The organism is Desulfosoma sp., from assembly GCA_037481875.1.
In the GTDB taxonomy this organism is placed as follows: Bacteria; Desulfobacterota; Syntrophobacteria; order Syntrophobacterales; family DSM-9756; genus Desulfosoma.
Genome location: JBBFKY010000002.1, coordinates 397,407 through 453,703, shown reverse-complemented (window position 1 = coordinate 453,703; position 56,297 = coordinate 397,407). Strand labels below are relative to the sequence as shown.

General features: G+C 53.9%; 57 protein-coding genes, 1 tRNA gene and 1 other RNA gene (2 of these 59 cut by a window edge). 33 read left to right on the top strand and 26 right to left on the bottom strand.

Annotated elements, in window-relative coordinates; genetic code table 11:
- The 3 genes in view from WHS46_04860 to WHS46_04850 are tightly spaced (at most 12 nt apart) and all read right to left on the bottom strand, a layout consistent with a single transcriptional unit that may run on beyond the window.
- Window positions 1-161: the 5' end (the start) of an HDOD domain-containing protein gene (locus WHS46_04860; GenBank protein ID MEJ5348002.1), read on the bottom strand. It extends 691 nt beyond the left edge of the window; 161 of the gene's 852 nt are visible here — the first part of the coding sequence; the start codon lies at window positions 159-161; its stop codon lies beyond the left edge, outside the window.
- 12 nt (window positions 162-173) lie between these two features.
- Window positions 174-572 (bottom strand): tRNA (N6-threonylcarbamoyladenosine(37)-N6)-methyltransferase TrmO, encoded by a 399-nt coding sequence (gene tsaA, locus WHS46_04855; protein ID MEJ5348001.1) that lies wholly within the window; start codon window positions 570-572, stop codon window positions 174-176.
- A complete protein-coding gene (locus WHS46_04850; GenBank protein MEJ5348000.1) occupies window positions 569-1,126 on the bottom strand; it encodes a flavin reductase family protein in 558 nt (185 codons plus the stop codon). The genes tsaA and WHS46_04850 overlap by 4 nt, the downstream gene beginning before the upstream one ends.
- Before the next feature lie 87 nt (window positions 1,127-1,213).
- On the opposite strand from WHS46_04850, the gene WHS46_04845 reads away from it, so the two are divergent.
- A complete protein-coding gene (locus WHS46_04845) occupies window positions 1,214-2,542 on the top strand; it encodes a glycerate kinase (GenBank protein ID MEJ5347999.1) in 1,329 nt (442 codons plus the stop codon).
- On the top strand, window positions 2,539-3,957 hold the full coding sequence (pyk, locus tag WHS46_04840; protein ID MEJ5347998.1) for a pyruvate kinase: 1,419 nt from the start codon (window positions 2,539-2,541) through the stop codon (window positions 3,955-3,957). The genes WHS46_04845 and pyk overlap by 4 nt, the downstream gene beginning before the upstream one ends.
- 338 nt (window positions 3,958-4,295) lie before the next feature.
- Here pyk and WHS46_04835 read toward each other — a convergent pair whose 3' ends face one another.
- The 7 genes from WHS46_04835 to ssrA form a co-directional block, all read right to left on the bottom strand.
- Entirely contained in the window at window positions 4,296-4,427 is a 132-nt protein-coding gene (locus tag WHS46_04835) for a hypothetical protein (GenBank protein ID MEJ5347997.1), read from the bottom strand.
- Window positions 4,428-4,554: 127 nt separating this feature from the next.
- A tRNA-Ala gene (locus WHS46_04830) sits at window positions 4,555-4,630 on the bottom strand.
- Between the two features lie 87 nt (window positions 4,631-4,717).
- Window positions 4,718-5,161, bottom strand: a complete 444-nt coding sequence (locus WHS46_04825) for a flavodoxin domain-containing protein (GenBank protein ID MEJ5347996.1) — start codon at window positions 5,159-5,161, stop codon at window positions 4,718-4,720.
- Entirely contained in the window at window positions 5,161-5,286 is a 126-nt protein-coding gene (locus WHS46_04820; GenBank protein MEJ5347995.1) for a hypothetical protein, read from the bottom strand. Before WHS46_04820 ends, WHS46_04825 begins: the two co-directional genes overlap by 1 nt.
- 42 nt (window positions 5,287-5,328) lie before the next feature.
- Window positions 5,329-5,526 carry a rubredoxin gene (locus tag WHS46_04815; protein MEJ5347994.1) on the bottom strand — a complete coding sequence of 66 codons (198 nt, stop codon included), beginning with the start codon at window positions 5,524-5,526 and terminating at the stop codon, window positions 5,329-5,331.
- Window positions 5,527-5,856: 330 nt separating this feature from the next.
- On the bottom strand, window positions 5,857-6,045 hold the full coding sequence (locus WHS46_04810) for a hypothetical protein (protein ID MEJ5347993.1): 189 nt from the start codon (window positions 6,043-6,045) through the stop codon (window positions 5,857-5,859).
- A 126-nt stretch (window positions 6,046-6,171) separates the two neighbouring features.
- Window positions 6,172-6,528, bottom strand: a transfer-messenger RNA (tmRNA) gene (ssrA, locus tag WHS46_04805).
- Between the two features lie 204 nt (window positions 6,529-6,732).
- Here ssrA and WHS46_04800 point away from each other — a divergent pair.
- Both WHS46_04800 and WHS46_04795 read left to right on the top strand, forming a co-directional pair.
- Complete coding sequence (locus WHS46_04800) at window positions 6,733-7,341, top strand: DUF3786 domain-containing protein (protein ID MEJ5347992.1); 609 nt, start codon at window positions 6,733-6,735, stop codon at window positions 7,339-7,341.
- Between the two features lie 281 nt (window positions 7,342-7,622).
- On the top strand, window positions 7,623-8,171 hold the full coding sequence (locus WHS46_04795) for a DUF882 domain-containing protein (GenBank protein MEJ5347991.1): 549 nt from the start codon (window positions 7,623-7,625) through the stop codon (window positions 8,169-8,171).
- Here WHS46_04795 and WHS46_04790 read toward each other — a convergent pair.
- Window positions 8,134-9,837 carry a L,D-transpeptidase family protein gene (locus tag WHS46_04790; protein MEJ5347990.1) on the bottom strand — a complete coding sequence of 568 codons (1,704 nt, stop codon included), beginning with the start codon at window positions 9,835-9,837 and terminating at the stop codon, window positions 8,134-8,136. The genes WHS46_04795 and WHS46_04790 overlap by 38 nt on opposite strands.
- A gap of 258 nt (window positions 9,838-10,095) precedes the next feature.
- On the opposite strand from WHS46_04790, the gene WHS46_04785 reads away from it, so the two are divergent.
- Genes WHS46_04785 through WHS46_04755 form a run of 7 tightly spaced genes read left to right on the top strand, consistent with a single transcriptional unit; the run spans window position 10,096 to window position 13,805 of the window.
- Window positions 10,096-10,320 (top strand): AtpZ/AtpI family protein, encoded by a 225-nt coding sequence (locus WHS46_04785; GenBank protein MEJ5347989.1) that lies wholly within the window; start codon window positions 10,096-10,098, stop codon window positions 10,318-10,320.
- Window positions 10,317-10,748: an ATP synthase subunit I gene (locus WHS46_04780; GenBank protein MEJ5347988.1), complete on the top strand. Its 432-nt coding sequence runs from the start codon at window positions 10,317-10,319 to the stop codon at window positions 10,746-10,748. Before WHS46_04785 ends, WHS46_04780 begins: the two co-directional genes overlap by 4 nt.
- A 34-nt stretch (window positions 10,749-10,782) precedes the next feature.
- On the top strand, window positions 10,783-11,457 hold the full coding sequence (atpB, locus tag WHS46_04775; GenBank protein MEJ5347987.1) for a F0F1 ATP synthase subunit A: 675 nt from the start codon (window positions 10,783-10,785) through the stop codon (window positions 11,455-11,457).
- A 1-nt stretch (window position 11,458) separates the two neighbouring features.
- On the top strand, window positions 11,459-12,433 hold the full coding sequence (gene atpE / locus WHS46_04770) for an ATP synthase F0 subunit C (GenBank protein ID MEJ5347986.1): 975 nt from the start codon (window positions 11,459-11,461) through the stop codon (window positions 12,431-12,433).
- Between the two features lie 42 nt (window positions 12,434-12,475).
- Window positions 12,476-12,727, top strand: coding sequence for an ATP synthase F0 subunit C (atpE, locus tag WHS46_04765; GenBank protein MEJ5347985.1), 252 nt, complete (start codon window positions 12,476-12,478; stop codon window positions 12,725-12,727).
- Between the two features lie 31 nt (window positions 12,728-12,758).
- Complete coding sequence (locus WHS46_04760) at window positions 12,759-13,184, top strand: ATP synthase F0 subunit B (protein MEJ5347984.1); 426 nt, start codon at window positions 12,759-12,761, stop codon at window positions 13,182-13,184.
- Window positions 13,185-13,202: 18 nt separating this feature from the next.
- Window positions 13,203-13,805 (top strand): ATP synthase F0 subunit B, encoded by a 603-nt coding sequence (locus WHS46_04755; GenBank protein ID MEJ5347983.1) that lies wholly within the window; start codon window positions 13,203-13,205, stop codon window positions 13,803-13,805.
- A gap of 1,173 nt (window positions 13,806-14,978) precedes the next feature.
- On the opposite strand, the gene WHS46_04750 is transcribed toward WHS46_04755, so the two are convergent.
- Complete coding sequence (locus WHS46_04750; protein MEJ5347982.1) at window positions 14,979-15,932, bottom strand: patatin-like phospholipase family protein; 954 nt, start codon at window positions 15,930-15,932, stop codon at window positions 14,979-14,981.
- A gap of 163 nt (window positions 15,933-16,095) precedes the next feature.
- Between WHS46_04750 and WHS46_04745 the strand changes: the two genes are divergently transcribed.
- Window positions 16,096-16,743, top strand: a complete 648-nt coding sequence (locus WHS46_04745) for a hypothetical protein (GenBank protein MEJ5347981.1) — start codon at window positions 16,096-16,098, stop codon at window positions 16,741-16,743.
- On the opposite strand, the gene WHS46_04740 is transcribed toward WHS46_04745, so the two are convergent.
- A complete protein-coding gene (locus WHS46_04740; GenBank protein ID MEJ5347980.1) occupies window positions 16,662-17,519 on the bottom strand; it encodes an alpha/beta fold hydrolase in 858 nt (285 codons plus the stop codon). The two genes, WHS46_04745 and WHS46_04740, sit on opposite strands and share 82 nt — an antisense overlap.
- 135 nt (window positions 17,520-17,654) lie before the next feature.
- Between WHS46_04740 and WHS46_04735 the strand changes: the two genes are divergently transcribed.
- From WHS46_04735 to WHS46_04710, 6 genes are all read left to right on the top strand, one after another.
- Window positions 17,655-18,134, top strand: a complete 480-nt coding sequence (locus WHS46_04735) for a DUF1566 domain-containing protein (protein MEJ5347979.1) — start codon at window positions 17,655-17,657, stop codon at window positions 18,132-18,134.
- Between the two features lie 24 nt (window positions 18,135-18,158).
- A complete protein-coding gene (locus tag WHS46_04730; GenBank protein MEJ5347978.1) occupies window positions 18,159-18,677 on the top strand; it encodes a tRNA (cytidine(34)-2'-O)-methyltransferase in 519 nt (172 codons plus the stop codon).
- A 374-nt stretch (window positions 18,678-19,051) separates the two neighbouring features.
- A complete protein-coding gene (locus WHS46_04725) occupies window positions 19,052-19,564 on the top strand; it encodes a hypothetical protein (GenBank protein ID MEJ5347977.1) in 513 nt (170 codons plus the stop codon).
- On the top strand, window positions 19,533-20,027 hold the full coding sequence (rfaE2, locus tag WHS46_04720) for a D-glycero-beta-D-manno-heptose 1-phosphate adenylyltransferase (protein ID MEJ5347976.1): 495 nt from the start codon (window positions 19,533-19,535) through the stop codon (window positions 20,025-20,027). Before WHS46_04725 ends, rfaE2 begins: the two co-directional genes overlap by 32 nt.
- Window positions 20,011-20,790, top strand: coding sequence for an ABC transporter ATP-binding protein (locus WHS46_04715; GenBank protein ID MEJ5347975.1), 780 nt, complete (start codon window positions 20,011-20,013; stop codon window positions 20,788-20,790). The genes rfaE2 and WHS46_04715 overlap by 17 nt, the downstream gene beginning before the upstream one ends.
- The gene (locus tag WHS46_04710) at window positions 20,775-23,384 is read left to right on the top strand and encodes an FtsX-like permease family protein (GenBank protein MEJ5347974.1); all 2,610 of its coding nucleotides are present in this window, start codon (window positions 20,775-20,777) and stop codon (window positions 23,382-23,384) included. The genes WHS46_04715 and WHS46_04710 overlap by 16 nt, the downstream gene beginning before the upstream one ends.
- 18 nt (window positions 23,385-23,402) lie before the next feature.
- On the opposite strand, the gene WHS46_04705 is transcribed toward WHS46_04710, so the two are convergent.
- The 7 genes from WHS46_04705 to ilvD form a co-directional block, all read right to left on the bottom strand.
- A complete protein-coding gene (locus tag WHS46_04705; GenBank protein ID MEJ5347973.1) occupies window positions 23,403-24,032 on the bottom strand; it encodes a shikimate kinase in 630 nt (209 codons plus the stop codon).
- Complete coding sequence (locus WHS46_04700; protein ID MEJ5347972.1) at window positions 24,029-24,532, bottom strand: hypothetical protein; 504 nt, start codon at window positions 24,530-24,532, stop codon at window positions 24,029-24,031. Before WHS46_04700 ends, WHS46_04705 begins: the two co-directional genes overlap by 4 nt.
- 43 nt (window positions 24,533-24,575) lie before the next feature.
- A complete protein-coding gene (locus tag WHS46_04695; GenBank protein ID MEJ5347971.1) occupies window positions 24,576-25,052 on the bottom strand; it encodes a universal stress protein in 477 nt (158 codons plus the stop codon).
- On the bottom strand, window positions 25,049-25,732 hold the full coding sequence (locus tag WHS46_04690; protein MEJ5347970.1) for an endonuclease III domain-containing protein: 684 nt from the start codon (window positions 25,730-25,732) through the stop codon (window positions 25,049-25,051). The genes WHS46_04695 and WHS46_04690 overlap by 4 nt, the downstream gene beginning before the upstream one ends.
- Window positions 25,732-26,748, bottom strand: a complete 1,017-nt coding sequence (gene amrS / locus WHS46_04685) for an AmmeMemoRadiSam system radical SAM enzyme (protein MEJ5347969.1) — start codon at window positions 26,746-26,748, stop codon at window positions 25,732-25,734. Before amrS ends, WHS46_04690 begins: the two co-directional genes overlap by 1 nt.
- Window positions 26,741-27,622, bottom strand: coding sequence for a class I SAM-dependent methyltransferase (locus tag WHS46_04680; GenBank protein ID MEJ5347968.1), 882 nt, complete (start codon window positions 27,620-27,622; stop codon window positions 26,741-26,743). Before WHS46_04680 ends, amrS begins: the two co-directional genes overlap by 8 nt.
- Before the next feature lie 69 nt (window positions 27,623-27,691).
- Entirely contained in the window at window positions 27,692-29,353 is a 1,662-nt protein-coding gene (ilvD, locus tag WHS46_04675) for a dihydroxy-acid dehydratase (protein ID MEJ5347967.1), read from the bottom strand.
- A 1,151-nt stretch (window positions 29,354-30,504) separates the two neighbouring features.
- Here ilvD and asnB point away from each other — a divergent pair.
- From asnB to WHS46_04645, 6 genes are all read left to right on the top strand, one after another.
- Window positions 30,505-32,310, top strand: coding sequence for an asparagine synthase (glutamine-hydrolyzing) (asnB, locus tag WHS46_04670; protein MEJ5347966.1), 1,806 nt, complete (start codon window positions 30,505-30,507; stop codon window positions 32,308-32,310).
- A gap of 112 nt (window positions 32,311-32,422) precedes the next feature.
- Window positions 32,423-32,866: a MerR family transcriptional regulator gene (locus WHS46_04665; GenBank protein ID MEJ5347965.1), complete on the top strand. Its 444-nt coding sequence runs from the start codon at window positions 32,423-32,425 to the stop codon at window positions 32,864-32,866.
- Window positions 32,863-33,825 carry a radical SAM protein gene (locus WHS46_04660; protein ID MEJ5347964.1) on the top strand — a complete coding sequence of 321 codons (963 nt, stop codon included), beginning with the start codon at window positions 32,863-32,865 and terminating at the stop codon, window positions 33,823-33,825. The genes WHS46_04665 and WHS46_04660 overlap by 4 nt, the downstream gene beginning before the upstream one ends.
- 237 nt (window positions 33,826-34,062) lie before the next feature.
- Window positions 34,063-37,125 (top strand): acyl-CoA dehydratase activase, encoded by a 3,063-nt coding sequence (locus WHS46_04655; protein ID MEJ5347963.1) that lies wholly within the window; start codon window positions 34,063-34,065, stop codon window positions 37,123-37,125.
- A 21-nt stretch (window positions 37,126-37,146) separates the two neighbouring features.
- A complete protein-coding gene (locus tag WHS46_04650; GenBank protein ID MEJ5347962.1) occupies window positions 37,147-38,505 on the top strand; it encodes a CoA activase in 1,359 nt (452 codons plus the stop codon).
- Window positions 38,502-39,992, top strand: a complete 1,491-nt coding sequence (locus WHS46_04645; protein ID MEJ5347961.1) for an Rne/Rng family ribonuclease — start codon at window positions 38,502-38,504, stop codon at window positions 39,990-39,992. The genes WHS46_04650 and WHS46_04645 overlap by 4 nt, the downstream gene beginning before the upstream one ends.
- On the opposite strand, the gene WHS46_04640 is transcribed toward WHS46_04645, so the two are convergent.
- Entirely contained in the window at window positions 39,982-40,635 is a 654-nt protein-coding gene (locus tag WHS46_04640) for a TIGR00730 family Rossman fold protein (GenBank protein ID MEJ5347960.1), read from the bottom strand. The two genes, WHS46_04645 and WHS46_04640, sit on opposite strands and share 11 nt — an antisense overlap.
- Window positions 40,636-40,944: 309 nt before the next feature.
- Between WHS46_04640 and WHS46_04635 the strand changes: the two genes are divergently transcribed.
- From WHS46_04635 to WHS46_04610, 6 genes are all read left to right on the top strand, one after another.
- A complete protein-coding gene (locus WHS46_04635; protein MEJ5347959.1) occupies window positions 40,945-41,214 on the top strand; it encodes a hypothetical protein in 270 nt (89 codons plus the stop codon).
- Window positions 41,215-41,309: 95 nt separating this feature from the next.
- Window positions 41,310-42,476: a class I SAM-dependent rRNA methyltransferase gene (locus tag WHS46_04630; protein ID MEJ5347958.1), complete on the top strand. Its 1,167-nt coding sequence runs from the start codon at window positions 41,310-41,312 to the stop codon at window positions 42,474-42,476.
- An 82-nt stretch (window positions 42,477-42,558) separates the two neighbouring features.
- Window positions 42,559-43,212 carry an ABC transporter substrate-binding protein gene (locus WHS46_04625; GenBank protein MEJ5347957.1) on the top strand — a complete coding sequence of 218 codons (654 nt, stop codon included), beginning with the start codon at window positions 42,559-42,561 and terminating at the stop codon, window positions 43,210-43,212.
- Window positions 43,193-43,873, top strand: a complete 681-nt coding sequence (radC, locus tag WHS46_04620; protein ID MEJ5347956.1) for a DNA repair protein RadC — start codon at window positions 43,193-43,195, stop codon at window positions 43,871-43,873. The genes WHS46_04625 and radC overlap by 20 nt, the downstream gene beginning before the upstream one ends.
- The gene (locus WHS46_04615) at window positions 43,873-44,877 is read left to right on the top strand and encodes an NAD(P)H-quinone oxidoreductase (protein ID MEJ5347955.1); all 1,005 of its coding nucleotides are present in this window, start codon (window positions 43,873-43,875) and stop codon (window positions 44,875-44,877) included. Before radC ends, WHS46_04615 begins: the two co-directional genes overlap by 1 nt.
- A complete protein-coding gene (locus WHS46_04610; GenBank protein ID MEJ5347954.1) occupies window positions 44,865-45,755 on the top strand; it encodes an ABC transporter ATP-binding protein in 891 nt (296 codons plus the stop codon). The genes WHS46_04615 and WHS46_04610 overlap by 13 nt, the downstream gene beginning before the upstream one ends.
- Window positions 45,756-45,825: 70 nt before the next feature.
- Here WHS46_04610 and WHS46_04605 read toward each other — a convergent pair whose 3' ends face one another.
- The 3 genes from WHS46_04605 to WHS46_04595 are packed head-to-tail and all read right to left on the bottom strand — an operon-like array spanning window position 45,826 to window position 49,020.
- The gene (locus tag WHS46_04605; GenBank protein ID MEJ5347953.1) at window positions 45,826-47,070 is read right to left on the bottom strand and encodes an acyl-CoA dehydrogenase family protein; all 1,245 of its coding nucleotides are present in this window, start codon (window positions 47,068-47,070) and stop codon (window positions 45,826-45,828) included.
- 16 nt (window positions 47,071-47,086) lie between these two features.
- Window positions 47,087-48,589 (bottom strand): long-chain-fatty-acid--CoA ligase, encoded by a 1,503-nt coding sequence (locus WHS46_04600; GenBank protein MEJ5347952.1) that lies wholly within the window; start codon window positions 48,587-48,589, stop codon window positions 47,087-47,089.
- A complete protein-coding gene (locus tag WHS46_04595) occupies window positions 48,586-49,020 on the bottom strand; it encodes a MerR family DNA-binding transcriptional regulator (GenBank protein ID MEJ5347951.1) in 435 nt (144 codons plus the stop codon). Before WHS46_04595 ends, WHS46_04600 begins: the two co-directional genes overlap by 4 nt.
- A 627-nt stretch (window positions 49,021-49,647) precedes the next feature.
- On the opposite strand from WHS46_04595, the gene WHS46_04590 reads away from it, so the two are divergent.
- The 3 genes from WHS46_04590 to WHS46_04580 all read left to right on the top strand — a co-directional run bounded on the left by WHS46_04590 (window position 49,648) and on the right by WHS46_04580 (window position 54,106).
- Window positions 49,648-51,312 carry a long-chain fatty acid--CoA ligase gene (locus WHS46_04590; protein MEJ5347950.1) on the top strand — a complete coding sequence of 555 codons (1,665 nt, stop codon included), beginning with the start codon at window positions 49,648-49,650 and terminating at the stop codon, window positions 51,310-51,312.
- 70 nt (window positions 51,313-51,382) lie between these two features.
- On the top strand, window positions 51,383-52,162 hold the full coding sequence (locus WHS46_04585; protein ID MEJ5347949.1) for an enoyl-CoA hydratase-related protein: 780 nt from the start codon (window positions 51,383-51,385) through the stop codon (window positions 52,160-52,162).
- Between the two features lie 291 nt (window positions 52,163-52,453).
- Complete coding sequence (locus WHS46_04580) at window positions 52,454-54,106, top strand: acyl-CoA synthetase (protein MEJ5347948.1); 1,653 nt, start codon at window positions 52,454-52,456, stop codon at window positions 54,104-54,106.
- Between the two features lie 9 nt (window positions 54,107-54,115).
- Here the strand turns inward: WHS46_04580 and WHS46_04575 are convergent, their stop codons facing one another.
- Window positions 54,116-55,306: a hypothetical protein gene (locus tag WHS46_04575; protein MEJ5347947.1), complete on the bottom strand. Its 1,191-nt coding sequence runs from the start codon at window positions 55,304-55,306 to the stop codon at window positions 54,116-54,118.
- Between the two features lie 40 nt (window positions 55,307-55,346).
- Window positions 55,347-56,297, bottom strand: the 3' portion of a protein-coding gene (locus tag WHS46_04570; protein MEJ5347946.1) for an SPFH domain-containing protein. The gene runs 174 nt beyond the window's last position; only the last 951 of its 1,125 coding nucleotides appear in the window; the start codon falls outside the window, past its right edge — the gene reads right to left on this strand; the stop codon is at window positions 55,347-55,349.

The following is a 56,297-nucleotide window of genomic DNA, read 5'->3' as shown; positions in this document are numbered from 1 at the left end:
AGCCCCGGATCTTGAGCCACCACGCCGGCCAACACTTTGGGCTCTGTATCGGGCCTCTGCATCATGTCCATAACGGTGAAAGCCGTGTCCGGAAGCATGGGCACACCGTCAAGAAGTCGTGTCAGGGTTACGGCGTCTAATTGTGTGGCTTCTTGGGTCATATCAATCACCTTTTAGGAATCGGGAACGATCCAGGGCTTGAGGTCCAGGATTGGAGTTCCATCCAGCATATCGATCCCTTTCACGCGAAGTTTTGATCCCTGAATATCTAAGACTTCCACTACGGAAAGCCCGATGGGGTTGGGACGTCGAGGAGAACAGGTGCTGAAGACGCCCATGGGTTGGTTACGATGGGGTGGCTTTTGAATAAGGTCCTGGGTCGAAAAGGGTTGACTTTTATGGAAGTGAAACAAGACAATGATTTTCTGACCGGGTTGAATGTCCCTGAGGCCTTGCTGATAGGTTTCGTCGATACACAGGGTGCCTTCAACGTCGGAGATAGTCCAGTGCCGGGGGACGGAAGCTGCCTGGGTGCGAACGATGCCGATGGGTTTAAAAACGATGTCGGTCATGGATTGGTCAGGTCCTTTTCAAGATCGTCGCGGTGGAGCACCACGTCCCCGAGGGTGCGGAAATGAGGCATGAGAAGCGTCAGGGGATGTTCCGTGAGTTTTCCATCGACGAGGTAGCGGTCGTTGATTTCTGAACACAAGATACGCCCGACAAGCAACGCATAACGCTCGTCGGTCAGTTCCCGTTCCAAAGCAGCTTCGATCCAGCCGATGGCTGCCGCGATGCGAGGTGGTTTCACTCGTTTTGCCGGCATGGTTTCCAGGCCCACTCTTTCCAGTTCATTCACTCCGTAGGGATAGGGTCGGGCCGTGCGCATAGCTTCTCGAAAAGACGGCTTTCCGATAACGTTAACGACGAAATCTCCGGTTTCTCGAATATTACGCAAGGTGTCTCGAGGCAGCGCTGAAGCAACGGCAATCAAGGGCAAGGGCCTCAAGATGGGCATCACACAGCTATAGGGTGCGGCATTGGGTGTGCCTTCCCGGTTCACGGTGGTGAGCACCGTGACGGGTAAAGGAAAAAAACGTTTGAACATTTCCGGAGCCAGTTCCATAAACGGCCTCCTTGGCACGTGCCCAGGCGCAGGGATCTAAGAGCTGACAAGGCTTTTTCCTAATCTTTTTTCTAAGGGGAGGCAAGAATGGATTCCAAGGCTCGAGAGGATCTGCTTGCTGTCTTTCGTGCCGCCCTCGCTGCCGTGGATCCCGAAGAGGCGGTACGGCGACATGTGCACCGACAAGGCACTCGTCTTGTCTTCGATGGTCAGCAATTGGATCTTGAGCGATATCGGCGGGTTTTTGTGCTGGGGGCCGGCAAGGGCACGGCACCCATGGCCAGAGCGCTTGAAGACCTGCTTGAATCTTTTCTCACTCAAGGGGTGATCGTGGTGAAATACGGCCACGGTGTCCCTTTAAAAAAAGTGAGGGTTTTGGAAGCGGCGCATCCCGTTCCAGATGCGGCGGGAGTGAGAGCGACGGAGGAACTGCTGCATTTGGCCGCACAGGCCGGGAAAGACGATTTGATCTTGGCAGTTTTTTCAGGAGGTGGCAGCGCTTTGACACCGGCTCCCGTGCCCCCTGTGACCTTAGAGCACAAACAGAAAACCACGGAATTGCTTTTGGGAGCTGGAGCTACGATTCATGAGATCAATGTAGTGCGGAAACATCTGTCTCGGTTTAAAGGAGGCGGCCTGGCCCGCGCGGCAGCTCCCGCTCGTGTGGTGACCCTTTTGGTGTCGGATGTGATCGGCGATCCCTTGGATGTGATTGCTTCAGGCCCGACGGCTCCGGATCTTTCCACCTACCGGGAAGCTTTTGAGGTCATTGAGCGCTACGATCTCAAAGACAAGATTCCTGCAGAAGTCTTGCATGTTTTACGGGAAGGTCTGGAAGGACGACGTCCGGAAACCCCCAAACCCAACGATCCCATGTTCCAAAAGGTTTCGCATACGGTTGTCGCCAATAATCCGGCGGCCTTGAAGGCGGCCGAAGAAGAAGCCATCCGTAGAGGTTACCGCACCCTAGTGCTGACGTCACGCCTGGAAGGGGAAGCTCGCCATGTGGCCAAAGTCATAGCCGCTTTAGCCAAAGAAGTCGCTTTATTCGGAAGGCCTGTAGCCCCTCCGGCATGTCTTCTTTTCGGCGGAGAAACCACCGTCACCCTCGGCCCGTTCCCAGGAAAAGGAGGCCGTAACCAGGAACTGGCTCTGGCGGCGGCCCTGGCACTGGACGGCTGGCACAAGATAACCCTTCTGAGCGCAGGTACGGACGGCACCGACGGTCCTACGGATGCGGCCGGGGCCTTTGCAGACGGCAGCACGGTGATCCGTTCGGCTCTCATGGGATGGCATGCTTCCAGCTTTTTGGACGCTCACAATGCTTATCCCTTTTTTGAAAGGCTAGGGGACCTGGTGATCACCGGGCCGACACGAACCAATGTTATGGATTTTATCGGAGTGGTGATTTCATGATGAGAGAACGACGCACCAAGATCGTGTGTACCATCGGACCGGCAAGTCAGAGCAAGGACGTGCTTCGAGACCTTGTGCGAGCCGGGATGGATGTGGCGCGTATCAACTTGTCCCATGGTGACTACGAAAGCCATGCGTGGACCATTCAGGCCCTGCGCGACGTGGCGGCGGCGGAAGGGAAGGAAATCGGCATCCTTCAGGATCTTGGGGGGCCAAAGATTCGGCTGGGTGTTCTTCCGGAAGGGGAAAGAGTCCTGACGGTAGGGGAAAAGGTTCGATTGTACCCCGGCGACTCCTCACACGGCGACGACCTGGCCGTGCAGTACCCCTATTTGCTTGAAGATGTGAATGCGGGTGACAGAATTCTTCTGGCCGATGGTCTGGTGGAACTGCAGGTTTTGGACAAGGATGCGCAAGCCTTGGTGTGCCATGTGGTGGTGGGGGGTGTCATCCATTCCCACAAAGGCGTCAATCTGCCTTCCAGCAACTTGCGAATTCCTTCCTTCACCGAAAAGGACAGGCAGGACCTTCTCTTTGGTCTGGAACATGGCGTGGATTTCGTGGGGCTTTCCTTCGTTCGTCACGAAAAGGATGTGACACCCGTTTTGGACATTCTGAAAACGGCCGATCCCAGACCCATGGTCATTGCCAAGATTGAAAAACCTCAAGCGCTGGAACGTCTGGACGCCATTCTGGATAGAGTGGACGGGGTCATGGTGGCTCGAGGGGACCTCGGGGTTGAGACCCCTCTTTATGAAGTGCCGGTAATTCAGAAAAGAATCATTCAAGCCGCACGGGATCGTGCCAAACCTGTCATCACCGCCACGCAGATGCTTCGTTCCATGGTGTCCAGTCCTCGTCCGACACGGGCGGAAACTACCGATGTGGCCAACGCTGTCCTGGACGGCACCGATGCTGTGATGCTTTCGGAAGAAACAGCCATGGGATCCTACCCCGTGGAAGCCGTGCGTATGTTGGATCGTATCGCCGTGGCTGCGGAAAAGTACATGTTTGATACATCCCATCATAACAGGTTCACTTCCGCGACCATTCCGGGAATGGCTGCCGCCATCAGCGAAGCCGTTCTCGGGTTGGCGAACGATCTGCACGCGGCGGCCATCATCGCTTCCACGGCTTCCGGAGAAACGGCACGGCTGGTCAGTCGCCTTCGGCCCAAAAGCCCCATTGTGGGTTTTACCCATGCACCGGCCACGGTGCGTCAATTGTCTCTTTCTTGGGGTGTTTATCCCGTTTTGGTCCCTCGATGCGAGGAGACCGACACTTTGTTTGCCATTGCAAGACGATGGACTTTGGATCAGAAAGTCGCCCGTCCCGGCGACGTGATTGTGCTCACGGCGGGTGTGCCCGTAGGTCGAAGCGGCACCACCAACATGGTGAAAGTGATCGTGCTGTAGGGGAAATGAGCCGGACCAGGCAATGGCCTGTGAGGGGATAGGAGTGAGGCATGCCTCGCCCCTACAAACTTCCAGCAAAGTCACGGTCTTTTTTCTATGTCGGGCAAGCGGCTAGGTTTCTGAGGGTTCCCGATCCGTAGGGGTGGACCTGCGTGTCCGCCCCAAAGCATTGTCGTACCAGAATGGCCTACGGGCGGACACATGAGACTGCCCGAAAGGATTGTAGTGCCAGAATGGCCCAGGGGCGAACACATGGGTCCGCCCCTACGAGGGTGACCGGAAATTTATCCTTGGGAGCGCGGGCATTCCAGCCGAACAGACGGGCGAGACCCACCTTTTCAGCCCTGAGAGGCTTTGGCAAGGATTTCCAGATTCTTTTGCATTCTCTTTTGGTCGGCCTTACGATTGTCCTTGTTGGGTTTGTCTTTTCTTTTGCGAATAAGACGCGTCTTGTGCGTATTGGACGGCATGACTTTCCCCCTTGTTTCGCCCTCATGTCGAGAAGCGTTTTGCACTCGCATGGGCCGGCGGCACCATGGGCCCGGCCGGCCGACTTCAAAAGAAAAGGTTAGCCGTTCGGCTAACCCTTGAAATTCCTGGTGGAGCTGAGGGGAGTCGAACCCCTGACCTCTTGAATGCCATTCAAGCGCTCTCCCAACTGAGCTACAGCCCCAGCGGCATGTGGGCGATCCTATAGCAGCCGGCGCATGCCCCTGTCAACCCCCTTTTGCATGCGCCGAGGAATGGCGGAAGAAGTAGGTTAGGCGTTGAGCATTTCGCCGAGGACTCGACCGTAATCCTGACAGGCCCTCATGCCTTCGGAAGTGTTGACCTTGTGTTCCAGAAGGTTGAAAGACCCAAGACTTGTCATGCGCATCTTGAAGACATGTTCCATGGTGTCGTAGATGTACTTGGGAGCGTCGCCGCTGTGGGTGTAGGATCCAAAAGCGCCGCCAACCTTGCCTTCCAAGCCCGCTTCCTGGGCCATAAACAGAAAGGTTTTCATGCTTTGGGTCATGTCGCGATGGTAGGTGGGAGACCCGAAAATGTAGGCGTCATAGCCCTTGATTTCGTCCGCTTTCTTGATGTCGGAAATTTTCTTAAGTACCGGCTCATGCCCGGCAAAGCGGACGCCTTCAGCAATGTAGTTGGCCATTTTTTCCGTGTGTCCGGTCCGACTCACATACGCGATGAGCACTTTCATCAGGCTTTCCCTCCTTCTTCGGGTTTCTTTTCAAAAGTTTTCTTTTCACCACACTGAGGGCACTTTTGGGGCTTACAACGACTATCCTTTTCAAAACCACACTTGGTGCATTGAAATACCGCCATGGATGACTCCTTACGGCACGGATGGAAAAGGATTCTCAGAACCTATCGGGAAGTTTCCGTTTCGGTCATGCAACAAAAACTCTTTTTGCGCGCTCCACACACCGGGCACTTCCAATCATCGGGAAGTTCCTCAAAGGGAGTTCCTTTGGGAATTTTGCCTCGTTTATCTCCGCGATCAGGATCATAAACGAAACCACACGTCGGTCCCCCACAACGATAACATTCCTCCGGCTTACCCATCGTGCCTTTCCCTCCCTCATTTTACCGTTCAGTTCTCGAAGCGCCGTAGGTTTTAGAAGCATTACAACTGAAACTTATGCGTTATTGGAACGCTGTCAACGGATGTTGAGCAAAAAAACCCGTAGATTTTAATTCCATGGAGAAAAGCCTTTTCGCAAAAGGCAAGAGGGGGATTCAGGTTTGCGCAGCGAGGGTAAGGATCTTAATGTGCCGTGAAGGATCGTTTAGCCTTGATACTGGAGTTGAAAGGTTGTTGTCATGAGCGTCGACCACGGGTGGGATGCGACGGTCGAGAGTCTGGAAATGAAAGGCATACAGCACGTCAAAGGTTCAGTCGTCTTGAAGCATGGGTTCGTAATAGCGGCGAAAGTCTTCGGCATACTGTTCGATCCAGTCGAAAACGGCGTCTTGGCCCAGATCCCTTCCCGCCTTTTCGCTTTCAATCCATTTGTGTTTCTGGATCTCTTGCAATTGAAGCCGAATGTAATCTTCAAAGGTTAAGTGTCTTTTTTGTTCCATAGTTGAGCCTCCACACTTCGGTGTGGCTGTGAAACTCCAAGTTGTCTTCACTGATCGATCCTATTAAAATGCCGTCAAGCGAGAGCGTCAAGCCCTTTAATGAACCGTATTGACCTGCGAAATCGATGGTGGAGGCGGCGGGAATCGAACCCGCGTCCGAAAGCCTTCCGCTTAAGTTTCTACATGCTTAGCCACAGTTTTGAGTTTCGCTTCCGCGGGCTCCCCGTGCGCCGGATCCTCTGGAAGCTAGCCCTGAAGGTTCTCGTTTTCTCGGCCTAGGGCGCGGCCTTGAAAACCAGCCCGAGGAGTCGACGCCCCTTTCGGCCGTACGGGCTTAGGCCGAAGGAACGGCAGCCGGCTTAAGCGGCTGCAGCGTACGCATAGTCGTCTGCGTTTGCTTTAACCCCGACCGGAATACGGGCGGCCAGGACCCCCGGCATGCTTCTTAAGCTTCATGACCTCCGTCGAACCCTTTTCGCCCCCCTAAATGTGCCAGACGGCATTTACCGAAGGGAGTGCAGTGAACCTCTGCAAGTCCGTAATCATTACTACTGATATATAAGCGCATCGGCAAGAGGAGTCAAGCGACAAATGGGTTTCTAAGAGGTTGCGGTCAGGGGTTCTTTCGATTATGAACGGGTCCGTAGGGCCTTTAAGACAAAAAAGCACGAAAAAGAGGCAACGGATATGAGCGGCTATGAAGAGATCATTCGAGAATACTTGAAAAAGGCTTGGGATCGATCCCTAGAATCTCTTGCCAAAGCGGTGCCTGCTGTGCCGGATTCTTCGGGGGCTCTGTCTTTTGAAGCTTTTGGAAAAAGATGCACCATCCAGTGTGAAAGTGTTTTCTTTGATAGTGTCTTGGACGTGGGACCAAGAGCGGTCCTCACCGCCATTTATGCGGCCCATGTTCCTGAACGAACCGCCCCGTTGCATCCTCTTAAAGCTTTCAAGGAAATTCCCAACAGCGGTCCCTACCAGGCCGCTTTTGCGGTTCATGCAGAACAGGTTCTGGTACCCCATGTGCCGAAAATCAAGGCTCGGCTGGATCATCTGATTCCGTTTTTTTCCGGACATCGCAACACGGATGCACCGTCCGGAGATTTTTCTTTCACTCTTTACCCGTTTCCTCGAATCCCGCTTTACTACATCGTTCATGAAGCGGACGATGAGTTTCCCGCGGCGGTCACTTGCCTCTTTGGAGGAGATTGCGCCTCCTTTATGCCTTTGGACGCCTTGGCGGATGTGGCCGAATACACTGCGCAAGAACTTATTGCGGTCTGTCAAACAACCTGAAACCTTAGCGGCTTCCTGGGATGGTATCTGTGAGATTGACACCATGAGCCGCCTTTGCTAGGAGCTTCGTAAAAGCGGCCAAACCAAGGGCGAACACACAGCTCAGCCCCGACAACACATGGCCCCGCACGTCCCTGGTTTGCGCCGACAAATGCCAAAAGGTGAGCGGTTCAGGGCCGGTTTTTGTGAAAGGTCCCCATGCCCTGGCAAGGCCGATGAGGTCTGGCTTCACGTGGCTTAGGCTATAGGGAGCGGTCGTGTTTCATGAGGTGAGGGCAACGATGACCAGGCGCGATTTTTTCAAAGGCATCCTTGGAGCCGGCCTCAGTTCCGGCATGGTTCTAATGCGCTCGAACCCGGTTCTGGCAGCCCCCTATCTTCGAAGGTTTTCCGGTGTTCTAAGCGTCTACAACCTTCATACCGATGAACAACTCACGGTCCGTTACATGAGCCGAAACGGCCGCCTGGATGCTCGGGCCTTACGACGGCTCGACTATCTTTTTCGGTGCCATTTTACCAATACGATTCGCCCTGTGGACCGGTCTTTGTATCTCTTGTTGGATGCGGTGCAGCAGCGCCTCAGAGCGTATCGTCGACCTTATTTTTTGGTTTCAGGGTACAGATCCCCTGTTTACAACGAGTACCTTCGCCAACAGGGCTATTCAGTGGCTGAAAAAAGCTATCATATGAAGGCCATGGCGGCGGATGTCTATATTGAAGGGGTGTCCTTGGACGCTCTTCGATCCGCTGCGGCCGATTTCAGAGCCGGTGGTGTGGGCACTTACAGCGACTTCATCCACCTGGATGTGGGTCCCGTGCGCTACTGGTAGCTTCCAAAGCCAATCTTTCTAGCTTCAAAGCCTCCACCAAGATTTTATCCCGGCCATAAATGTCCTGGCGAAAGTGGACACGACCATCTTCATGGACCCAAACCGTGATGTAGAGCAAATGCACCGTGCATGGCTTGAGCAGCGGAATTATGTGACGTTTACCGCTGTCCATGAGTTTTTGTAAGGATTCACGGGTCCATTTGGGATCGTCTTGAAGGACGAACAAGGCCAGATCCAGGGGTTTTTCCAGGCGAATGCAGCCGTGGCTTAGAGCCCGGTGCGGTCTTTGAAAGAGATGCCGTTCCGGAGTGTCATGCAGGTAAACACTGAATCGGTTGGGAAGCACAAACTTGATACGGCCCAAAGCGTTCCAAGGGCCCGGCAATTGCCGAATTCGGCCGGGGAAATTCTCCGCCCGCACTGTTTGCCAATCAATGCTTGTGGGATCCAGCCGGACCGTTCTATCCCCCGAGGTGGCCAACAGTTCATAGTGATGCCGCTCCAGATAGCTTGGATCCCTTCGTATCTTGGGCAGCATCTCTTCCGTCGCGATACTTTTGGGGACATTCCAATAAGGATTCAGTTCCACGTAACGCATCACTTCACTGAATACGGGCGTGGAAGTGGCACTTTCACCGACGATGACCTTCATTTTTAATACGCTGGCACCGTGTTCGTAGGCTGTCAGGGAATAGTCGGCCGTATTGACCACCACGTAGCGTTGCCCCCAGGTTCGAGGAAGCCATCGGCGACGTTCCAGATTGGCCAGCATTTGCAAGAGTCGGTCTCGGGGTGACACGTTGAGTGCCTGAATGGTTTTCTTTCCCACAACGCCATCGGCACCGAGCCCGTGGCGCTCTTGAAAACGGCGGACGGCTTTGACCAGCTCCGCGTCGTAAATGTCCGAGCTTTTTGACGGCTGAGAGGCATAATCACCCAATAGATAAAGTTGACGGCGCAGGATGGGGACTCGAGGGTCCTTTTCTCCGGGATGAAGGCTGGGGCCTTCAGGCAAGACCGGCCAGGGTCCTTGAGCGGCCATTTTTCTTTGAGTCGGCACGGCGGCTACAAGGCGCCAGTAATCTTCGTCAGGGGGGGCGAAGTGGCGCAGGGTGCGGCGAAGATCATGGTGGTTTAGGAATTCTTCCAGTCCGGCGATCAAGTCTGCCTGGTGAGCATGGGCCATCCATTGAGAATCCAGAGCCGTCGGGTTCACGCGTCCAGAAGAGAGATGGGAAAACAAGACCAAAAAAGCGTCCGTCAGCACCAGGTCCAGATTCGCCAAAAGGCTCGAAGAAAGCTCCCGTTGTTTACGACGTGCGTTCTCGATCACATCAAGAAGCGCCTTAAGACAGGAAAGGTGATAATCATCTGGATTTAAACCGTGATTGGAGGCTTCCTCTTGAAGAAAACGAACGAAATCGCTGGCCCACGAAGAAGGTTTTGAGTCTTCCAGCCATGCCGGTGCATATCCTCGATTCCGGTAAAAAGCGATCATTTCCGGTGCGGACTGAAGCCTTTGACAAGCCGCATAGAGGTTTTCTTCCGCACCTGGGTGGGAAAGGATCCCCTGCAAAGCTTCTTCAACGGAAGCATGCCGGGCCAAGGCATGAGGAGTGAAAAGGAAGGCAAGGCTCGTGCAGACCCCCAAGAAGATCCCAAGCATTTTGGAGAAGACCCGTTTCAGATGGCAGATCCTTTCGAACAACACAGCCGCAACTCTCCCAGATTTTCAATTTGCAGAGCATCGAACCGTGCCGCCTATTTGACACCATCAGCGCCTTTCTGCCAAGAGCGGATCACTGTCTGGAATAAAAAATCCCGGAAGGGCTTAAAAAAATATTTCACATATTCTTGTCGCTCTGGTAAGAAAAAGCCGACGCCATACGGTCGAGGCTTTTTGAGAAAGGACCGTCAAAGGGTTGTGAAGGACTTCAAGAAGAAGAGGGACAGCATAGAATATTTAGCCTTGGTCACCCAGGTGGGGTTGACCATGGCGGGAAGTATCGCATTCTGCTTCATGGTAGGCTATTACCTGGACAAGTGGCTCGGAACGCGCGGCTTGTTTCTTGTCCTTTTCATCTTGTTCGGCATCGTGGGAGGGGCGGTGACGGTGTACCGGCAGATAACGAGGCTTCCCAAGAAATGAGCGCACAGATTCCACCCGAAGGCTTTCAAGCCTATCACAGTTATCAAAGACGTTTGGTGCGAGGAGCCTTTACTGGGGCCGTGATGGTCGGTCTAGTGGTCTATCTGTTGGGTTTTGTCGCTGTAGCCAAGGGTTTGGTTCTGGGGGCACTATTCAGTGTCCTTAATTTTGTGATTATGGCATACATTTTACCGTATCAAGTTGGAACCTTTAAGAACAGAAAAAGAGCGGCGGGTTTGGCCTTTGTGTCGCTGGCGTTTCGGTTCGGTTTGTTGGCGATTCCCTTGATTGTGGGGTTAAAGAGCGACCAGTTTAGATTTTGGGCGGTTGTTGCGGGTTTGTTTACCGTGCAGTTAGCGATCATGGGTGAGCACCTTGTGATCAGGCGTTGGATGGGTGCGCGGTCGACTGAGGAGCCGAGCGCGTAAATCCAGGGCTCGGCAGCAGGAAGCGGAGTGAAGCATGGAAGAATTGACCCACGTATGGGTATGGACTTTGGACGTGGCAGGCTATCACCTCGTGTTCAATGCCACGACCATCGTGATGACGCTCACCGTCATGGGCCTTCTCATCGTCTTTGCTTTCTACGCCACCCGTAAGACTCAGTATGTGCCCAACCCATGCCAGATGGTGGCGGAACTTTTCGTGCAGACATTTTGGAATTTGACCAAAGATGCCTTAGACGAGAAAATGGCCAAAAAGTATTTTCCCCTCATTTGCTCTCTTTTCATGTTCCTTCTTCTTTCCAATTGGATCGGCGTCTTGCCTCACATGGATGAACCGACAAAAGACCTGAACACCACGCTTGGTTTGGGAATAATGGGTTTTATCATTGCCCATTATGCGGGAATCAAGACGAAGGGCTTCTGGCGGTATGCCAAGGAATATTTTGAACCGGTGTTTTTTATGATGCCTCTTAACGTCATCGGCGAGCTGGCCAAGGTGATTTCCATATCTTTCCGTCTTTATGGAAACATCATGGGTGGGTCCATCATCATTCTCGTGGTTTCGCATCTGGTTTACGGCTTGGTCATTCCCCCGTTTCTTTACGGGTTCTTCGGACTTTTTGTGGGGACGGTTCAGGCGTTTGTGTTCACAATGTTAACCCTCGTCTACATTTCGGTGCAGGTAAAGTAGCATGGCCATTGACCAAATCACATGGATTCACGCGGCAAGTTATTTCGGGGCAGGTGTGTCCGTCGGTTTTGGGGCCATTGGCGCCGCTTTGGGTGAAGGCTATACCGCGGGTAAGGCCAACAGCATTTTGAGCTATCGTCCGAGAATGTCCGGGGATATTTTGAAGACGATGCTGACCGGCCAAGCCATTGCGGAAACGGCAGGTATTTTCGCTCTCGTCGTTTCCATGCTGTTGATGTTCGGTGCTTTGGAGGGAAAAACGGTTTTGGCAGCTTGGGCTTATGTGGGTGCGGGCCTATCGGCTGGACTTTCCGCTGTCGGATCCGGCATCGGTGCAGGATATCCGGCCGCGGAGGCCTGTGTAGCAATAGGACGGCAGCCGAGTGCCGGGGGTCAGATTACCTTGAACATGCTGATCGGATCCTCCATCACTCAAACGCCCTGTATCTTTGGCTTGGTCGTCGCCTTTCTTCTCATGTTTTTGGACTTTGGCTCCAAACCCTACTACCCCTATTGGGCGGCCCTAGTCGGCGCCGGATTGTCCACGGGCTTGGCTGCCATTGGACCCGGGATGGGTGGAGGCGTGGTGGGAGCCGGAGCCTGCCGCAGCCTGGCGCGTAATCCAGAAGCACAAAGGTCTATCACCACGGCAATGTTGGTGGGCATGGGAACGACGCAATCCACGGCGATTTACGGTTTTTTGATCAGTCTCATCCTGATTTTCAAAGGGTTTCCGGAAAGCACCAGCTATGTTCCTTCTTTTGCTCTGCTGGGAGCGGGCTTGGCGATGGGGTTTGGAGGGATCGGTCCTGGGATCGGTGAAGGCATCACAGGCTACTATGCTTTGGATCAGATTGGCCGTGTGCCCGAAGAGGCTACTTTGTTAACCCGCACGATGTTGGTTGGACAGGCGGTATCCGAATCGACGGGAATCTATTCGCTCGTCGTGGCGCTTTTACTGATTCTGAACGCTTAAAGAAGCAACGCAGGAAGCAGTCATCAAAGGAGGAGAAGAGCTATGGAATTTACGGGTGCGGATTTGGTGCGTGCGGCAGCCTTGCTTGGAGCGGGACTGGCCATGGGGCTGGGAGCCATCGGACCGGGTGTGGGTGAAGGATATGCCGCGGGAAAAGCTTGTGAGGCCATTGGCCGTCGTCCTGAAGAAGCAGGCCTGCTGACGCGGACCATGCTTGTGGGACAGGCCGTGTCCGAGTCGACCGGTATTTACTCGCTGGTTGTTGCCTTGTTGCTCATGTTCGTGGTGAAGTAAACGGGCCGTAAGGCCGAAGAACGAGTCTGCCATGATCAGCCTGAATGCAACGATCGTCGTTCAAGTGACCTTGTTCCTGGTGCTTCTGTTCATTCTAAACCGCATGATGATCCAGCCGCTTTACCGGCTTGTTTTAGAGCGGGAACGCTCGATTGAAGAAAAAGAAAAAGCGCTGGAATCTGCGGGAGTGGAATTGGAAAAGATGGCGGCGGCTTACAACGCTAGGCTTCAAGCGGCGGAGTGGGAGGCCCGGAAAGCTAGTGAGGCAGCCAAGGCAGAGGCACAGGAAGAAGCCCATCGGACGATGCTGACGACTCAGGAGGAGATCACGGCTTTGCGCCAGAAGGTGCGTGCCGAAGTGGAGGTTGAGCTGGGCAAGGCAAGAAAGAGCCTCCAGAAACTGGCTCGGGCACTCTCTTACGAAATTTCCACGAAGGTCGTGGGGCGTAAAATATAGAGGATCTGGAGTTTGAGCATGGTGCGAGCCTTAGGGATCATGGGGGGGCTGCTGCTGGTCGCCTTTGAAGGGGGTGACTACGCCTTCGGTGCATCGTCGACTGTTTTTGGCATTGAGAGATCCCTATGGGATCTGAGCTGGCGATGGATCAATTTCGGTATACTCGTCTATTTCATTCTTAAGTACCTGAAGGGGCCTGTGGTCAATTTTATTAAAGGGCGCCAACTGGCCATCGCCGGTGTCTTTGACGAGATCGCCGAAAAGGAAAGGGCATTGGAACGCCGTCGTCGTGAGCTGGAAGAGCTTTTGGCCGGGCTGGATGAAAAGATCAAAGCCATCAAGGCCTACTACCACGAGATCGGCCAGGAAGAAAAAAACAAAATTCTTGCCCAAGCTGATCGCACTCGCCGACAGATTCTCGAGGAAGCCAAGCTGGTGGCGGCGCGCGAATTTGAAGACGCCAAAAAGAGGTTTCGAGCTGAAGTGGTGGAAGCAGCCGTAGCGATGGCTGAGGAGCGAATTCGAAAGAAAATGACCAAAAATGATCATCGGCTTCTTTTAGAAAATTACATCCTGCTTATCCAAAAAGCGCAAGGTTCGGCCGAAACGGCGGAACCCTAGGAACTGTTCAAGACCGAGTCTTCCCTGGAAACGAGGGGAAGTTCCCGTATCATGAGCCGGCCTGAGGCGGGGCGTTTGAGAACCAAGCCTCGTTTTGGGCTTGAAGGGGGCGGCTCGCGCCCCTCTTCACCCGCCCTGCCGACTGTGTTCCGCTTCGCCTGAGTTTTGCCTCCGTGGCTGAAGAACTGTATCCACGAAGGCGCACCGTGGTTGGTGGTGGCTTCGTGGGCTTTCCCCTTTCGCCCCGTCGACCTTGGCGGTCGACGATGTTTTGCCGCGCTGTGCCTAAAACCAAACGAGCCGGATGGGGACTTAGGTGTTGCGGCGTCAGCGACCCTCTCGACGGAATGGGATTCTGGGCCGTGTTAAGGATGCAGCCCAGGAGTCGGCGGTGCGCACCTGCACGCCGCGGTCCAAAACGACCCAAGGCGCTGTTCAAGGTCTTGGAAAGGCTTTCCAGGAGTTTCTTGCCCAAACCAAAAGGCTCGCCCGACCGCGCCGGAACCAACATGAAGCTTTCACGGCTTCATGCACGCATTGCCGACATCCTAAAAACGTGCCCCACAAGTTCCCCTGCGCCATAACACGTTGGCCTCATACCATCTGTATCGTCGACCCAACCATACCTGGCAGGGTCAAGAATCGGCATCTGACGCGTACCATTGCATACATGGGCTTTGCCGAGCGCCGTCGGAAACTGGAACACAAAGCCCAACGTCCTAGCATGGTGGTGGTTGTGGTCTATCGTTGGTTTCCACGCAGCCGGATCCCTTCAGTATGCTGTGCAGTTCAGGACCTGCCCGGAGTCCGGCCCCGCGCCCGATGACGACCTTAACGGAGCGATCGATCTAAAAGGCATAACCGTAAGTTCCCCGGTGGCAGTCTGTGAAGAGTCAGGCTCCGGCTCGAGACGTGAGACCGGAGGGAACCCGGCCTCGATGAAGCCCGAAACCGGCCCTGACCGAGTTCGGTTATATCTGATCAGGTCTGGATAACTTTCAGAGAACGGTCGACAGGTGGCAAGATGGGTGGCTCGAACGGTGTTTCGCCCATGGGCTGGGCATGAGGATGCGCTGCGATGGTTTCATAGCGGCGTAGTAGCCGATCTTCTCCCTAAAGAGAGCTTTTGTGGCATCGAGGTTTTGTTTGATTTTGTGAAATGAACAAGGGTTGCTAAAGAAAAACCAGGGGGGATCCAGAAGGTGAGGAACCCGATCGCCATCTAGCCCGCACTCGCAGCCAAGGGTTGACGCGGTAACGCCGATAGGCTTTCCTAAGGGCCAAAGCCGCCGCACGCCAAGCTTCTTCACCGGCTTGAAGGCTCTGTTCAAAAAGGTGAAAATCCGACCAGCGAATGTAAGATACCCTCGGCCGAACGACGATATCCGCGTTTTGCAGCCTCAGCTTGTTCAAAGCGATCCGGGAAGCCTCGCTGCTTCTGAGGGCATATTCCAGAGCGCAGCTGGGAAGGGGCTGAATGTCGGCCACTTCCGAAGAGGTGTCCACAGCGACCACGAAACGAGCGCCGAGGCATCGCGCAGGAACGCACGGCACATTATCGATCCATCCGCCATCCACCAATAACCTGCCCTGATAGCGCACGGGAGGACCCATGCCCGGAATGGAAGCACTGGCCCCTAATGCTTTGAGCAAAGACCCGGTGGTCAAGACCACTTCTTCTCCCGTAAGAATATCCAGAGCGACGGCACCGAATGGAACAGGCAGATCCTCGATGCGTATGTCGGGAACAATTTCCCCAAGAAGCTTCCAGTAATCATCTTCAGGGACCAGGCTGGTTCGAGTGACGAGACGTGTGTAAAGATAACCTTTTCGAATTTGTTGCCCGAAACGGTCAAAGAGTGACGATGCGGAAGACGAGCCGCTGTTTTCATCTACGGCCAAAGAGAGGGTTTCTCGAAAAACAGGGCTGCTGACGAAGGAGCGAATCTTTTCTTCGACAATTTCCGCCGATCCATGATGGGCATACAAGGCACCGATGACGGCTCCCATGCTGGTTCCCAGAATCATGTGCACGGGAAAAATGTCGTTATTGAGATTGCGAAGCACACCTAAATGAGCGATACCCCTGGCAGCGCCTCCGCTAAGGACCAAAGCGGTTTTCAGCATACCACCTCCATTCTCGTACGTGCCGTGCTCATGCAGAGCGACCGTCGGGTATGAGCGAAAAGGGAATAACTTGACAAAAGTGGTCGTGCCAATAGAACTCTTGAAGCCTTTCTCTTTTCCCTTAATCGACTTTGACGAGATTCTGCAAGGAGATTGATCGGCCATGACTTCAGCGGAACATGTTTACATCGACTGCGGAACACATCGGTTGGAAGCAAGGGTGCAATGGAGGTCCTTGGAACATGGGGCTTTGTTGTGCCATCCTCATCCTCTGTACGGTGGGTCCATGGAAAACAATGTGGTTTTGGCTTTGGAGTCAACGTACGGAGCCCGTGGCTGGACCACCCTGAGGTTCAATTTCCGAGGGGTTGAAGGAAGCACGGGAACTTACGGAGACGGGGATGGGGAGGTTCAGGACATTGTGTTTGTGCATCGATGGTTGCATGAGCGTGGCGTGCAAGGCCTTCACCTTGCCGGATATTCCTTTGGGGCCTGGGTAGCCGTCAGAGCGTGTGCTCAAGGCATTGACCCGCAAACGCTGGCCCTGGTCTCCCCACCTGTGGATTTCTTGGACTTTACCGATCTTCTTCTTCCACCGTGCCCGACCTGGATCCTGGTCGGGGACGGCGATGCCTTTGCCAAGGTGGAGCGAGTCAGGGCATGGGTTGAAAGTCAGAAATCGCCTGAAAGGCTTCTGCATTTGGACCTGTGCCCTCATGCCGATCATTTCTACTGGGGCCGAGAACAGGAAATTCGGCGTTTCTTGGGAAACTTTCTGGATTCTGTGACGGGATCGGCAAAGAACGCATGAATCAGGGCGTTCAGCGCCTCACGGCATTCAAAGTGAATGGCATGCCCGGCAGCTTCCAGTTCCACAAGCAGAGCGTTAGGGAGAAGTTCAAAAAGGACATGGGCATTGGCGGCCGGAACAAGAAGATCTTCTGTGCCGGTCACCACAAGGGTAGGGATCCTCAGTTGGGTCAGACGACCGGAGGCGTCGAAGTTTTGAATGGCGGTCAGTTGACCGAAAAAAGCTTCTTCGCTCTGAAAGGGCGCGTTGATTTGCACGCGCCTGTATTCTTCGATCACTTCTCGGTGATGCGCAAAGGCGTCGGCGCTGAAAAAAAAAGGAAGATTTTTGGTTACGACCTCTTCCTGAGTTAGCCCTTTATTATCCATGAAGCGCGCAAGAACTTCGGAAGACGGAGACACTCTCCGGGGCCCTCCGGCATGGGTGCATCCAAGCACGAGCGCTTCAAACCGGTCCGGGTCCAAGAGGGCTGTTTCCTGAGCGATCATACCTCCCATGGACAACCCGACCATGAAACATCGGTGAACCTTGAGATGATCCAACAAGGCCAGGGTATCCTGAGCAAAGTCCAGCATGGTGTATGGCCCTGGGGGGATAAAGGATCGGCCGGCACCTCGATTGTCAAAGACGATGGTGCGGTAATGTCGGCTGAAAAAGGGAATTTGTCCGTACCAGGACCAGGTTCCACCGCCAAGACCACTGACCAAAACGAGGTTCGGACCGTTTCCGTGGATTTCGTAGTAAAGCTCCAGCGAAGATGTCACGAACATGGGCATTGTGTTTTTTCCTTCTTTTGAGCTAACCGTTCAGCATCTTTTGACGATTCAATTGGCGTTTGCGGATTCGGGACCCTTTGGTGTATGTAACTTGCATTTTGGACGTTCCCATGCAAAAGCGAAATGGGGGGCACCATGAACGAAATGCTGCATGCCGACCGGTTTTCTCATGTTTCTCGTTTTCAGACAACCCGTTCATTGGACTTTCATATGGAGGAGAAGCCTATGACGGCGCGGTTCACCCTGCTCAAGGATCAGATCGTTATCGATCGGCTCACAGGTCTCATGTGGCAGCGGGAGGGTTCCTCGGACAGACTCATGTGGCCTGAGGGCTTCGCCTATATTGAGCAGCTCAATCGAACCGGCTGGGGAGGCTTCGACGACTGGCGTTATCCCACTCAAGAAGAACTGGCCACCCTACTGACGACCGAAGAAAATCCTTCCACCGGGCTCTACATAGATCCCATCTTTGGAGAACAACGCTGCGTATGGAGTAGCACAGAAGTGGGCCACCACAAGTCCGTGTATGCCGATTTCTACTACGGCGAGATGTATGTGGTGGAACAAAAGTACGCCAACCATTTCGTGCGGGCTGTGCGAGGAAGTCGGGCTTAGCCTTAAGAGGAAGTAGGAGCTCGATTGCAAAGGTTTCAGGAGACTGAAGCACCGCTGGAGGTGGCTTTGGTGGAGCCGGAGATTCCTCCAAACACGGGCAATGTGGCTCGTACCTGTGCCGCCGTGCTTACCCCGCTTCACCTGGTCGAACCCCTGGGCTTTCGCCTCACGGACCGGCATTTGAAACGCGCCGGTCTCGATTACTGGCCGTACGTTCAAGTGATCCTTCATCGATCTTTGCAACATTTTCTTCGCTACATGGAAGGTCGAAGGCTTCTTTTTTTCTCTAAAAAAGGGTCTGTGGATTACGACCGATTTGCCTATGAACCTGGCGATTGTCTCGTTTTCGGCTCTGAAACCAGAGGGCTTCCCGCATGGCTTCTGGAAGCCCATGCGGACAGGGTCTTGAAAATTCCCATGGAAAGTTCCTATGTGCGCAGTCTCAACCTTTCGACAGCGGTAGGCATCGCCCTCTTTGAAGCACGCAGGCAATTAAGACGGCAGTCGGCCGTAAGCCGAGCCCAGGCGGTGATTCCCCTGTAAAAAGGGCCTACCCCTGAATAGGCTTTGCCCATCCAAAACGCAAAGGGAATCCATGGAGACGCTGTCCAAAGAAGGCCTTGTGTTGAGGATGACCGAGCTCTGTCCCGAGATCCGGGAAATGGAACTCTATGCTGTCGTGGTGGGTCGAGGGACCCATTACTGAGTGATTTTTTTTGAGAGCAGGGCCTGCTCGACGAAGGATCCTCCCCTAAGTTCCTTCACGATTCGCACATCTTCCGCGCACGATGTGTCCCTGTGGGAACGCGATCTCAGGCGCGCCGTTCGAGAAGCGGAAAGAAAGCTTGGCGAAGGCAAGCGCGCGACATCCTCGACTTCATCGTTGCCATTGTGTCGGACATCCGGAGTGAAAAAAAGTGGCGGAAATCGAGTGGAAAGGCATCATCTGGAAAGCTGCTTACGGTGATCTGCCCATCAAGGATCTCCTGACCATTCTCAAAGGGCACGGTCCCATGGAAGTGCTTCGGTTTCGAAAACCGGGAGCCTTTTGGGGAGAGTTGAGCGTGTCCTTGAGCCCTCAAGGCACCAAAGAGATCACCATTTACCATCTGGAAGTGGAAGGAGCGAGACGGCGCGGCAAGGGCCGTCAGGCCCTCCTTTATTTGAAGAGTATTTTCCGTGGGGAAGTGTTCGTGGAAGACCCTGGCCGTGTCATTCGTGTGACCAATGCCGATCAGGCCAGCTTGCCTTTTTGGATCAAGATGTATCTGGAAGGAATCATCGACGCTTTGGAGAGCGAGCATGTGAGCCTCTCCCATGAGACGCCTCGAGAAGAAGTGGAGCGGTTATTGAAGCAGATGACGGAGGGTCCTGTTGAGGCCCACGACGATAGCAAGCATGAGGGCCAGGGAAAAAGTTCGACCGCTTGAAGAAGCGGCTAGCCTAAGTCGAGTCCTAAGGGAGCAAGGGCGGCGTCTTGTTTTTACCAACGGATGCTTTGATTTGCTGCATGTGGGACACTTGCGTTACCTGGAAGAAGCCCGTTCCCTGGGGGATTATCTCATCGTGGGTGTCAACACCGACGATTCGGTTCGCCGTATCAAGGGCCCGCAAAGGCCTTTGGTGCATGAAAGGGCTCGAGCGGAATTGGTGGCGGGATTGCATTGCGTGGATTGCGTGGTGCTGTTTGATGATCCGGATCCCCTGGCACTGATTCAAAGTGTGGAGCCGCATGTGTTGGTGAAAGGAGCCGACTGGCCTTTGAACCAGATTGTCGGTGCTGACTGGGTGACACGTCGAGGTGGAAGCGTAGTACGCATTCCCGTGGTCGAAGGCTTTTCCACCACTAGTCTTATCGAAAAGATTCTGCGTCACCATGGATTTACACCGTGACCGAACCTATCAAGGGAAATCTTTCGCGGCCGATGTGCCGAATCCTTCCAAGACCAAAACTTCCATGAATGTTTCCTCCATGATTCGAGCGGAAAACCTGTCCCGTGTTTATCGCCTAGGTCCCGTGGGGGTGGCCGGACTGAACGGTGTGAGCTTTGAAGTGCTTTCCGGGGAATTTGTCCTTCTCAAAGGCGATAGCGGTTCCGGAAAGAGTACCCTTCTGGCGTTGCTCGGCGGTCTGGATCGGCCTACCTCAGGTCGGTTGCACGTGGCAGGGTATGATGTGGCCGCCCTGACCGAGCGTGAACTGACCCGATACCGTCGCCGAGTGGTCGGAATCGTTTTCCAAAACTTTCATCTGTTGCCCACCTTAACGGTTCTAGAAAATGTGTGTCTTCCAGCGCTCTTGGCAGGAACCTCTTACGAATCCGCCAGATCCAAAGCTTTGCATTGGCTTGAATGGCTGGATATGCTGGACCGTCTTCATCATGTGCCGGGAGAACTCTCGGGCGGGGAAGCTCAGCGCACCGCCATCGCTCGAGCCTTGGTCAACGACCCCCACCTCATCCTTGCCGACGAACCGACCGGAAATCTAGACACTGCCAACGGTGTTCGAGTCATCGACATCCTTGAGTCTCTCCATCGAGAATACGGACGCACCATCGTTATGGCCACGCACAGCAGCATCGCCGATGAAGTGGCCACGCGCCGTTTGTGTCTTCGAGACGGCATCATTGTGGAAGATCGATGTCTGTCTTCTTAGGGCTGCGAATCTACGCCTGGTTTTCTCTTCGCCATGCTCGTAGGCATGTGTGGCGCACGCTCGCCGTGATTCTAGGGTTAAGTCTTGGGTCAGGCGTCTTTGTCGCCGTGCGGCTTGCAACGACCACATCCGTGCGTTCCTTTGTCCAGAGTATGGACGCTTTGTCGGGAAGTGCGGATTTTGTGGTGACACGCCCGGGTGGAATCCCACCGCATTCCTTGGTTCTTGACCTGCTATCTCGGCCTCATATCAAGACGGTGTCCCCACTGCTTGTATTGACGGTTCGCGCCGAACCCTTATCCAGAGAGGGAGGTGGCACCGTGCTGCGTTGGGTGGGTGTGGATCCTGTTTTAGACCGCCCGCTAAGACCTTGGGCGGTGCAGCAGCTTGAAAAATCCGAAGGGCTTCACAATTGGATGCGCCTCATCGGTGAACCTGACACGGTTTTCATGGGATCATCGGCGGCTCACTCTTTAGGTGTGCAACCCGGATCAGACATCAGAGTCTTTTATCAGAACCGTCAGAAAACCCTCAGGGTTTTGGGCATTCTCAGAGACGAAGGTCTAGGATTGGCGGAAGGAGGTTGGATTCTTCTCTCGGATTTGGCCACCATTCAAGAGTTCTTGGGGCGTGGTGACATTGTGGATCGTGTGGAAGGTGCTTTCCAAGAGGGACAAAAGGAGAGAGGGTTACGTGAACTGGAAGACACCCTGGCCTCCACTTATTCCCTTTATCAACCTCAAGAACGTGAAAGATCATCTCGATCCATGGTGGCCGCCTATGAGCAAAACCTTTCGGTGCTCAGTTTTGTGTCTCTTTTTGTGGGCATGTTTCTTGTCTACAGCCTTACAGCCTTTAACAGTGTTTCTCGGCGCCGAGAGATCGCCGTCATGCGATCCATAGGGGCTTCCACTCGCTTCGTTTTTGGCCTCTTTGTCATGGACGGCTTGGTCTTTGGGCTTCTCGCCTGGTTGGTCGGAATACCCATAAGCTTATTGTTTACCAGGGATTTATTGAAAGCAGTCAGCGAGACGGTCACCGTGCTTTTTGCAAGGGTGGATGTGCGGACGGTTGCCGTGAGCGCCTGGGATGTGCTGGTTTCCGTTATCTTGACATCCGGTGTGGCAGCCTTGGCTGCCTTACAGCCCGCTCATAGTGTCATGGCGGTTTCTGCCACGGAAGCCATTCGTCCTCGAAGCTCTGCTTCGTACGGGGAGGCAAGAACGCGGCGCCAAACATTCTGGGGCCTGGCTCTTTTGGCAGGAATCCTTCCCTTGTCGTTGCTTCCGCCCGTGAAAGGGATTCCGGTCGCAGGTTACGCAGCGGTTTTTTTCCTTTTTTGCGGGTTTTCTCTTTTAGCTCCAGGCATGTTGCAGCGATTGACCACCCTGCCTTTGTCTTTGGTGCGCCGTGTGGCCGGCGAACCCTGTGTGCTGGCCTTGAAACATCTGGAAAAGGCGGGAGCACGTGTCGCTGTTTCTGTAGGCGCTCTTATTACCGCTGTTGGGCTTTTTACGGCTCTGGTGGTCATGATTTCCAGCTTTCGAAAAACCGTGGAAGCCTGGGTGATTCAGACGGTGAGCGGGGATCTTTTTGTCCGTCCCGTGATGGCGGACATGAATGGTTATCGGGATCCACTTCCGGAGTCTGTGGTCCAGTTCGTCAAAGATGTTCCCGAAACCGCTGTGGTGCCGTATCGAAGAATAAATATGACCTACCGCGGCGTCGACTGCGCTCTCGAAGGAATCGATTTGGACGGGCTGAGAAAGCACGGCGGATTTCTTTTCCTTAAGGGCGAAGAAGAGCAGGCCTACAAGGCCATGAAATCTGGAGAGGGTGTCATCGTGAGTGAGGTGTTCGCCAATCGAACAGGGCTTAGGCTTGGGGATTCCATGGAGTTTACGGTCTCAGGGGTTCCCATGACGTTCCAAGTTGTCGGGATTTACAGGGATTATAGGACGCAGGGCGCTGTCATCTATGTGGACTTAAACGTACTGCAAAAGCGGACGAAAGACAGGTCCTGGAGTGGGGCGCGGTTGTTTTTCTCGGGATCGGAAGAAACCAGACAACGACGGGCTTTAGAGGTTCGAGGACAACTGCTTGAGCGTTTTGGATCTCGTGATGCTTTGGACGTTTTAGTTGGCAGCACGCTTCGGCGGGAAATTCTTCAGGTTTTTGATCAGACCTTCGCTGTGACCTCGGTGCTTCTGATCATGGCTTTAATGATCGCCGGTTTGGGCATGATGACCACCCTGACCATTATGGTCCTGGAACGGATGGTATCGCTGAACACACTCAAGGCCGTAGGGGCTTCCACAGGCCAAGTGCGTCGCATGCTTTTGTGGGAAGCCCTCTTCATGGTCGTTGTCGGGCTTGTCTTAGGCGCCACTTGCGGGTTTGCCTTATCCGTGATCCTCATCGAAGTGATCAACGCCCAGTCTTTCGGCTGGACGTTTCTTTACCACGTGCCTTGGCATCAGTTGGCTGCGGCGTTTCCTCTCATTGCCGTCGCTTCCCTGGCCGCTACCCTTCCGGCGCAACGCCTGGCTTTCCGTTATAGTCCGGCCGTGCTTCTTCGCGAAGATGAACCTTGAGAACCCTATAGCGGAATTTCACGAGGCGGCCCCTTCAAAAACGTGCCGGCATTCGTGGGTTTTCTTTTCAGCAAAAAAAAAGCCGTGGGTTTTGAGGGTATGAAGAATGGCGTCCACGGCCTCATCATGGCTGAGGCCATCCAAAAGAAGGTGAGCTTGCGCATGGTGTGCATAAAGGGGTTTGCGTTCCTGGTAGAGTGCTTCCAAGGTCTGCCCTGGGGCTCGAAGCACACCTCGAGCGTCCAGGTCGCCCAAACGCTGTTCCAAGAAAGGTAATGAAAGGTCAAGCCACAGAATAAATCCATGGGCTTTGAGGTGTTCCATTGCCTCTGAACTGTAGACCACACTGCCTCCCGTGGCGATCACCGTGCCGGTAACCCCTAGAGAACAAACGGTGGCTTGTTCGATGGCACGAAAACCCGAGAGGCCCTTTTCAAGAATGATTTCCTGTAACCTTTTTCCGTGGGCGGCTTGTATGAGCAGATCGGTGTCCACGAAAGGGGCTGCCAGCTGCTTGGCTACAAGAACACCCAAAGTGCTTTTCCCCACACCGGGCATACCGATGAGCACAAGATTGGGGGCTTGGGGTTTAAGGAGAAAAAGGGCATCTTTCCGTATGGTGCCCGAATCGGGTGAAGCAGACATCATAGGGATTCCTCGAAATGCAGAATCGAAAGGTACGGCCGAACAGTTTGGTATATAGCTTCTCTAAGACCGTGAACGTCCTGAAGAATTGAAAGAATATGCCTTTGAAACTTGGGAGGTTCCATGAAAAAGAGCTGCATGTGGGCCTCACAAAAAAACCAGGTGCAAACATAGGGTCGAAGATACCGGGGCAGGGCGCAGCCGCTGGGAAGCCAATAACGGCAGGGGTCTCCCTTGTGCAGGCGGGTCTGTCCTATCGGCAGCGCCAGTTCCAAGCCCATAAGGTAGGCCATATCGGTGATGTTGTAGGCCACGCGCGCCGCCGTGCAGCAGACGTCTTCGCACTGAGGGCACGTGTCGGCACAGTAACGGGTCATCAAAGGATCCAAAGCTTCAATACCCTGACGTGTGCGAAGGGCCAAGGATCGAAGAATGCTGCGAGTTTCGGAGGAAAGATAGGCATCCAGGTCCTGAAAAAACCGCCGCCACAGAGCTTCGGACATGATGCTCCACGACGGCGGAATAAGCTCTCGTCGAGTCATGAGGCTATGTGACAAAATCGTGCTGCACAGCTCGTACCACCAAAACGGGGCACGGGGCTCGAAGGACCACGTTGTTGGCCACACTGCCGATGAGGGTGCTCATGAGAGCGGATCGGCCGTGGGTGCCCACAACGATCATGTCAATGTTATTTTCCTTGGCGTAGTTAATGATCTCTTCCGCCGGACGGCCCTTACGGATTTCAAAGTGGATTTCAGAAATTCCTTCTCTCCATTCCAAAGGCAACAGCTGATGGAGTTCCTCTTCTCGATCTTGGACCATCTTGCGCATGGCCTCTACGAAATCCCCTTTGTAACCTTTTACACTCAGCTCATGGACGGCATCGATGATCCTCTGATTAATCACGTGGATCAACGTCAAAGACGCTTGCCGATCCCGGGCGATTTCCACACCGTAGCGAATGGCTTTTTGAGAAAATTCGGAAAAGTCTACGGGAACCAGAATCTTCTTCAATTGGATCATGGCAATCTCCTCGTCTTCGATGGTTCTCTCATCTCCAGGGAAAGGACAGGGCAATCCGCACACCGCGGGTTTTTACGACAATAAAGATGGCCGACCCGCACCAGCAGAGCATGAAATTCCTGAAAAAGATACACATTGGGGGGAAGAGCGTCCATAAAATACTGGCGTAAGGCCTCGTAGCCGATGTTGCTAGGCACAAGGCCGTGCCTGGATAGGATACGGCGTGTATAGGCATCCACCACAAAGCTGGGCTGATGCGCGGCGTAAAGGATGATGCTGTCGGCGGTTTCAGGTCCGATGCCGGCAATGGATAAAAGTTCTTTTCTCAGTGTTTCCAAGTTTTGTTGAAGAAAAGCGGACAAGTTTCCTTCGTGATGATGGTGCACATGTCGGCAGAACTCCAGGACATAGCGGGTTTTCTGGTTGAAGAAACCCGAAGGCCGTAAGCACTCGCGTAAAGTATCGGAATCAGTGTTGAGAATCTTTGAAAGGTCCAGCAGGTCTCTGGCTTTAAGGCGTTTGATGGCGAGGGTGACGTTGTTCCAGGAGGTGTTTTGCGTCAGGATAGCGCCGATGATGACTTCAAACGGCGTATCGGCGGGCCACCAGCCCTGAGGGCCGAAGGCGGCCAAAAGAGTTTCGAAAAGATGGTGAAGAATAACGGAAGGCTCGGCCTCCATTACGGCAAATGCACTCCGTGAATGCGCGCACCGCATGCCGTACAGGCTCCTTTGGAAATTCCCTGAGGCTTTATGGAAAAGCCGTAGCGTTTCATGACGACGGCGCCACATTGTGGACAGTAAGTGTTTTCGCCTTCGTCTCCAGGCACATTGCCTGTGTACACGTAACGCAGTCCTGCTTTCAATCCGATCTCGCGAGCTTGCCGCACTGTAGCCACAGGTGTGGGTGGTCGATCGGTCAAGCGGTATGTGGGATGAAAACGACTCACATGCCATGGAGTCTCCGGTCCCAAAGACACGAGAAATTCGGCCAGTTCCTTGAGTTCCTGAGGGTCATCGTTGAGACCCGGGATGAGGAGCGTCGTCACTTCGAGCCAAATTCCCAAACGTTTCATGCCCTGCAAAGTTTCCAGCACCGGATCGAGGCGGGCGCCGCACATTTCCTTGTAAAAACGGTCTCGAAAAGCTTTGAGGTCCACATTGGCGGCGTCAAGAAAGGTTTCGGCAGCTACCTGCAGGGCTTCCGGAGTCATGTAGCCGTTGGAGACGAAGACGTTTTTCAGGCCGGCTCTTCTCGCCTCGATCCCCACATCCATGGCAAATTCCATGAAGATTGTGGGTTCCGTATAGGTGTAGCTGATACTGGCGCATCGTGTTCTTAAAGCATCTTGGACCACGGAGCTCGGAGTGGATTCCCTGCCGTAGACGGCCCCATGGTCTCTAGGAGCCTGAGAAATATCCGCATTTTGACAAAAGAGGCACCGGAAATTGCATCCCACCGTAGCGATGGAATAACTGAAAGTTCCCGGAAGAAAATGAAAGAGGGGTTTTTTTTCTATAGGATCCACATTGGCTGCGATCAACTTGCCGTAAACCATAGAATAAAGACGGCCCTCAAGGTTACGGCGAACACCGCACAATCCGGTTTTTTCCGGCTTGATCAGGCAGCCGTGCGCGCACAGGCGGCAACGCACGGCGTTCTTTTCTTCCTGAGTATAAAAACGCGCTTCATGCATGGCCGCTTCCTTCATCGAGGGATCTTGTTACGGCCCTGGAACGCCGAGAAGACACCACGGACCCTTGGCACGGAACACCCGTCGATGGGGAACACCCATTTCGGCCATGAAGACGCCAGCAAGATCGAGGGGTTCCCGCCGGTCCGGCACCTACGACGCGTTCCATAAGCGGATCCTGAACCGGCCTATGCACGGGACGAAGGTCCACACGCATGGCCAAAAAGTGTCCGAAAGGCTGGTATTGGAAAAGCGGGTGGTCTTCCACTATCTCCAGATGTGTGGCAAGCCATAATGGAAAAACCAGGCAGGTTCTCCACTGGCAGACCGCGGAGCCATAAAGCACGTCTTCCAGAAGATGTTTCAGGGAAAGCACCGATTGAAAGACTGCGTGACGGTAAAGCGAAGGCTTCCACAGAAATTCCATGCGGCGATAACAACCGGTCAGAGACCATTTGTTTAAAGTACCGATAAGCACATGCCGCCGTGCCACTCGGCACGCCTCGGCCAAAGCTGCTCGAGGGTTTTCAACAAATTCCAGCGTGGTGATCAGAGTCACCGTATCGAACTCATTGTCACTGAAGGGCAGATCTTCGGCAAATCCGTGATGAATAAGGATACGCTGAGGAAGTTTTCTCTGGGCATAGCGGACCAATTCCCACGATGGTTCGACGCCCGTGACGGCATGCCCAAGTTGAGCGAGCCACTGAAGGGTCCAGCCTGTGCCGCAACCCACATCCAGAACACGTTGCGGACTCGTTGGATTCCAGAGGCGTTGGAGCAGATTTCGTTCCAAGCGCAAAACGGTGCGTCCGGGCTCGGTTTCAGCCCATCTTTCCATGCGCAGGGCATCTTCGAGGCGAAAAATGTATCCCACAACCACCTCTTCCCAACATGCCGAATGCATGATTCACGGTTTCACGATTGACGACCTTACGATTTCAAGTCATTCCGAAAAAACGGCTCCCGTAGCGCCGCTGGTAACCATTTTGGCATATCGTGCCAGATATCCATGCTGGACGCGTGGCGGCCTGGGGCGCCATGCCGCTCGACGTGCTTCCAAGGTGGCTTCGTCTACGAGAAGATTAAGTTTCTTGGCTGGAATATCGATAGAAATAAGATCCCCTTCTTCCACCAAGGCAATGGGCCCCCCGGCCGCTGCTTCCGGACTGATGTGTCCGATGGCGGCTCCTTGGGTTCCGCCACTGAAGCGGCCGTCGGTGATAAGCGCCACTTCCTTGCCCAAATTCATGCCGATGATGGCTGCCGTCGGTGTAAGCATTTCCTGCATGCCGGGACCGCCTTTGGGTCCTTCGTATCGGATGACCACCACGTCTCCTGGTTGAATGGCACCACCCAAGATGGCATCAGCGGCCTCTTTTTCACTTTCAAAAACACGGGCACGTCCAGTTCTGTTCAACATTTCTGGAGCTACGGCACTTTGTTTCACAACCGCTCCTTCAGGTGCCAGATTGCCATAGAGAATAGCGATCCCACCTTGCGAATGATAAGGATTATCCACAGGGCGAATCACGGAATGGTCCACATGTTTTACGGATTCGAGGTTTTTGCCTACGGTATTTCCTGTCACGGTTCGTGCGTCCAGATGAACGGCGCCGATCTTGGCCAGTTCCTTCATAACTCCTTGAACACCACCCGCTGCATGAAGATCTTCCAAGAAATGAGGGCCTCCGGGTCGTAGAGAACAAAGATGCGGTGTCCTGGCGCTGATGCTGTTGAAAAGATCTAGATTCAACTTGTAGCCGGCTTCATGGGCGATGGCCGGCACATGCAGCACCGTGTTGGTGGAACACCCCAGGGCCATGTCCACAGCGATAGCATTTTCAAAGGATTCCATGGTGATCAGGTCTCGAGGTTTTACGTTGTGACGGACCAGGTCCATGATACGCATACCGGCCATTTTGGCCAAGCGATAACGGGCGGCTGAAACAGCGGGAATGGTCCCGTTACCGGGAAGAGCCAGTCCCAGAGCCTCGCTCAAACAGTTCATGGAATTGGCGGTGAACATGCCTGCGCAAGACCCACAACCTGGGCAGGCGTTGTCTTCAAGTTCATCCAGATCCTCTTCGCCGATGATGCCAGCTTTCAATGCACCAACACCTTCAAAGACCGATATCAGATCCACGGGCTTTGCTCCGACTCGACCCGCCAACATGGGCCCGCCGCTTACCACGATGCAAGGAATGTTCAAACGAAAGGCCGCCATGATCATGCCTGGAATAATCTTGTCGCAGTTGGGAATAAGCACCAAGCCGTCAAAAGGATGGGCCATGGCCATCACTTCCACACTGTCTGCAATGAGTTCCCGGCTTGCCAGGCTGTAGCGCATGCCGTCGTGGTTCATGGCGATACCGTCGCAGATGCCGATGGTGGAAAATTCGACAGGGGTGCCTCCAGCCATGCGCACGCCAGCCTTTACGGCTTGGGCGATCTTGTCCAAGTGTATGTGCCCAGGAATGATTTCATTGAAGGAATTGACGATGCCGATCAAAGGCCGATCGATTTCTTCACGAGTGTAGCCCATGGCCTTAAAAAGGGATCGATGGGGAGCTTTTTCCGGTCCTTTTTTCATAAGATCGCTACGCATGGCCGTTTTTCCTCCGTCAGGGTCAGGGCCTTTGGGGTGTCGTTTTTTATTGAGGGATAAATCGCTTCAATTCCGATCAAAGCGTTTGCGGCGTTGTATTACCAAAGACTGAAGGTTACTGTAGCGCCCTGATGCTTTGCAAGGAAAAAGGCTTCCTTTCGTCTTCCTCATAGCTCCGGGTCGCAACGGCTTTCCGCTCCATTTCACCCAACGGCCAAACTTCAGTAAGCGCCGGATCCATATGTCCACTCCGAAATCACCCTGTTCCACAACCTATCATGTGAAACACTCAAGCGTACCCCAACAGTGAACACATCGAACCGCTGGGTCTTTTCGGGGAGTAAGTATTCACCTGGGGACGCGGGCATCCTGCCCTCATGATGAACGTTCCGCCCGTATCATGAGCGGGGTGGGAATCGAGCTCTCTAGAAAGCCTTGGTCTTTTTTCAATGTCGGGTAAAGTTTTAAGTTTGTTCCGGTACCTTCTCTGTAGAGGCGGACCTGCGTGTCCGCTCCAAAGGATTGTCGTTCCTGAATGGCCTGGGGGCGGACACATGGGGCCGCCCCTACGGATTGTGTGCTTTGGCTCCTGCTTCTTGCCGAAAGCCCCTCGAGTTTACCCGCAGATTTGCAGAGGATCCTTTCGCCTTGAGACCCCTCGCCGGTGTTTGGTATGGCCCAATCGGCACAATCCCTTGTAGGGGCGTACCGGTGTCTGCGCCCCATATTCCCTTACCGACGACGGTCTTTCGTGGCGGACACATGTGTCCGCTCCTCAGAGCTACGAGCGTGACCGAGAATTTATCCTTGGGAGCGGGGGCATTCCGCACACGTAAACGGCAGGTCAAAGGCCCGAGCTGCCAGGAAAACAAAAGCCTTGCGGCATAGAAGCCAGGCGGCGCCTCGCTCCTATGTTCAAACAGCAAGACACCTTGGAATTGTGAGTTGTCGGGACGGTCCCAGCCGTCCTTCCATGCACTCAATGCCGGCGGATCAGCCGGGCACCTGCACGGAACTCTCGACATTTAAAAAAAACGTGAAAAAATGCAGGTTCGCATGCAATTGAGGCGACCTTATCGTTTTAGGGTAATGTGAAGGGGTGAGGCTCGCATGCGAACGGGCGGGCTTGGAACAACAAACGGAGATAAGTTATGTGCGGCATAGGTGCCATTTTTCGCTACAAAAACAATGGTGTTATAAGCGATGCAGAACAATGGTTGGCAAAGGTAAACGCTCGTCAAAGGTCACGGGGGCCAGACGGAGAAGGGGTGTGGGTTTCCGAAGATCGTACGGTGGGTCTCGCCCATAGACGTCTGGCCATCATCGACCTCTCTCCGGCGGGCCGGCAGCCCATGGCATCTGAAGACGGTCAGATTCAGATAACCTTTAACGGTGAGATCTATAATTACAAGGACTTGCGCGCCGCCTTGGAAGCTCAAGGAGCTCGGTTTCGATCTCAAAGCGACACGGAAGTTCTTATCCATCTCTATCAACGTTATGGCGTGTCCATGGTTGAGCATCTACGCGGGATGTATGCGTTTGCTTTGTGGGATGGCAAGAAGGGGGGGCTTTTGCTCGCTCGAGACCCCTTCGGCATTAAACCCCTTTACTATGCAGACGATGCCGGCACTTTGAAGGTGGCAAGCCAAGTCAAGGCTCTTCTGGCTGCGGGTGTTTCCGATACGTCTCCCGAACCGGCCGGTCATGCAGGCTTTTTCCTTTGGGGTTGGGTGCCCGAACCTTTCACTTTGTACCGAGGCATTCGATGCCTTCCTCCCGGTTCCACACTCTGGGTTTCCAGAGGAGGTCCCGTACCTGAGGCAAGAGTCCATTGCGATGTTGCCAAGGAAATCGCAAGCAGGGCGACTGCGGAACCGATTTTGGACCGCCGAAAAGTGGAGGAAGTTCTCGGAGAAGCTTTGGAAGAAACCATGCGCTACCACATGGTCTCCGATGTGCCGGTGGGCATGTTTCTCTCAGCCGGCCTGGATTCCACATCCCTTGCCGCCCTGGCTTCACGCCGTTCGCCGATACCTCTACGCACCTTCACTCTAGGATTTGATGAATTTCGAGGGAGATTGGACGACGAGACGCCTTTTGCCGAAATGGTCGCTCAGATGCTGGGTACGTGCCACGAAACAGGGTGGGTGTCCAAAAAAGATCTCATGGACAACCTGGATCACTTTTTTGACGCCATGGACCAGCCGACCATCGACGGCATCAATACCTATTTGGTAAGTAAGGGGGCCGCAGAAAAGGGTATCAAAGTGGCCCTCTCAGGCTTGGGCGGTGACGAACTCTTTGGGGGCTATCCTTCCTTTCGGCATGTCCCTTTGATCGTCAAATTGGCCAAACCCTTTGGGGCCTTCGGGGCTCTAGTGCGAGCCTTGGTGGAACCCGCGCTCGGTCGTGTGGTGTCACCCAAGTATGCAGGCTTGTTGGAATATGGTGGAAGTTTTGGCGGAGCCTACCTGCTGCGACGTGCCGTTTATATGCCTTGGGAGCTTTCTCGGTTCATGGATTCGGACATGGCCAGAGAAGGATGGCAAACACTTCAAGTCACGGTCGCCTTAAACCGAACCGTTGAAAAGACTCAGGATCCTTTCCGCGCCGTCTCCGCTTTGGAAGTCACCCAGTACATGCGCAATATGCTGCTTCGGGATACCGACTGGGCAGGTATGGCCCATAGCCTGGAAATACGTGTTCCTCTTGTGGATGTGGTCTTTTTGAAAACCGTCGTGGGTCTGCTGCGCGCCAATTCATGGAATTACAAGCACCTTCTAGCCCATTGCGCCTGGAACGGAAATCCTCCCGAAGCCTTGACGCATCGTGCCAAGACAGGATTTTCCGTCCCTATTTCCGAATGGCTCATCCCCAACTCTCGCACCGTTGGCAGCTGGCGTCGCGCTTGGCTCAAAGAAGTCTACAAGACTTTTTTGGCGCAGCACAGCTTCTGAAGCGGTGCGTGAATCGGTGGGCAACCATGGCTTGACAATGTCCTTCATCATGATGTAGCAGATGCATTGCTAAGTCACTTTGTCGAGTCCACCCACGAAGGAGGAAGGCATCGTGGAGGTAGAAAACGGAAAGGCTCTTTATCCTATTGGAATTGTGGCCGAACTACTCAACATACACCCAAGAACACTAAGAATTTACGAGCAGGAAGGCCTCATAAAGCCGGCACGGCGAGGCGGTAAACGTTTTTATTCCAACAATGACCTGCAGTGGCTCAAATGCCTGCGTCGTTTGCTTACTGAAGACGGTTTGAACATTGCCGGGATTAAAAAGCTTCTCACCGTGGCCCCATGCTGGGAAATTCGAGGTTGCGAGGAATCCGTACGCAAGAGCTGCCCGGCGATTCTGAATTTTCCTGTGCCCTGCTGGGATTTGGTACCTCGTGCCTGCAAGGAAAAAGGGCAATTGTGCACCGAGTGCGAAGTCTATCTCAAAAAGAAGAATCACGTCATGATGCGGCGCTGCCATGAAGGAGAAGCGCAGGATTCCAAGGCATGAAAGCCTCTCACGTGACCGGTACGCTTTTTGGGCCGGTGCCGTCCCGCCGACTTGGGCGTTCCCTGGGCATCGATGTGATTCCTCCCAAGACCTGCACGTTGGACTGCCTTTATTGTGAATCCGGCCCTACGACACATCTGAGTCTTCACCGAAAGGCTTTTATACCCCCGGATGACGTGTTAGCCCAATTGCAGCACTTTTTACAAAAGCATTCAAAGGCCGTGGATGCCCTGACTTTTTCTTCGGCCGGTGAACCCACGCTCTATGAGCCTTTAGGCGAACTGATTTCCGCCATCAAAGCCGCATACAGCTATATTCCTTTGGTGGTTCTGACCAACGGAACCCTTCTGTGGCAGGAAGAAGTCCGCAGAGGCCTTCTGAAAGCTGACCGGGTCGTGCCGTCTTTGGACGCCGCTCACTCGGAGGTTTTCGCAAGGCTTAATCGTCCGCATCCGCATTTGTCTCTGGATCTCCTTGTGGAAGGTTTGGAATCCTTTCGTCGAGAATACCGGGGTGCTTATCATTTGGAAATCCTTTTGGTGAGGGGCATCAATGACAGTCCGGCCCATCTGCGTGACCTGGCGGCTTTGGTGCGACGTATCGGCCCGGATCGAGTGGAATTGAACACGGTGGTGCGTCCTCCGGCCCAACCCGGTCTTGATGGTTTGACGGCCGAAGCCATGAAAGAAGCGGCGGCCTTTTTTACATCATGCCCTGTGGATGTTTTGGGTGCCTATGAAGCCAGGGGGAACATCGGGGACGATGAAAGCCTGGAAGAGCGTATCGTGCAGCTGGTACGACGCAGGCCATGCTCCATGGAGGAAATGGCGGACGCTCTGGGAGTTCCCTTGGACACCCTGAAACACGTGGTCCAAACCCTTTGTGAAGGCGGCCGCTTGGAGCTTCGCAAGTTTGAGGCTCGGGATTTTGTGGTGCCGGCAGAAGGCACGCCCTCATAGGTATTTCCTTGGCGATTTTTGACTCAAGGTTTCTCGATGTCTTTGCGATGGTAGCGGTGATTTCGGGAAACCCTGAGAGGCTTTTCCTGAAGAGCGTCTTCGAGTATGCTGCGGTGGATGTCCGTACAGGGTAAGAATTTTAAAACAAACCCTGCTGTTTGAAGGACGGTGTGCCGACCGTTCGTGCCAAAACGGTCTTGAAGCCCATGATCTCAGACCAGGATGGAGGGTGCCGTCGTGGCGTTCGATGTCGGTGTGGATGTGGGATCGGTCAGTGTCAACGTGGTGGTGATCGATGACCACGAAAAGATCGTTTGGGAAGCACCGTATGTGAGGCACTTCGGCCAAGTCGTTTATGAAGTGCGGCGGGTTTTGGAAGAAGTGTTTGCGAGGTTCGGCGCGCCTTTGGTGCGGTCCGTCACTTTTACGGGAGTCCATGGAGAGAGGCTGGCGGAAATCCTGAACGCCCCTTTTGAAGTGGAAACCATCGCTCAAGTTACGGGTGCTATCCATGTGGTTCCCGACGTTCGCAGCATTATCAGTATCGGCGGACAAGACGCTTCCCTTTTTCAGGTAAGCCATAGGAACGGATCCTGGCACTTGGACGCTTTCAACATGAACGGTCCATGCGCTTCGGGGACGGGTTCCTTTATGGATCAACAAAGTGCCCGATTGGCCTCTTCCATCTATGGGGCCGAATTTGAAATGACCCAGGAAAAGATGCAGAAGACTCTGCAAGATTTCATTTCCCTGGGCCTGCAACACAGTTCTCCGGCGCCGGTGGCCTGCCGTTGCACGGTTTTCACCAAATCCGACATGATCCATCTGCAAAACAAGGGGGAACCTCTGCCCAACATCATCGCCGGGCTTCACTACGGCAATGCGGCCAACTATGTGAGCACCATCGTGGCGGCTCGCAAGTTGGAAGAGCCGGTGATCTTTATCGGGGGCATGGCCTCCAACCCACTGCAGGTGGAAGCATTTCGCCAGTATTATCCGAATCTGCAAGTACCTGCTCATCATACCTCCCTAGGGGCTTTAGGGGCGGCCTTGCAGAGCCGGCGTGCCGGGCGTTGTCATCGAGTGGATCTGAATAGGTTGTCGGAAAACGTGGAGGTTTCCGGGGAAGAGTTTCCTCGAGCGCCTCGATTGGAACTGCGCTGGACGGTCTTTGACGTGGACGAGACTTTCCCTCCCTGGGAAGGGTGGGAGGAAAAGAATCCTGTGCCCGTTTACTTGGGAGTGGACATTGGGTCCACCACAACCAAATATGCCTTGATCGATGAATGGGGAAGGATTCGCCACAAGCGTTATGTCCAAACGCAGGGAAAGCCTATCGAGGTCACGCAAAACCTGTTGCGTACGATGCTTTCGCAAGTAGGGTCGCGCGTGCGCATCAAAGCTGTGGCTACCACCGGCTCCGGTCGTAACGTGGTGGGCGATTTCCTTCACGCCGATCTTATCCTGGACGAAATCACGGCCCACGCCAAAGGGGCGGTGGCGGTGGACGCTACCGTGGACACCATTTTTGAAATCGGTGGGCAGGATTCCAAATATATTCGGCTTGAAGACACCCATCCTCTGGACTTTGACATGAACAAGGTGTGTGCGGCAGGGACGGGGAGTTTTCTTCATGAATTGGCGAACAAACTCAAAATTAACATTGTGGGTGAATTTCAGGACTTGGCCCTGACATCCGAAAACCCCGTGAGCTTGGCGGAACGCTGTACGGTGTTCATGGAATCGGATCTCTTCAGCTATCTGCAAAAAGGGGCGCGCCGTGAGGACCTCATTGCGGGCTTGTGCTACGCCGTGGTTCATAACTACCTTAACCGGGTTGTGGGCAAAAGGCCTATTGGCAAAAAGATTATGTTTCTTGGAGGTCCTTCCCTGAACAAGGCTGTGGTGGCTGCGTTTGAAAGGGTTTTGCAGCGGCCTCTGGTGGTCCCGCCTCACCGCGAGGTCATGGGGGCTTATGGAGCGGCTTTGGCGGTCAAGGAAGCTTTTGAAAGGGGAGAGCTTTCTGAAAAGCAAAGAGATTTTGAGGCATTGGCTCAAGCCACGGTTCACTTTACGGAATCCGTGTGTCGAGCGGACAGACACTGCCATAACGAGTGCAAGCTGAAGATTTATGATTTTGTAGGTCGAAAGAGTGTCTGGGGAGGGGATTGCGGACGTTTTGAAGTGAGCCATTATCGTGGGCCGTCTGCGGAAAACACATTTGAAGCCCGTCAACGGCTGTTTTGGGAGATGATTCGGGAATACGCTCACGTTTTGGGGGAACCTGCCGAAGCCTCGTTAAACGAGGAGGAGCGACCTGTGGTGGGGGTTCCTATGGGCTTGCATGCCTTGGAATGGGGACCCTTTTGGGTGCGCCTTTTAGCGGCTCTTGGATGTCGAGTGTTGGTGAGCCCCAAGACCGACAACCGCATTGCCCTGAAAGGCGTGGAATCCATGACGGCGGAGACCTGTTTTCCCGTGAAAGTCTTTCACGGACACGTGGATGTTCTGCTGGATCATGTGGATTATGTCTTCTTGCCCAATGTCATCAGTATGCCCGTTCCCGAATCTCAGGAAGCCGGCATGTTCTGCCCTTTGGTGCAAAGCTCGCAATACGTGGTGCGGGCGGCCTTGAACATTTCAGATGACCGCTTGATTCGGCCGACTCTTTTCATGAAGCAGGGTCCCGATGCCCTGGTCTCTTCGGTGTATGCATCCTTGCCAAGGTCTTGGAAGATCCATCGGGATCGTGTGGCGGCTGCGGTGCGTGCGGCTTGGGGCTATCAGCAATGGTTTCGAAAACGTGTCCATGACGTGGGGCGTGCCATCCTTTCTCGAGTCCCGGCCTTGGAACCTGTCTGGATCGTCACAGGTCGTCCTTACAATCTTTATGACGAGCGCCTGAACCTGAAGCTTGGAAGACACCTAGCCAGACTGGGTATCTGGGCGATTCCGGCGGATGTTTTGGATGTGGATCCAGAGGATCTGAGCGATTTCCCTCGCATGTACTGGGGGCTTGGCGCTCGTATTCTAAAAAGTGCCAAGAGAATCGCCCGCACACCTCATTGGTTTGGAGTTCACTTGAGCAATTTCAGTTGTGGGCCGGATTCTTTTGTAGAACATTTCTACCGGCATATTTTGGAACGCAAACCAGCTTTGATTCTGGAACTGGATGAGCATAGCGCCGTGGCGGGTCTTCTGACGCGCGTGGAAGCTTTTCGAAACGTGGTCAAAAACGTTCACGAAAGCTCGCTGGGTTCGACGGATTGGAACGATCTGGCCGGAAAATTGAGCAATTAAGGGATGGGTTCGAAAGGTTCCATGCAAGCATCGCACAGGGTTTTGGATCGATTGCACGAGGGTGTGGACCGTTTTGACGTTACCGGTCGTGTTCTGCTGCTGCCTCAAATGACCCCTTTCGGCACACGCCTTCTGGCGGCAAGCTTTCGCGCCTTTGGTGTGCCGGCCGTGGTGATGGAAACCTACAAGGGATTGGCGTTGGGAAAGGAGTTTACTTCCGGCAAGGAATGCTTTCCCTGCCAGGTGACCCTGGGAGATATTCTTTACTTTTTGCAAGAAGAAAAACGTCGTTTGGGTAAGGACTTTGATCCGGAACGTTACGTCTATTTTCTCCCGGAATCGGATGGTCCATGTCGTTTCGGCATGTACAACAAGTTTCAGAGAATCGTTTTGGATCAGTTTCCGGAATACCGTGGTATTCCAATCACTTATCTTTCAACGGCGGATGCCTATTCTGTGGCCGGCTTACTGCCCAAGAAAAAGGCGCGCTATTTTCGTCGCGTTGCTTATGTGGCGTCGGTGATTGCCGACGTTTTGGACCGCATCGTGTGGCGGGTTCGTCCCTATGAAGTACGGCCGGGCTTGACGGACGCCTTTATGGAAGAGGCTCTTGAGGCCATGGAGAAGGCTGTGGTCACTCACGGGCCACGAAGGGATTTTGCGCGGCTTTATGATTTGGTGGAAGATGTGGCTGAAACGGCGGCCACGTTTATCGATGACAGAAAACCTCGCAGGCCCAAGATCGGTATTGTCGGTGAGATTTACTTGAGGAGTCATCCGGACTCTAACCAGAACATTATTCGCCAGATCGAAGCTTATGGCGGCGAAGTGGTGGACGCTTCCATTGCGGAATGGATCAATTTTGTAAGTTATGAACGGCTGCGCAAGGCCAAGAAACGGTGTGCCGACGCGTGGCGTCAAGGTCGAAAGGCCCAAGCCATTCGAGCGGCGAAGGCCGTCATCCATCAGGGCATAGAAAACCGATACCAAGCCTGGCGGCAACATCAAGTGTACGCCCGCGTTTTGCGTCATCTGGATATTCAACCGGACCATAGTGTGAAGCACATTGAGAGTTTTTTAGAAAATGACCGTCTGTTCAGCTTTGAGATCGGCACGGAGGCCGCCTTGAGTATCGGAGGGGCTTTGGCTTACGTGGAAGAAGGTTTTGACGGCATCGTCAATGTGTTCCCCTTTACCTGTATGCCCAGCACCATCTGTTCGGCCGTTCTTAAACCTATGCTTTTGGAAAAGCGTATTCCCTATGTGGACGCTCCCTACGACGGGACCTCTCAACCCAACCGCCACGTGATTCTCAAAACATTCATCTATCAAGCCCAGCAGCGTCAGAAGACGCGCACCTCTTATCGCGGAAACCTATGACCACACAGCATTTACTCATCAACGCTCACGATCCCGAAGAAGTTCGCATTGCCCTTGTGGAAGGTCAATCCCTGGAAGGATTTTTCATTGAAACGGCTACTCGAGGCAAGGTGGTCGGCAATATTTACAAGGGCATCGTCGTCAACGTGCAACCGTCTTTGCAGGCGGCCTTTGTGGACTATGGAGGAGAACGCAACGGATTTCTTCCTTTGAGCGAAATCCATCCGGATTATTATGCGGTTGAAGTTGAAGGGCCGCCCAAGATTCAGGATGTGATTCGACAAGGCCAAGAAGTCTTGGTCCAGGTGACCAAAGAAGAGGTGGGGAATAAAGGGGCTGCCCTCACAACCTATGTGTCTCTGGCAGGTCGCTACCTGGTGCTGGCTCCAGGCCAGAATCAAAGAGGGGTGTCTCGAAAGATCGAAGACGAAACCCAGCGGGAAAGACTGAAGCAGATCGTCCAGGAACTGGAAGTTCCGGAAGAGATGGGCCTCATTGTGCGTACGGCGGCCGAAAACCGTACGAAACGAGAAATTCAAAAGGATCTTCGCTACCTTGTTCGTATCTGGGAAGGGATTCTCAAACAGGTCAAGGAAACCGAAGCCCCTGCCTTGATTTATCGGGAAAGGGATTTGGCCGTTCGTGTGGTGCGGGACTATTTTCACCCGGGAATGAAATCCATCTTGGTGGATCATCCCGAGGTGCACCGGCAGGTCAAGGAATTCATTCGTATCATCAGCCCAAAGCATCAGCGCTTGGTGAAGCTTTACAAAGGGGACGCCCCCCTTTTCAATAAGTTTCATTTGGAAGAACAGATCGACCAGCTGTTTCAAAAAAGGGTGCCGCTTAAATCCGGGGGTTATCTGGTCATCGACAGCACAGAAGCCTTGGTGGCCATCGATGTCAATACCGGCAAGGCGACTCGAGAAACGGTTCAGGAAGACAACATTTACCGAGTCAATATGGAAGCGGCGGAAGAAATTCCACGTCAATTACGCTTGCGGGATTTGGGGGGACTGGTGGTGGTGGATTTCATCGACATGCGTCAGACCCAGCATATCCGCAACGTGGAACGACGATTGCGTGAGGAAGTCAAAAAAGACAAAGCCAAGGTCAAAGTGGGCAAGATTTCGTCTTTCGGACTTCTGGAAATTTCACGGGAACATCTCGGCTTAAGTATTCAGCTCGGGTCCTATCGAGCTTGTCCTTTGTGCTCGGGAACCGGCATGGTGCGTTCTACGGAGACTTCCGCCGTATGGTACCTTCGAAAAATCTGGAACGGGCTTCTTAGGGAAGACGTGATCGCAGTGCGCGCTTCTCTCCCCGCCGACGTGGCCCATTACCTTCTGAACCGTAAAAGAAAAGACCTGACAGCCTTGGAAGAACATTTTAAAAAGGAAATCGTCATCGAGGCTTCGGCCCATCCAGCTCCTGACGAAGGTCGCCTGGAATTCGTGACCGCCGAACCCATTCCGCTTACACAATGACGTATTTCTTGATGATCTTGACGACCTGATCCGCATCATCGGCCAGCATGACCAGCTCGGGGTCTTCTGAAGAAATGAGGCCTCGAGGCAGCAGGGTATGCCGCATCCAGTGAAGCAGGGGCCCCCAATAATCGCTGCCCACGAGAATGATGGGAAAAGGTTTGATGCGCCGTGTCTGAATCAAGGTGAGAGCTTCAAAGACTTCGTCCAGGGTTCCGTAGCCTCCCGGCATGGCCACGTAAGCCTGAGCATATTTGACAAACATGACCTTGCGCACAAAGAAGTACTTGAAGTTGATCCTCACATCGGCATAAGGGTTAGGTTTTTGTTCCATGGGTAATTCGATATTAAGTCCCACGGAATGCGCACCACCTTCCTTGGCCCCCTTGTTGCCGGCTTCCATCACTCCAGGACCACCCCCGGTGATAATGTTGTAACCGTTCTGCGCCAATTTTTTGGCGATTTCCACGGTCAATTCATACGTGGGATCCCCCGGACCCACTCGGGCCGACCCAAAGATAGAGACGGCCGGATAGATATCCCCTAGAATTTCAAAGCCTTCCACAAACTCCGCCAGGATTTTGAAAAGACGCCAAGAATCCTGAATGGTCATGGCATCAATCACGTATTGACGTTCTTTCATGGTCGCCGACGGCTCCTTTCTTTAGGGATTATTTCGAGGACAACAACATGAAAAGTTTATCACAGCCTTGAGAAGGTCTAAAAGGAAATCCGTGAGTTTTTTCTCATGAGCAAATGCGTTTGTTTGTTGAAAAGCTTTATCAAATCCGCTATCAAGCGCTGTGCGTCGGCCGCTGTAAATTGAGGAGGCTTTTAAAATGAGTGAGAAGGCCTTTCACGGGACGTGGTCGAAAGGGTGTCGGTTCATAAAGAAGGCTGTTCGCCATGAAAAAAGGTTTTTTCCTATCGAGGGATGTGGAGGCGATGTGATATGGAGATGAAAGAGTTTGTCAAGGCGGCTTTGAAAAAAGTCAACCGCAAGCTTGCGGACGGGATTTTGGATAAGCATGAGGAAGGTTATGCCGATCCTGAAGAGATGCTTCTGGATTGGATCTGGATTGAGCTCAAGGAAGAGGCGCCCGACAAGGATGCCGTAATCGCCATGGATTTGGATGACTTGTATGAAGTTATCGAAAGCGATGCCCGCATCTATGAAGATTATCGCATCTTGTTGGAATCGATTCGTTCCGAAGCCGGCTAGGGGGGCACAGCCTGAGACTGCTACGGGCGCTCCTTGGGAGCGCTTTTTTTATTTGCTTTCACATTTTCGAGGTGGGGTGAGCGGGAGAGGACGCCATGCAAGGACTGGTGATCAACAAAAGCTGCGAACGACGGCTCTTGCAGGGGCATCGCTGGGTTTTCAGCAATGAAGTGGAAAGTCCTCTGAAAATGTTTACACCGGGGGAGTGGGTGCAGGTGGTGTCCACATCGGGCCGGCATTGGGGCACAGGTTATGTGAATCCCCATTGCCTGATCGCCTGTCGCCTTGTGGGTCCATCGAACATGGTGCCGTCGCCGGATTTTTTTGCCGAAAGACTTCAAAAAGCTGTGGCTTTTCGAGAGAAACTTTACCCAGGGCGACGGGTTTACCGGGCGGTTTATGGAGAATCCGACGGGCTTCCGGGACTTGTGGTGGATCGCTATGATTCGGCATGGGTGATGCAAGTGACCACGGCGGGGATGGCGGCCGTGGAATCGATGGTCTGTGAGGCGCTCATGCGTCTGTTTCAGCCCCACGCCGTGGTGGCTCGAAACGATGTCTCAGCCCGCGCTTTGGAGGGCTTGCCTCTGGAAAAAAGGATTCTTCAGGGAACCCTGGACCATTCGTTTTCCGTTTCTGTGCACGGCTTGACGGTTCAGGTGGATCTTTTGGAAGGGCAAAAGACCGGTCTCTTCTTGGATCAGCGGGACAATCGAGAGGCTCTTCGTCGCTATGTTGTGGGAGCCGAGGTGCTGGATTTGTTTTGTTATCAGGGGCTATGGAGCCTGGTGGCGGCGCAGGCCGGAGCCGTGCGGGTCCTGGGTGTGGATGCGTCGCAGGATGCGGTAAAAAGAGCGGCCAAGGATGCCGAGGTGAATCAATTGAAGGACCGATGTCATTTTCAGGTCAGTGATGTTCTTGATTTTCTGAAACGGACACCAAGGGAAAGCTACGACGTGATCATCATGGACCCTCCGGCTTTCGCCAAGACCAAGAAAGCGCTTCCCAATGCCGTCAGGGGATATACGGACCTCAATCGTCGTGCCATGCTGGCTTTGCGTCGAGGGGGCCTTTTGGTCACATGTTCGTGTTCGTTTCACCTTCGAGAGGAAGCTTTTTACGAGATGCTGCTTCGAGCCGGTCAAGCGGCGGGGAGATCCTTAAGGCTTTTGGAAGCACGCGGTCAGGCTTTGGATCATCCGGTTCTCTTAGGTATGCCGGAAACGAGGTACCTTAAATGCGCCTTTCTTGAAGTGCTCTGAAGGTTTCACAGGTCTTTACAACAGATGATAAGGTGCATTAACAAGGCACAAAGTCGGGAAGATTTCATGGGGAGGTAGGTTCATGAAAAGCCAGGAGCGAGGGGAAATGCGGGTTGTCATAAGGGTGCTTATGGTGGCTTTTGCGGTGCTTTGGTTTGTGTCGTCGGCACCGGCTCAAACCAAGCCCACGGACGTCATCAAGAACGCGACCGAACGGGCGCTTCATGTGTTGCATACATGCGGAACGGACAGTCCGGAACACATCAAGGCAAGACGTGAAGCCGTTCGGTCCATTGCCATGGAATATGTGGATTTTGAAGAGGCGGCGAAACGCTCTTTGGGCCGACACTGGAGAAGTCTAAATCCCGAACAGCGAACGGAATTTGTCAGCCTTTTTAAGGATCTTTTGTACTTTACCTATATTGGAAAGGTGGACACTTATACGTGCGGGGAAGATGAGGTTGTGCGCTACGAGGAAGAGCGTGTGGAAGGCCGCTTTGCTCTTGTCAAGACGCGGGTGCGGTACCAGAATCAGGATGTGGTCGTTGAATACCGCATGATTCAAAGCGGCGACCGATGGATGGTTTACGACGTGGTCATTGAAGGCATCAGCTACGTAAGTAACTACCGGTCGCAATTCGAAAGTTTTCTGGTGAATCGATCGGTGAACGATCTTTTGGACTCCCTCAAACAAAAAGTGGCCGAGTTAGAGAAAAATGACCGCTTTGGGAGCTGAAGGACATCGTCGACGTCTTCGAGAACGCTTCTTGACGGGAGGTTTGGACGCCTTTCACGACCATGAAGTCTTGGAGCTCTTGCTGACCTATGCCATTCCCAGACGCGATGTAAAACCGACGGCCAAAGCGCTGCTCGAGCATTTTCATTCCCTTTCCGCCGTTTTGGATGCCTCGCCAAAAGAACTCACCGCCGTCTCCGGCATCGGGATCCATTCGGCCATGCTCCTGGCCTTGATCCCACGGCTTGTGGAGCGCTACCGAAAGGATCGCTGGCGATCGGTAAAGACCCTTAGTTCGACCCAGGAGGCAGTGGAATACCTCAAGGGACATTTTGAAGCGGAACGCGTCGAGGTGTTTTGCCTGTTGGCTCTCAACAGCCAGAACGGGCTCATCGCTGTGGAACGCATTCAGGAAGGAACCGTGAATCGCACGGCCGTCTTTCCCAGGCTGGTGGTGGAAGCCGCTTTGAAGCATCGAGCGACGGCCGTCATTTTCGCACACAACCATCCCAGCGGGGACCCGGAACCTTCCGCCGCGGACCGGCAACTGACCTTGAAGCTCAAACGCCTGCTGCAAGATCTGGATATCACCGTGCACGACCACATCATCCTGGCGGGAGACCGCTATTATTCCTTTGCAGAAAAAGGGGAGATAGGCTGATGGAAAGGATGATGCCTGCTGTGCTCGTTGAGGAAACCGGAGAGCCCGGGAGCTGGAATACCTTGAGCTTGGGCCATGTCCCCATGCCTGAGCCGAAGGCCGGTGAAGTGTTGGTGCAGGTGGAAGCCTTTTCCGTGAATCGAGCGGATCTGTTGCAGCGTCGCGGATTGTATCCTCCGCCACCCGGGGCTTCTTCGATCCTCGGTCTGGATTTGGCCGGGTATGTGGTGCGTCGGGGTTCCGAGGATGTTCCCTGGGCGGAAGGGGATCGGGTTTTTGGGATTGTGGCTGGAGGCGGCTATGCTCGGTATGCGGCTGTACCTGCCGATCATTTACTTCCGGTGCCGGAAAATCTTTCCTTTGTGGAGGCAGCGGCGGCGGCCGAAGTTTTCGTGGTGGCGCATACCAACATTTTTGACGAAGCCAAGGCGAAGCCCGGAGAAACGCTTTTAGTGCACGGCGGCGGAAGCGGTGTGGGGACGGCTGCCATTCAGTTGGCCAAAGTCTATGGGCTCCATGTGGCGACCACCTGCGGTAGTGACTGGAAAGCTGAAAAATGTCGTTGGCTTGGAGCTGACCTGGTTATTCAGTACACACGCGAAGATTTCGCGGAAGCCGTGCTTTCCTGGACTCAGGGCCGAGGTGTGGATGTCGTTTTGGATTTCATCGGAGCTCCCTATCTGGAAAAACATTTAAAGATCCTGGCTTCCAAAGGCCGCCTTGTGCTCATCGGGCTTATGGGAGGACACCACGCGACGTGTTCCTTGGCTCCACTCTTGACCAAAAGAATTCGAATCATCGGTTCCGTGCTGCGGAGCCGATCCCACGCGGAAAAAACGGCCGTCATTCAGCGATGCCGAGAAGAGATTTTGCCCCTTCTGGAAAAGGGGACGGTTCGTCCCATCGTGGATAAGATTTTTGCAGTGCAGGACGTGGAGGCGGCTCACCTTTACGTCCGTGAAGGAAAACATTTCGGCAAAGTGGTTGTGCGATGGAAAGAATGACCGGCCCTCAGATTATGCCTAAAACTCAGGAGTTCGAACACACCGTGGACAATGGAAACCAGGGACTCTGGATCGCCTTCGAAGGGGTTCACCTGGTGCGATCTCGCCGATCCATTCTTACCGATATCACTTGGCGATTGAATCCTGCAGAACACTGGGTGGTCCTGGGGGCCAATGGGTCGGGAAAAACCTCGCTCCTTTTGCTGCTCGCGGGCTATCTATGGCCCACCCGAGGATCCATCACAGTGCTGGGACGCCGGTTCGGTTCCGTCGATCTTCGAGAATTACGTAAGGAAATCGGGTGGGTGGGATCTTTCCTGCAAGAACACGTCCCGCCGCATCAAAAACCCCTGGACCTGATTATCGGCGGGAAGTTCGCTTCCATCGGCGTTTTCGAAAAACCTTCCTCACAAGACGAGCGTAAGGCCGAAAGACTTGCCGAAGTCATGGGCTGTGCCTCGGTTCTTCATAGCCCTTACGGCGTGCTTTCTCAGGGGGAAAAACAAAGGGTGCTCATCGCCCGTGCCCTGATGGCTGGTCCGAGGCTTCTCATCTTGGACGAACCCTGTTCCGGGCTGGATATGGTCGCTCGAGAACAACTCCTGGAAACCCTGGACCGCATGGGCCGGGACCCTCAAGGACCCACCCTCGTTTTGGTCACCCATCATCTGGAAGAAATCATGCCCGTTTTCTCTCATGTGTTGGTTTTGCAAAATGGGCGTTGTGTGGCCAGCGGCCCAAAAGAGCAGGTGCTTTCCGGTTCCGTCTTGTCCTCGGCTTTTCAAGTCCCTATCGAAGTGCACGTACACCACGGGCGTTATTGGACCCGCATGGGCTTTCTTGATACCCCTGCCCCTCCTTTATCCTCGCAGCCATGAAGACATCCCCGGTTGGGGCCGTCTTGTGACGGCAAGGCGGTAAGTGCGGGCGGATACACATGTCCACTCGCTACTCATAAACCTTTTCTTCCACGTCGTCGGCGCCGGGGGCGTCTCGTTCCACATCACGCGTCAGGCGTGCTTCTTTCATGGCCCAGTATTCCTTGTACCATTCATGGGCGATAATGGTGGCCATGATTTCGTTGGTTCCGGTCCATATGGACGCCAGCCGCAGATCCCGATAAATACGTTCCACAGGAAAAACCGTGGTGTACCCGATGCCACCCATCACCTGCATGGCGTTATGGACCACCTTTTGGCAGGATTCGGTCACAAACTTTTTCGTTTCCGAAATAAGACGTCGCAACGTGGCCGAGGGTGCTTTGCGGTCCACAGCTTGGGCCGTGGCATGCACCATGGCGCGGGATGCGTCCAAAAGCATCACGGCTTCGGCCACCTGGAAACTGACCCCTTGGAACTCATGAATAGGTCTTCCGAAAGCTTTGCGACGCGTCGAATACCCGGTGGCCACTTCAAGAGCCGGCCGTGCCGCTCCAATGGTCATGGCGGCTGTGCCCAAACGCTCGGGAATCATCATGGTCTTGAAGACTTCAAAACCTCCATGGAGGTGCCCCAAAATGTTTTCCTTTGGAACCTTCACGTCCTTAAAAACCAAGCGGCTGGTGCCGCCGCCGCGGCAGCCCATGAGCCCGTAGTGATAGGCGGTTTCCACGCCGGGACCTCGATCCACGATAAAACAAGTGATTCCTTCGTGGGGTTTGGCCTTGGGATCTGTGCGAGCGTATACCAAAAAATAATCGGCACCTTCGCCGCCGACAATGAAACGCTTTTGACCGTTGAGGATGAAATAATCTCCCTTGTCCACCGCGGTGGTGGTGGTACCGAAAAAGTCGGATCCGCCTCGAGGTTCCGTCAGGCATTCGGCGGCAAAGATTTCTCCTTTGAGCAGAGGCGCGACATAGCGTTCCTTTTGGGTGTCTGTGCCGTGAAGAACAATGGCGTCACAAACCAATTCGGCGCCAACCCCGAAGGTACACGCAAAAATATAGCCCAGCGCGCCGACCTCCTCCATGGCCACGCAGGTGCTCACCCAATCCATGTCACGGCCGCCCCATCGCTTGGGGTAACGGCACCCTAAAAGGTTTCTGCGCCCGGCTTCCTGAAGGAATTCTTTGGGAAAACGGATCTTGTCCGCATCCATGTCCAGAATCATTTGGCGAGGCACGGATTTGACAAAATCCCGCACTTCGTCGCGCCATCGAAGCGTCTTCTCATCCAGCAGACACTCAAACATGATTTCTCCTTCGGTTCTAGAACATTTCCCGCAGCTTGTACTTCATCACTTTACCCGTGGGCGTGTGGGGCAAGGCCTCCACGAAATGAAAGATTCTCGGAATCTTGTACTTGGCAAGCCGACTCTGAAGAAACGCCGTAAGCTCTTCAGCGTTGGGTTGCGAACCTGGGGCTGGAACGATCACCGCGGTAACCGTTTCCCCCCAGTCGGGATGGGCCGTGCCGATCACCGCCGCCTGTGCGACCTGGGGATGTTCCGCAAGGGCGTCTTCTACTTCTTTGGAGTAAACGTTTTCTCCACCGGTGATGATCATGTCCTTGAGGCGATCGACGATAAAGAGGTATCCATCTTCGTCGATGCGAGCCACATCGCCGGTGCGATACCAGCCGTTATGAAAGGCTTTTATCGTGGCTTCAGGATCGTTGAAATAGCCCTTCATCATGGAGTCGGCTTTGATCCAGATTTCGCCGGTCTCCCCGAAACGAGCCTCCTCTGTTTCCGATTTCATGACCACAAGATCTGTTCCGGGCAGGCCTTTATTCCCGATGGATCCCGCTTTATGGGCGTGGGCTTCGGGTGGAAGCATCGTTCCTGTAGGTCCGGCTTCAGTCATACCGTAGACCTGATAGAAGCGGTCGCTCTTGTATCGTTTTTGAAGAATTCGAACGGTCTCGGGCGCAATGGGCCCTCCACCGTAGACCCAAGCTCGCATGGAGGAGAGATCAAAATCGTCAAAATTAGGAACCATCTGAAGGGGAAGAAGATAGGAAACAGGCGCTCCGAAATAGACGGTGCACCGATCATTTTGAACGGTTTGAAGGAAATGGAGAGGGTGGTATTCACGAAGAAGGATTGTGGTCGCACCAACGTAAAAAGCGCCTAGGAACCAGTTGTTAAGCGGCGAAGAGTGCCAGATGGGCATGGCCATGAGCAAGCGATCCTTCTCGTCCATCTTCAAGGCCAAAGCGCCGGTTATGGCGGCCATGACCACACTGCGATGGGTCAGGACACAGCCCTTGGGTTTTCCGGTCGTCCCGCTTGTATAGAGAATTTCAGCCGTATCGTCGTCCTCCACGGGTACAGGTGTCAAAGCCGGCGCATCGGTCAGTAAATCTTCGAGGAATGGTCTTTGAGGGACTGGAGTGTCCATGGACACGGCGGGGATGGGCAAGGAGAGGGCTTCCGCGACGTGCGCCAAAGCGCCGTCAAAGAGGAAGAGACGGGCCTTGCTGTGTTCCAGAATGTATTGAACCTCTGGAGGTGCCAGCTTGTGATTGACGGGAACCACTGCAACGCCAGCTTTTTGAAGGCCAAAAAACACGACGACAAAGTGGGGTGTGTTCTGACTCATCACGGCGGCTGTGTCTCCGGGACGAAGCCCATATGCCTGAAAGACGGCTGCCGCCCTTTCTGCTTTCTCCTTGAGTTCGGAAAAGCTCATGGCTTGCCCCTGAGAACGGATCGCTTCTTTGTTGGCGAATTTTCTGGCGTTCCGATCCAACATTTCTCTTAGATTCATAGTTTTGTTTCCTCCCCGCCCTTGTCCTCTCTTGTCAGTTCTTCTAGGCGTTTTTCGAGTTTCTTCTGTACGGCCAAGAGGTCCTGTTCGAGAATAATGAGGTCTTTCATGCGGTCCCGAATTTCATTCAGTTTTTTGCGGCCGTAATCGAGGCTCTTTCGAATCTGGGCCGCTTCGTCCATGTCCGTATCGGCTAAGCCGATCATTTCGGCGATTTCATCCAGGGAAAATCCAAAACGTTTTCCTCGAAGAATAAGTTTGAGGCGCGCACGGTCCTTGAGCGTATAGACGCGCTGATTGCCCGGAGTGCGCCGAGGGGTGATGAGGCCTTTTTCCTCGTAAAAACGGATGGTTCTAGGGCTTATGTCCAGTTGAGCGGCCAATTCGGAAATGGTGAAAAACCTTTCTGATTTCTGGTTGTCCTTGGCCATAGATTTCCCTCCGTTTACACTTTACGTTAACTGGAAGTATGGACTTTGGTCAAGTTTCTTTTTACGGATTTTCCATTGTCTTCGAAAGAGTTCGAAGAACGGGAAAAACTCTACTGAACCAAGGTGCTGCGAGCGTGTTCAAGAGCGGAGTTTTCCTTCGAAGCGCGGGTGCGCCGCCCACGCAAACGGCGGGCAGAAAACCCGCACCCTCCGTGAATGGGCCGGTTTCGTTTTTGTAGGGCCGAGGCGCGGCCTCGCCCCTACCACGAAATGCCATGAAAGACCCTGGTACTGAGAGTTTTCGGACAGGCTACTAAAGGGCCTTCGTCCCGTCTCATCCCTTATTTGAAAAGAAGATGGCCTTTTTTCGGGAAAGAAAGCCACCTTTAAGGGCACTGAGCAAAGAGGAGATCATGGCTCTCTTTTTCCTTGACGCCCTTAGACTTTTGGGGCATGGAACCGAACGAGCGCTCAGTTAGCGAAAAGAAAGATTGAGACGAAAGACACGTACAGTGGTTTGCCGAAAGAAAACGGCCCAAAGGAGGTGAGGATCGCAAGAGTCGGTGAAAGAATGTGTCGGTTAAAACCCCCTGAAAAACCCGCCTTGAAAACGTCGGAGGTGCGCTCATGGCCTTGAACATCATCAAAGGGTTTCCTGCAACATCCAACGACGCTTATCCCTTGAACCTGATCACCTTTTTAAAGCATGCTGCGAGAAATTATCCCGAAACGGAAGTCGTCTCCAGGAACCTGGACGGAACGTTGCACCGAAGCACCTACGGCGAGGTGGACCGGCGCGTGCGACGTCTCGCCAAGGCCTTAACCAAGCTCGGAGTGGCTCCAGGGGACCGTGTGGGAGCCTTGGACTGGAACACCCATCGTTTCATGGAACTTTATTTTGCCGTTTCCGGAATCGGGGCGGTGCTTTTGGAACTTAATCCCCGCATTTCGGCTGCCGAGCGCACTTATGTGATCAACCACAGCGAAGCGCGATTCGTGGTGGTGGCCGCATCCTTGAGACCCCTCATGGAACCTCTGGCCGCCGAATGCCCGACGGTGCAAGGACTGATCGTTTTGGACGATGTGGGCAAAGGGGTGGGTGAAAGCGCCTTTCCCGCGGCTTACGACTATGAAACCCTTATCGCCGAAAGCGACGAAGACTTTGAATTTCCCTGGATTGATGAAACCTCCGCCTGCACGGCCTGTTACACCTCGGGAACCACGGGAAAGCCTAAAGGTGTCTACAATTCCCATCGAGCCATGTACCTGCACACTTTGGCTATTGCCCAGGCGCTGCACATGACTCAAAACGATGTTATTATGCAACTTGTGCCCATGTTCCACGCTCAAGGCTGGGGAATGTTCTTCTGCGGGCCCATGCTTGGAGCCAAACTTGTGTTTCCGGGCCGCTATACCATGGAAGACCCATCACCTTTGGTCGACTTGCTGGTGGATCAAAAAGTGACCGTCACCTGCGGCGCTCCGGCCATTTTTCTGCCTATGCTGCACCATATTAAAAACCTGCCCGCCAAGCCGGACCTTACGGGGTTACGTATGATCAGTGGAGCCACGGAACCTCCCCTGGCCCTGATGAAAGGCTTCTTCGAGTTGGGTGGGGCTCAGGTCATTCACGCCTACGGGGCTACGGAAACGGCTCCTCTCGTCACCATTAACCATCTTAAGCCTTCGCTTAAGGATTTGTCGGAAGAAGAGCGGTGGGAGCTTCGAAAAAAGCAGGGGCTTCCCGTGGTGGGACTGGACGTGGCGATCTTGGGTCCGGACGGCAAGACTCTTCCGCGAGATGGCAAGAGTGTGGGAGAGGTGCTCATTCGAGGCCCTTGGATCACGCGGACCTATTACAACGATCCCCGAAGCGCCGAATCTTTTACGGAAGACGGCTATTGGCGAAGCGGGGACGCGGGCACCATCGATCCCAACGGGTACCTTAAAATCACCGACCGTTTCAAGGACCTCATCAAGAGCGGCGGAGAATGGATTTCTTCCATCGATCTGGAAAACGCCATCATGGCTCATCCCGATGTGTTGGAGGCGGCGGTCATCGGGATTCCCCATCCTAAATGGGAGGAACGCCCTTTGGCCCTGGTGGTGGTGAAGGAGGCGGCCAGGGGTTCGGTGACCAAAGAAGCCATTTTGGATTTCATTCGGCCGCATTTCGCCAAATGGCAGCTTCCGGACGACGTTCTATTTGTGGAATCCATTCCCAAGACAAGTGTGGGGAAATTTGCTAAACGCGTCGCTCGAGAACAGTATGCCGGTCATTACGGAGCGTGAAAGTCGAGCGGTTTTTAGCCGGTAAATTTCAACCATAAAATTCAAGCGTCCATAGGATGAAGGAGCCCTCATGCCTGAATTTCTGGAGGTCCTAAACCACGGTTCGATTCGGGAAGTGGTCATGAATCGTCCCAAGCAATTGAACGCCTTAAATTTGGGGCTCATGACCGAATTGGCCGATGCCATGACCGATGCTGCGGTGGAACCATCCGTACGCGGCGTTTTGTTGACCGGGCGAGGGCGGGCTTTTTGTGCCGGAGGCGACTTAAAATGGGCTTTGGAATTTAACAATGATCCCGGTACCTCTTTGCACGTTCTGGCCGGGCAATTGAATCGATTGGCGGTCCAAATTCGAACTATGCCCAAGCCTGTGGTGGCCGCTGTGCATGGGGCGGCGGCCGGTGCCGGGTTCATGTTGGCTTTGGCGTGCGACTTTCGCGTCATTGAGGAGTCGGCCTTTTTCCAGCAAGCTTACACATCCAATGGACTGTGTATCGACGGTGGAGGAACCTTTTCTCTACCGCGCCTCGTGGGATTGGCTCGAGCCCTGGAGATTGCCGTTTTTGACGAACGTATTCCGGCGGGAAAGGCTTTGGAATGGGGGTTGGTGACTCGCCTTGTGCCCGACGGCACGGCTCGAGAGGAAAGCCTCAAAATGCTGCAGGATCTTGTCTGCAGATCCCTCCATTCTTTTGCCTGTGTCAAGGAACTGTTGAACGGATCGTTTCAGAGGTCTTTTGAGGAGCAGGCGGAATGGGAGCGCCGCTTCCTGGTGGCCTGTGCCCGACACGCCGACGGCCGAGAGGGGCTCCAGGCTTTTGTGGAAAAGAGGCCACCCCGTTTCGTCTAGAAACTTTCCATGGAAATTCGTACGAAAAACGACGATGCCGGTTGCACCGAAGACCGTCTCAAAAGAGGGGCGAGCACCCTCCGCCCCTAAGAGCCTGAGATTCGGTCTTTTTCTGGGAGTGCAGGTCTCGGGCCCGCTCTTTGTGCAGGCGGGACGCCCGCGCTTGCAGCGAAACATCCATTGTCAGACAAGCTCCTAAAGCACTCAGGGGGCGTGTTCCGCGCGGCAAGTGCCATGTGAAGTCCTTGGATCGCGCCCCAAGGCCGCTCGTGAAGAAAGAGGAGAATGCCGATGAAAGTCATAAGGCCGCTCACCGAGGATGCCAAAAAACACTTTCACCAGTTCGACCGGGAAAGCATCGCCTTTTTGCGATCGCGCTACAACAGAATCACGCGTTGGGTAATCGCGGACATCGTGCGGCGCAGCGCTTATCGGTATCCAGATAAGCCCGCTTTGATTTTCGGCGACCAAACCCTGACCTACGCGCAACTGGAAGAGGCCACAAACCGTGTGGCTCAAGGGCTTTTGGCCCTGGGATTGAAGCGCTTTGACCGCGTCGCCATTTTGGCGCACAACACCGTTCATCATGTGCTCACATGGCTCGGCACGGCCAAGGCTGGAGGCATTTACTTGGCCATCAACTATTTGCTTCGAGGCAAGGATATCGCCTATTGCATCAACCATTCGGAAGCCAGGTTTTTTATCGTGGAAGACGCACTGGCTGAGCTTGTGGACGGAGTTCTGGAGGAGATGCCAACGGTGTCCCATCGGATCTGGTCCAACCAGGGAGCGGGTCGTGCCGCTCCGCAAGGCTGGCTGGATTTCGACTCTTGGGCGGAAGCCCAGTCGGCTGAAGAGCCCGAGGTGGAGCTGCACATTGAAGATCCTGTGCAAATGACCTACACAAGCGGGACTGAATCCCTGCCCAAGGGTGTGGTGCTCACCAACCAGTCCCTTATGGCCCAATACATGGGTTGCATCGTGGATGGGGAATACAGTCCTCAGGACGTGAACCTCAATGCACTGCCCATCTTTCACTGTGCGCAGCGCGATGTGTTTCTGACCCCCTTTTTCTGGCTTGGGGCCACCAATGTGTTGCTCCCCACGGCCGATATACCGACCATTTTACAGAAGATCGAAGAACATCGCGCCACGGTCTTTTTCGCACCTCCCACCGTATGGATCGGGCTGTTGCGTCATCCTGACTTTGACAAAAGGGATCTGTCCTCGGTTCAGAAGGGATATTATGGGGCGTCCATCATGCCTGTGGAGGTGTTAAAGGAAATTCAGCGTCGGCTTCCGTCATGCCAAAGGCTCTATAATTACTACGGCCAAACAGAACTTTCACCGTATCACACGATTCTCAAACCCGCCGACCAGCTGACCAAACCGGGATCAGCCGGTATGGGCGGTCTGAACATGGAAACAGCCCTCTTGGACGATCTCTGTCGTCCGATTGTCGGTCCCGGAATTCCCGGCGAAATTTGCGGCCGCGGTCCTCATGTCATGCTCATGTATTTCAAAGATCCGGACAAGACCGAAGAAGCCATGGCCGGCGGGTGGTTTCACTCAGGAGATGTGGGCGTCTACGATCAAGACCGTTACATCACCGTGGTGGACCGCAAAAAGGACATGGTGAAAACAGGCGGCGAAAACGTCTCCACTCGTGAAGTGGAAGAAGTCATTTACAAGAATCCGCGTGTTTCGGAAGTGGCCGTTATCGGTGTGCCGCACCCCAAATGGATTGAGGCGGTGACCGCCATCGTGGTGCCCAAGGCCGGGGAAACTATTACGGAAGAAGAGATTGTCGCCCTATGCAAAAAGGAGCTGGCAGGTTTTAAGGTGCCCAAGGCCGTGGTTGTGGTGGAGGCTTTACCCAAAACACCTACAGGAAAGATTCTCAAAAGGGATCTTCGGCGCCACTACCAGAGTCTGTTTTCCTAAGGTGTTGCTTTAGAGGGTGCGGCCCCAGCGCAGTGTGTGCATGGGAAGGGCGATGCCAAAGGGTTCCATGAGCCATTCGGAACTGAGGCGCCTTAGGGGCACATAGGCCAGCCTTTTTCCTCGAAAGGCCAATCGGCCTTGGCGGATTTTGGGAAGGAGTTCTTCTTTGGAAGGGCTAAAGGCACCTAAAAGAATCGGGCATGCTTGAAAGGCTTCCACGGAAGGAAGGGTTACGGGGTAGAGGGCCTTAAAAGGGACCGCTTGTTCGGTCACGGTGTCGGGCTGATGGACCGTGGCGGCTCGGGCCGCACGAAGGAAAAATTGAGGAGCGATTTTGAAGGCCGGGATCCAGAAATGAAATGGGGTCTCGGCCTTTTTGGTCATACGGATGATGGGAGCTCGGGTCAAGGTGAGGAAATCATCAAAGGTTTCCAGAGGAAATCCTTGGGCAGCCACATCAAGGACCCAAAAAGGGGCCCAGACGGTTTCCTGAGTGCCCCCGGGAATCCAAGCCACTTCCAGCGAGTGCCATTCACATTCGGTCATTTCCCAAAATTCCGAACAGGTTTGACAGCGAAGGACCAAAGCGTCCCGTTCTCCTTCCATGTCGCCGCCGCATCGAGGGCACAAAGTAGGAAGAAAATGCAGCCGGGACTCAGGGTTCGTGCCCTCCACGGCACGGGAAAGTTCTTCCGGCCATGGTTTTAAGGCCCGGCCGGTCACGGCGTCGTGCATCTTTCCTTGCTGCTTGAAAAAGGGAGCATAGATGAGACTCACACTTTCGCCGATAAAGGCGTGATAGGTCATTTGTGACGCAGGTTCTTTGAGTCTGCTTTTGAGGCCGAGGCCCATGGACTTGAGAAATCCTTTCCAGGAAACCTGAGGTTGAAGAAATGTTCCGGGAATCATCGGCGTATAGAAGGACATGGGCACGGCTTGAGGCCGAAGGCCAAGGGATGAAGGAATACCGCACACTGTCGCGGCAGCGGTGTTCACATCGAGAATGTGATGGTGAAGTTTCTGAGTGTCCAAGACAAACGTGAAACCTCGAAACCGCCAATAGGGAAGATAAGTCAGAGGGTGAAGAGGCTTAACGTTTTTGGCCGGAAGCACATAGGTGAAATGCGGTGTCGCTTGAAAGGCGAGCCGAACGCGACAGAAAGGGCACTGAAAGATTCTGTCTGTATCTTCCAGGGTCACAGAGCCGCCGCATTGAGGGCAGGGATGATGTATGTGGGTTTTAAAGCCTTTCACCGCACTGATCGCAAAAAACAGCTTGGGGAAGGTTGGACGCTCCGCAGTGTCGGCATTTCTTTTCCAAGACCTCTTTGGACACCGCATTCCCGCACCGTGGGCAATAGCGGGCGGTAGGAGACAGGTTCTTGCTGCAGTAAGGGCACTGATTGAAAACCACCAGCTGATGTCCGCAGTGAGGGCAAAACTGAGCGTTTTCAGGAACAGAACTGTGGCAGTCCGGGCATTGAGGTCCCGGGGCGCTGTGGCGGTCTGAGGGTTTGTGTTCTCGAAAGGCTTCGGCCATGAGGCCTGGAATCATGAAAGCCAAACCGATTCCAGCCGCTTCGCCGCCTGTTCCCGGGTTTTCCGCAGCTTTTTCCATGGCCGAGGCGGCCTTAAGTTTCAAAAGTTTGTTTAAGTCCTCAAAGGCACCCAGCTTGCTTCGATCGTCGATGGCCCGTTGGACTTCTTCGGGAGGGGTGATGGCATTGATGTAGAGATGCGTGAGGGCCATGCCGAAATGAGAGGCATCTTCTGCGAGGCGTGCCTTGAGCTTTTCTGCCCAAGCGTCGTAGCGGCCGGGTAGATCGAGAAGGCTTGTGAGTTCTTCACCCATAAGGTCGTTCAGTCGAGACACGATAACGCGGCTCAGGTATTCTTCCACATCTTCCGTGGTGAATCGACCTAGGGTGCCTACGAGTCGGTTGATGAACAAAACCGGCTGCACAATACGCACATTGACCACACCGTGGGCTCGAAGACGAACCAGCCCCAAAGCGGCATCTCGAAAGGCTACAGGATCTCGAGTGCCCCATTTGAGGTTGGTAAAGGTCTTGGTGTTGACGAAATAGACTTCCGCTCGAAGCGGGCTGGTGAAAGCCCAAGGAAGACTCAAAAGCTTGGTTAAAATGGGAATGTTGGCGGTTTTGAGTGTGTGACGGCCGGGACCGAAAGC

Coding starts and splice junctions, on each gene's coding strand:
- WHS46_04615 (MEJ5347955.1), top strand. CDS start 43,873: ATGGAAAGGATGATGCCTGCTGTGCTCGTTGAGGAAACCGGAGAGCCC.
- WHS46_04630 (MEJ5347958.1), top strand. CDS start 41,310: ATGCAAGGACTGGTGATCAACAAAAGCTGCGAACGACGGCTCTTGCAG.
- amrS (MEJ5347969.1), bottom strand. CDS start 26,748: ATGCATGAAGCGCGTTTTTATACTCAGGAAGAAAAGAACGCCGTGCGT.
- tsaA (MEJ5348001.1), bottom strand. CDS start 572: ATGACCGACATCGTTTTTAAACCCATCGGCATCGTTCGCACCCAGGCA.
- WHS46_04755 (MEJ5347983.1), top strand. CDS start 13,203: ATGGTGCGAGCCTTAGGGATCATGGGGGGGCTGCTGCTGGTCGCCTTT.
- WHS46_04790 (MEJ5347990.1), bottom strand. CDS start 9,837: ATGCTTGGGATCTTCTTGGGGGTCTGCACGAGCCTTGCCTTCCTTTTC.
- WHS46_04640 (MEJ5347960.1), bottom strand. CDS start 40,635: ATGAAAGAACGTCAATACGTGATTGATGCCATGACCATTCAGGATTCT.
- WHS46_04745 (MEJ5347981.1), top strand. CDS start 16,096: ATGACTTCAGCGGAACATGTTTACATCGACTGCGGAACACATCGGTTG.
- WHS46_04810 (MEJ5347993.1), bottom strand. CDS start 6,045: ATGGAACAAAAAAGACACTTAACCTTTGAAGATTACATTCGGCTTCAA.
- WHS46_04750 (MEJ5347982.1), bottom strand. CDS start 15,932: ATGCTGAAAACCGCTTTGGTCCTTAGCGGAGGCGCTGCCAGGGGTATC.
- WHS46_04590 (MEJ5347950.1), top strand. CDS start 49,648: ATGGCCTTGAACATCATCAAAGGGTTTCCTGCAACATCCAACGACGCT.
- WHS46_04635 (MEJ5347959.1), top strand. CDS start 40,945: ATGGAGATGAAAGAGTTTGTCAAGGCGGCTTTGAAAAAAGTCAACCGC.
- WHS46_04760 (MEJ5347984.1), top strand. CDS start 12,759: ATGATCAGCCTGAATGCAACGATCGTCGTTCAAGTGACCTTGTTCCTG.
- WHS46_04580 (MEJ5347948.1), top strand. CDS start 52,454: ATGAAAGTCATAAGGCCGCTCACCGAGGATGCCAAAAAACACTTTCAC.
- WHS46_04700 (MEJ5347972.1), bottom strand. CDS start 24,532: ATGTCCGAAGCTCTGTGGCGGCGGTTTTTTCAGGACCTGGATGCCTAT.
- WHS46_04645 (MEJ5347961.1), top strand. CDS start 38,502: ATGACCACACAGCATTTACTCATCAACGCTCACGATCCCGAAGAAGTT.
- atpE (MEJ5347985.1), top strand. CDS start 12,476: ATGGAATTTACGGGTGCGGATTTGGTGCGTGCGGCAGCCTTGCTTGGA.
- WHS46_04610 (MEJ5347954.1), top strand. CDS start 44,865: ATGGAAAGAATGACCGGCCCTCAGATTATGCCTAAAACTCAGGAGTTC.
- rfaE2 (MEJ5347976.1), top strand. CDS start 19,533: ATGAGGGCCAGGGAAAAAGTTCGACCGCTTGAAGAAGCGGCTAGCCTA.
- WHS46_04690 (MEJ5347970.1), bottom strand. CDS start 25,732: ATGGAGGCCGAGCCTTCCGTTATTCTTCACCATCTTTTCGAAACTCTT.
- WHS46_04605 (MEJ5347953.1), bottom strand. CDS start 47,070: ATGTTTGAGTGTCTGCTGGATGAGAAGACGCTTCGATGGCGCGACGAA.
- WHS46_04705 (MEJ5347973.1), bottom strand. CDS start 24,032: ATGATGTCTGCTTCACCCGATTCGGGCACCATACGGAAAGATGCCCTT.
- WHS46_04625 (MEJ5347957.1), top strand. CDS start 42,559: ATGAAAAGCCAGGAGCGAGGGGAAATGCGGGTTGTCATAAGGGTGCTT.
- WHS46_04780 (MEJ5347988.1), top strand. CDS start 10,317: ATGAGCGCACAGATTCCACCCGAAGGCTTTCAAGCCTATCACAGTTAT.
- atpB (MEJ5347987.1), top strand. CDS start 10,783: ATGGAAGAATTGACCCACGTATGGGTATGGACTTTGGACGTGGCAGGC.
- WHS46_04660 (MEJ5347964.1), top strand. CDS start 32,863: ATGAAAGCCTCTCACGTGACCGGTACGCTTTTTGGGCCGGTGCCGTCC.
- WHS46_04795 (MEJ5347991.1), top strand. CDS start 7,623: ATGACCAGGCGCGATTTTTTCAAAGGCATCCTTGGAGCCGGCCTCAGT.
- WHS46_04845 (MEJ5347999.1), top strand. CDS start 1,214: ATGGATTCCAAGGCTCGAGAGGATCTGCTTGCTGTCTTTCGTGCCGCC.
- WHS46_04600 (MEJ5347952.1), bottom strand. CDS start 48,589: ATGAATCTAAGAGAAATGTTGGATCGGAACGCCAGAAAATTCGCCAAC.
- WHS46_04715 (MEJ5347975.1), top strand. CDS start 20,011: ATGGATTTACACCGTGACCGAACCTATCAAGGGAAATCTTTCGCGGCC.
- atpE (MEJ5347986.1), top strand. CDS start 11,459: ATGGCCATTGACCAAATCACATGGATTCACGCGGCAAGTTATTTCGGG.
- WHS46_04815 (MEJ5347994.1), bottom strand. CDS start 5,526: ATGGGTAAGCCGGAGGAATGTTATCGTTGTGGGGGACCGACGTGTGGT.
- ilvD (MEJ5347967.1), bottom strand. CDS start 29,353: ATGCGTAGCGATCTTATGAAAAAAGGACCGGAAAAAGCTCCCCATCGA.
- WHS46_04585 (MEJ5347949.1), top strand. CDS start 51,383: ATGCCTGAATTTCTGGAGGTCCTAAACCACGGTTCGATTCGGGAAGTG.
- WHS46_04710 (MEJ5347974.1), top strand. CDS start 20,775: ATGTCTGTCTTCTTAGGGCTGCGAATCTACGCCTGGTTTTCTCTTCGC.
- WHS46_04735 (MEJ5347979.1), top strand. CDS start 17,655: ATGAACGAAATGCTGCATGCCGACCGGTTTTCTCATGTTTCTCGTTTT.
- radC (MEJ5347956.1), top strand. CDS start 43,193: ATGACCGCTTTGGGAGCTGAAGGACATCGTCGACGTCTTCGAGAACGC.
- WHS46_04835 (MEJ5347997.1), bottom strand. CDS start 4,427: ATGCCGTCCAATACGCACAAGACGCGTCTTATTCGCAAAAGAAAAGAC.
- WHS46_04695 (MEJ5347971.1), bottom strand. CDS start 25,052: ATGATCCAATTGAAGAAGATTCTGGTTCCCGTAGACTTTTCCGAATTT.
- WHS46_04800 (MEJ5347992.1), top strand. CDS start 6,733: ATGAGCGGCTATGAAGAGATCATTCGAGAATACTTGAAAAAGGCTTGG.
- WHS46_04850 (MEJ5348000.1), bottom strand. CDS start 1,126: ATGGAACTGGCTCCGGAAATGTTCAAACGTTTTTTTCCTTTACCCGTC.
- WHS46_04650 (MEJ5347962.1), top strand. CDS start 37,147: ATGCAAGCATCGCACAGGGTTTTGGATCGATTGCACGAGGGTGTGGAC.
- WHS46_04825 (MEJ5347996.1), bottom strand. CDS start 5,161: ATGAAAGTGCTCATCGCGTATGTGAGTCGGACCGGACACACGGAAAAA.
- WHS46_04740 (MEJ5347980.1), bottom strand. CDS start 17,519: ATGCCCATGTTCGTGACATCTTCGCTGGAGCTTTACTACGAAATCCAC.
- pyk (MEJ5347998.1), top strand. CDS start 2,539: ATGATGAGAGAACGACGCACCAAGATCGTGTGTACCATCGGACCGGCA.
- asnB (MEJ5347966.1), top strand. CDS start 30,505: ATGTGCGGCATAGGTGCCATTTTTCGCTACAAAAACAATGGTGTTATA.
- WHS46_04595 (MEJ5347951.1), bottom strand. CDS start 49,020: ATGGCCAAGGACAACCAGAAATCAGAAAGGTTTTTCACCATTTCCGAA.
- WHS46_04820 (MEJ5347995.1), bottom strand. CDS start 5,286: ATGGCGGTATTTCAATGCACCAAGTGTGGTTTTGAAAAGGATAGTCGT.